Source organism: Methanosarcina sp. 2.H.T.1A.6 (assembly GCF_000979455.1).
In the GTDB taxonomy this organism is placed as follows: Archaea; Halobacteriota; Methanosarcinia; order Methanosarcinales; family Methanosarcinaceae; genus Methanosarcina.
Map to the genome: position 1 here is coordinate 57,672 of NZ_JJOY01000003.1, position 43,182 is coordinate 100,853.

Consider the following 43,182-nt stretch of genomic DNA (forward strand, 5'->3'; position numbering starts at 1 on the left):
TCAGGACAGGAGTAAGTTCTTTTTTCGCAGTGGAATATGAAGGTATTGCCGGAAAAGTAAAAGAAGCCGTATCAGGTGTGAATACCTTTTCAGAGCTTTCAGGCTCCACACCCAATCCAAGAGAATCTCTTAATTCATGCGTAATATTGCCAATCGAGTCCGAAAAGAGAAATCCAACCATTGTAACCAGTGCAAGGCATATACATAAGACAGCAATTCTCAAGGCTGCGTTTTTTCCTGAAACCCCTGGGTTATTCATTAATACCCTCCGGAATAGAATAACAGGCAGAACTTTTTTCAGTCAGTGAAACCATCTCTTCAGGTATCCACGGATCATTTTTTTTTAAACGGGTCTCTAATCCCTTTATCCGGACACTCTGGTAATTAAACAAGTTTAAGATCCCGAGTAATCTTATCTATAAGCTCTTCTTTTGCCGGTCCGATTCCTAGCACTGTGACTGTACCGGAAGGAATTTCCGTAAGTCCCGCGTCCTGTATCAGGGCTGTTGGAAGCCCTTCCCGTCTTGCTTTTTCCTTAAGTTCATAAAGGTCCTTAAGGGTGGGAACTTTCAGGACAACTTTTTTTTGTCCTCCTTCCTTCCATTTTTCAAGGTCGCTTTTGCTTGCCCATTCAGCCGCAGAAAGAGCAGCATGAGCCACCTGTACAGCAAACTTACCTTTGGAAAGTTTCAGGTCATCCCGGGTTACTATACACTGTTTGTATTCACTCATTTTTTGCCTCGGGCTTATTCAAAGGCAGCCTATATCTTAAATGTTTTCTGTGCAGCCTTTCCGGATCGAGTTTGAGATGTTCTCTCAGGCTTTCTCACAACCTTCTTCAGACTGCTTCAGTTCTACAGACTGCTTTACTGTTTTCAAATATCTGATAGTACTGTTTTCATAGATCTATAGTTTCCAGGTTTGATAAAACCTCTATTAATAATCTTCCTAAAATATATTATATTATCTTCAATACCATTTATAGTTAGTTCATATAATATTTTGAAGGTATTCCAAAATATATTCGGCAGGATTTATCCCCCATGCATCAAAAATACCTTTTCCGGAAGGCGTTCCATTGACCTCAAGTATCCTGGAACCCTGTTTATTTCCATTGCCTCCATCTTCAATTTTATTATTTTCATTTTTAGATTCATTTTTAGATTTATTTTTAGATTCATTTTTAGATTTATTTTTATTTTCATTCTGATCTTCAGGGCCTTCTATAATATCAATACCTGCAAATGTCGTGCCTACTGCAAGGGCAGCTTTTTCTGCAATTTCTTTTTGTTCATCGGTAAGTACACATCTGTCTGCACTTCCTCCCTGACTGAGGTTGTTTACCCAGGAACCTGCTGCGGCTTTTCGGTAAATTGCGCCTATGGCAGTGCCCCCAACAACAAAAGCCCTTATGTCCCTCCCGGGGTTTTCTATAAACTCCTGGATATACAGCATCCCCCTTTCTTCAAGCAGACTTTCAAGAGCCTCTTCCACAGGTACAGGCCCGGTTTTTCGGTCTGAAAACCTGATTTCTCCTTCCTTTACCCTTGCAATATCCTTTCCCTTATAACCAAAAACAGGTTTTATGACAGCATCTCCAAACCCGGATACTACCCTTAAGGCTGCTTCCACACTCTGGACAGCTACGGTTTCAGGTACCGGAAGGCCGGCTCTTGCCAGAAGATAAGAAGCATGGTACTTGTTTGCCGCATTCCGGATAGCTTCCGGAGAGTTTATAACCGGAACTCCTTCTGCCTCCAGCTCCCTCAGGACATCAAACCTGAAAGATACTCCTTCAAAAGCCCCAGCCCCTGCATCTCTGACAATGAGGGCATCAAGGTCTGAGAGCAGGATTTCCCCTGCTTTAAAAAGAGCTGCCGGCTCGTGAGTTTTTGAACTTACACTGACCTCTGCTGTCCTTAGGTCGAGAACAAAAGGAGAAAAGCCTTTTTCCTTCGCTGCATTGATGAGGGCCCGGGCTGTCCAGTCTTCCGGGTCGGTAATTGCGATCCCTATTTTTTTCATAGGGTATGATCTGGTACCCTTATTATCAAGTTTACGATAAAGATATTCGGGAGGCTTACAGGGGTTTCAGCGAGGTGATTTATCTGAGGCCTGCTCTGCAAGAGGCTCAAGTCCCTGCTTTTTACGATATTCATTGATTGCCCTGTGAATGGCTTCCCTGGACACTACCGAGCACTCCAGTTTTCCCGGAGGCAGCCCCTCAAGCGCTTCAGCCACGGCTTCGTTTGTAAGCCCCCAGGCTTCTTCGAGGGTTTTGCCTTTTATCAGCTCTGTTGCCATACTGCTTGATGCGATTGCTGCTGCACAGCCAAATGTCTTGAATTTTACATCCTCGATCCTGTTGTCCCGGATTTTCAGGAAAATTTTCATCTGGTCCCCATGAGGGTTTCCGGCTTCTCCGACGCCGTCAGCATTCTCTATTTCCCCCACGTTTCTCGGATTCATAAAATGGTCCATCACCTTTTTATTATACACAAAATCCCCTCGCTTTTCCCTCACTTCTTAGATTGCGATTTTTCTCTCAGGCTTATCAGCTTTCATCAGCTTTCATCAGCTTTCATCAACTTTCATCAGCCCTTGTCCGCTTTTATCCACATTTATCCACACTCATCCGCAGGTTTGTAGAATGGAGATATAGCCCTCAATTTTCCAACGACCTCAGGCAACAACTCGAGTACATAATCAATATCCTCTTCTGAGTTTGCATCCCCAAGGGTCAGGCGCAGAGAACCCGGGGCGATTTTCGGCGGCACTCCTATTGCCCTGAGCACATGTGAAGGTTCGGAAGAACCCGAAGAACAGGCGCTGCCTGTTGAACAGCAGATCCCCATCTGGTCAAGCATGAGCAGCAGGGATTCCCCTTCTATATACTCAAAACTGAAGTTCAGGTTCCCAGGAAGACGTTTTTCCGGATGCCCGTTAAGCCTGCAGTGAGGAATTTCAAGGATTCCGGCCATAAGGCTGTCTCTCATTTTCCTGAGCTTTTCATTATGTTCCTCGATGTTTGCAGTTGCAAGTTCTATCGCCTTTCCCATTCCTGCGATCCCTGCGACATTCTCTGTCCCTGCGCGTTTTCCTCTCTCCTGCGCGCCCCCGTGCATGTAATTATCAATTTCTGTCCCTTCTCTTATGTAAAGGGCTCCGACACCCTTTGGCCCATAAAATTTATGCGAGGAAAGGGAGAGCATGTCCACATCCTTATGTTCCCGCTGCAGATCAAGGGGGACCTTCCCTATTACCTGTACGGCATCGGTATGAAATGGAATCCCGTGTTCTCTTGCAATCTTCCCTATCTCCAGAATAGGCTCGATTGTCCCGATTTCGTTATTGGCATACATGACAGAAATCAGGATAGTATCTTCTCTTATTGCGGCTTCCACCTCCGCGGGGTCTACAAGCCCATACCTGTCTACAGGCAGATAGGTTACATCAAAGCCCTGCGTTTCCAGATACTCACAGGGGTAAAGCACTGCATGGTGTTCGATTGGTGTGGTGATAATGTGCTTTCCTTTCATTCGCCTGGTAAAAGCCGTACCTTTGACAGCCCAGTTGTCAGACTCGGTCCCGCCTGAAGTAAAGTAAATTTCTTCGGGCCTGGCCCCTAGCGCCTTTGCAAGCTTTTCCCTGGCGGTTTCCACGGCTTCCCGGCCTTCTCTCCCTATTGAGTACAGGGACGAAGGATTGCCGAAATGTTCTTTCAAAAAAGGCAGCATAGTTTCAACCACTTCCGGTTTTGTGAAAGTGGTGGCTGCATGGTCCATGTATACTAAGCGCTTCTCTCCCATCAGAACCCCCAGGGAAAATAGGAGTTTGCTTGATATGAATTTATTGTGCGCCCTTTGAAAACTTTCAGTTTGTATCATGAAGGTGCGAAAGTATCGGAAATGTGAAAGTATCTGAAGGAACATACATGGGGGAAAGTATCTGAAAATAAAAAATATCAGGTTGTACCGACGGCCTGGATTACACTGCAAATAATTTTCCAATCACTACGAAGGTATTTATAATTCGATTTCTTTAGTCCGGTTCCAGTTAACAGGAGGCAAAAGAGGTTTTGCTAAAACAATTTTCTATTATTCTTGGCATATATTTTCTGGGCGAGCTGCTTCAGAAAGCATTCGTGTTGCCTGTTCCGGGCAATATCCTGGGTATGTTAATCCTTTTCTTCGGCCTGTATACAGGTGTAATTAAACTCGAAATGATAGACCGGGTAAGTGATTTTCTGCTTGATAACCTGGCTTTTTTCTTCCTTCCAGCAGGTGTCAGCCTTATAACCTGCTTTGCTGTGCTTGAAGGAAAATTGACCGCCGTCATCGGGGTTTCCATTATCTCAACAGTGATAATTCTGGGTGTAACCGGGCTGACAGTAGAGTTTGTCAAAAAGTTCCTCCAGAGAAAGTCGATGAAGATGGCTTTTTCCGGAAAAGGGAAAGTTACGGTCGGGAAAAATCCTCAAAAAGCACAGGCACACGAAAGAATACAGGCATCTGAAAGAATACAGGCATCTGAAAGAATACAGACATCCGAAAGAATACAGGCACGCGAAAGAAAAACGAAAGAGGTGAGCTGAAGTGCAGGTTGATTTTTTGAATGAGTTTCTCAATACACCCTTATTTGGAATTCTTATTTCTTTAGTTGCTTTTCAGATAGGTACTCTGCTCTATAAGAAGACCCGTTCTTCGGTCTTCAACCCTCTTCTTGTGGGCTTTGTGCTCGTGATTCTTTTCCTCCTTTATTTCAGGATCGATTTTGAGACTTATAATATGGGCGGAGACTACATTTCCTTCTTCCTCGGGCCTGCAACCATTGTCCTTGCCGTGCCTCTCTACAAAAAAATCCAGCTCCTGAAAAGCGATGCCCTCCCTATAATTACAGGAATTAGTGCAGGCTGCATTGCGGGTATGTCAAGCATTCTTATTTTCTCCAGCTTTTTCGGGCTTGATAAAGCCATAACCAATTCTCTAATCCCGAAATCCGTGACTACACCCATAGGAATAGAGATTTCAAAACAGATAGGAGGCCTGCCTGCAATAACAGTGGCTGCAATTATAGTAACAGGAATCCTGGGGGCTGTGCTTGGGCCATTCATCTGCCGCTGCTTCCGTATAAAAGACGGAGTTGCAGTCGGTATTGCAATCGGCACAGCTGCTCACGCTCTCGGGACAACAAGGGCAATAGAAATAGGGGAAACCGAAGGAGCAATGAGCGGGCTTGCAATAGGGATTGCCGGTTTGATTACGGTTTTTCTTGCGCCGGCGCTGCTTTACGTGTTCGGGCTTCTATCCTGAGAAGCTTAACTCCCAAAAAATAATGAAACTAAAAAAGGTGTGAAACAGAATATAAGTGAAAAAGAGTGTTTTTCAGATAGTATTTCAGATACTATTTCAGATACTATTTCAGACACTATTTCAGATTACACTTAATTCTGTTTTGTCTACATCCTTGAAGATTTACTCTGCCGCTTCTGAGCTTGCGGATTACCTGAAATCCGTATACATCCGCATCTGGAAGTTGCCCTGCTGTATCTTTTTCCTGATGATCCCTTTTGCTACCCCCACATAGATTTCTCGGACCTGAGGAATTAGCATGGAAAATCCTATAGCGTCGGTCAGAAAACCGGGAGTCAGAAGGGCAAAACCTCCGATCAATACAAAGAGCCCATGCAGGAGTTCATTTCCTGGCATATAGCCCTGTCCTGTTGCTTCCTGGATCTGGCGGAGCACCCGAAAGCCCTGGCTTTTTGTCAGGTAAGCTCCAAGGGTCGCAGTAATCAAAATAATAAGTATGGTGTTTAGAGTTCCGATTATGCCCCCTATCGTGATAAGGAGATAAATCTCAACAAGGGGAATAATTAGAAATAGGGAAAAGAGTTTCAGAAACATGGTGGTCAGTTTCAAAGATTATTGGCTATTTATAATGCGTTTATTAATTCTCATCAGTACTGAACAATTTATTTTAAATTTTGAGTACTAAGGAGAGTATAGTTCTCATATATTGTTTTTTTGGAGCTTCATCCATTAGGACTTCCCGGAACCAGGTTCACAATGGAATACTCTTTTTTCAGGAACAGAGCAAAAATTACAGGCTATAAAGACGATCTCAAAGATCGTACACATTTCCCAGGGCTTCTTTAAAAGTAACATCAACGTCTTCTACGTGAGCAAAAGTCGGCCCTTTCCGAAGCTCGTTTATCAGAAGTTCGAGGGCTTCTTGCCTGCCTTCAGCGAGAACAAAAACACTACCATCCCTGAGGTTTATAGGGTTACAGTCCACCCCAAAGCGCTCGGCAGCATTTCTTGCAAACCTTCGAAAACCCACGCCCTGTACCCTTCCGGATACGAATATTTCCGCTCGCACAGTTTCTCCAGAGGTCACAAGTGGCTATTTTGAATAAGAACGATATATATTTATGGTTAGGTCGAGTGGTGAAATTAGACGGAAAACTCAGAAACTTCCGGGAAAGGAAGCACGAAAATCTCAATATTCAGAATTAATGTCTTAAAGTACGGTTATCTCAGAATATACGCTCTCAATTTCCTTACAATTTCTGTCCCACGTTTACGTAATTTTTTGATATCTTCCTGGTATACAACAGCTGCTGGTACTAACAGTAACGGAACAGTTGCTGCAGCTTTAACTCCTTCTGAAACAGGCAGCGCAGCTAAAAAGCTCGCTCCGGTAACACCATAAATGGGAACTATAGGAAACAGCATAGCCAGACCAAACGCTCTTCTGAAATGTATACCTAATTTTGCAGCCAGAAAACCATTCGACCCTATGACCAGACCAATGCCGATACTGGGTCCTATAGTCCGAAACGGATTATATGATGGTCCGATATAGAGTCCAAAATCGATGCCAGAAAAGGAAAAAAGGCCATTTAATTGATTCCTTTCCTCATTTGAGTTCCCTCCAAGGCCTGATACAACTATACCTATGTCCAGTTGCAGAGGCCCTCTTCCTGCTTCCCTTCCACCCATTATAGCCATTATATAATTAATTTCCCGGATCAATAATATAATTTACCTATTTTCAGATCAGAAAAAGCCGTATCCAAGCATTACAAGCTCCGGGAAAACAAGTATAATTATGAATTTGCCAAGAACCGGACTTTCCGCAGAGGTCTTCAAAAAAATAACATATTTTCTGAGATCGTTTTTGAGAATTATTCAAAAATTTGCAGTAATTATCTCAACTGAAGCTTAGGGAAATGGCTACTGGAAGTTTTCAATGAAGGCAAAAGGTAGAAAATGTAGGAAAATTTCAAAAATACACGTTTGAGTAACCAGGGCGATTTTCAGAAAAAACAATAGCAAGAACAATGATGAAAATTGAAATGACATCTACGAAAAGTAGGTTAATGATCAGAAACTCGATTAATCACTCAAAATACCAGATTCAAAGCTCAAATTTTAAGCTCAAATTTTAAGCTCTAAAATCAGCTCGTAACGTAAAAAAGAAAAAATAGATATCCGAAACCTACAATGCGTAAGTCCGATATCTATGCAAAGTCTGGAAAGAAAGATAAATGAGTCTTTATGCTCTTGAATTTCAACTTTCCATGCTTCTTATTAATCAGACTTAATCATCTGGTTAATTTTATTGTAAAAATCTACGATTAAATTTGCTGCCTCGCTTTCCATGTTCAGCTGGAAAGTGCGGATTTGCTTTCCGAGGGGTTTTTCCAGGATAACGCCTGACTCGACCAAAGGTGTGATGACCCTTGATACACTGGAGTGAGACAATCCGGTTGCTTCGGCTATACCTGAAAGGTAGGTTGGTTCATTCTGGTTTTCGATCAGGTTTTTAAGTACTGTCATCTGTGCGGTTTTCCCGAAAATTTTTTCTAGTGGATCCATTGATATCATCTCAGAGGTGGCTGTTCTCTATAAGTGATTTCAGTCCCAATAACTATCTACGGTTAATAAACTTATCTCTTTATTGAATGGATTAGAGATATATAGCCGCATGAATCATCAAATTCGGTCTATTTTTGACTTCTTAAGGTAGTATGAGATTTTTCCCATCAATTACGCCGGCTATCTTAACTAAAAAGCTTATCGCTTCGTATCATCCCTGGGTGTTATTCTTTTTTTTATAATTTTTCAGTAAATAATCGGCATCTAATTCCAGATTCACGATCTGGCTGAGGGGGAGAAGCCTATTTTGCAGGTGTCCCACCATCTCCCTTCCAGATCATATAGATAATATTATTCCCTTATTAAAGGCTGCACACACAATTCCTTTTTCAAGGCTTGATCCCAAGCACATCCTCTACGTATGCCCTGAGAATTTCTGCAACGCTCCAGGCCTGGGCAATAGCCCCACCGGGAGAGTGAGGGTAATCCCCATCAAACACTTCAGAAATTGTGCCGAGACCTGCGGTTTCAAGGTGCGTATCAAAGCCCTCAAGAAGAGCCCGCATAGCCTCAAGACTGCTGTTCGAAGAATTATGGACTTTCAGGTAAGCTTTCACATAGGCTCCGAGGAGCCAGGGCCATACTGTCCCGTTGTGGTAGGCCGTATCTCTGGTAAGGGCATCTCCACGATACTGTCCTATATATAATGAGTGATCACTCGATAGACTTCTGAGCCCGAATGGAGTCAAAAGATCTTTTTCAACTCTGTCTACAATCGCTTTTTCTTTTTCAGGAGAAAGCATAGTATAAGGGAGCGAGACAGCAAAGATTTGATTAGGGCGGATTGCAGGATCTTTAACCTGATTTCCGGTCTCATCCTGATATACGAGGTCAAAGAGACAGTTAGTTTCCGGGTTCCAGAAAACATTTTCAAAATTCGAAGCTATCCCGGCTGCAAGAGTTTCATATAAGGAAATATCTTCGCCGAGAAGAGTACCCATGTAAGAAGTAGTTTTCAGGGCGTTATACCAGAGAGCATTTATCTCACAGGCTTTACCTGCTCTTGGGGTCACCGCCCATTCCCCTACTTTAGCATCCATCCAGGTTAGCTGAGGTCCCTGCCTAATAAAACAATCAGAATCCATGCCGATTCCAAAATCTGTGCCTTCGCAATAATTGTCTATAATATCACCTACGGTATCCCAGATATCCGAGAGGAAAAGGAAATCTTTCGTATATGCGAAATAGCGGTCCAGAGCATGAATAAACCAGAGAGAAGCGTCCACTGTATTGTAAACCGGATCTCCTCCGAAAGCCGGAAAAGTATTGGGGATCAAGCCTCTCCGACAATACCGGGCAAAATTTTTGAGAGCGGACTTTGCCTCATCAAACCGATAAGGAATTAAAAACAGGCCAGGCAGAGAAATCATGGCATCTCTTCCCCAGTCAGAGTACCAGTGATATCCTGCAATAACTGTGTTTTCACCTGTAAAGTGATTTTTCACTACAAAAGGGTCAGTTGCCTTGAGAAGTTTGAGAGCAAAGGGATCAGTAAGCTTCGAGTCGAGAGCAAGAAGGTTCTGCCGATTTGCTTCCCTTGTATAGAGTTTATCAACTTTCTCGAGAGTAAGAGAAGAAATGTCTCCTGTTGAAGCAGCAATAAAAAAGCGGGAAGTCCCCGGTTCGAGTGTGCTTTCAAAATAACCCGGATTAAAGATATCCTCCTGAAAGTTAAGTCCCCGGTTCTTCTCGGCATCATACTCAAGGTTATAGTACCACTTTGGTTCGGCATGGTACTGGAGATTGGATGAAAGCGAAAAAGTAAAACCATTAGAACTTGCCAGTTCTACTCCCGCATGACCGGCTTTCTGGAAGAAGGAAAGGTATCCGGAGCGAGCAGTGAGATTAAAGTCTCTTGAGCTTACCAGAGGGAAAATTCTTAGCAAAGCTCCCTCTCTTCGGGATGTAATATCATAGAGAACGAAAGTTGTGTTGTTATTATGGACCATGAAGACTTTTTTCTTTAAGAAAAAATCGCCGGGCTGGTAAACCCAGAGGGGAAATGGGGTACTAGTGAATTCGGAAAGGTAATTGAAGCCCATAGGACAAATATTGTCCGGGTATTTATGGGTCGCAAATTGATAGACTTCTTCATCGATTGAGATTTCCTCATCAAGGGAAGAGAGCACCAAAAGCCTCCCCGGAGAATTCTCCGGAGCTGCTATAAGCAGTCCGTGGTAAGTCCTGGTCCCTGCCCCGATGATTGTAGAGGAAGCATATCCTCCAAGCCCGTTGCCTATAATCCATTCTCTTTTTATTCCCTCTTCATACGTTGAAAGAAAATCTGCTCCAAGTCTGCCCCCACTCATGTATATATAATTAGGGTTGAATTCTTAAATAGCTGCACGTCTTGAAAAAACAATCCGTGTCTGCGCACTATTGACTCATCTTTGCATTCTGTTCAAGTCTCGCCCGAATTGCGATTCGGGATCACAGGAAATCGAAGATTTCCTGGGAGTTGCACTGCAAGTACAACAGTCCGCGGTCCTTTTCGCTGCGCTCAAGAGGACTAACTTATGGATTTTTCTGATCCGTATAACCTTATTCACTGTACTGTGTCGTTTCTGTCACGCTCGACGCAGGAGAGCGGTCTTTCCCAAGAAGAAAAGAAAGAAGAAAAGAAAAGAGGAGAGAAGAGAAGAAAGAATCTAAAACTCGAAAAGTAAAAAGAATATAAAACTCGAAAAGTAAAAGCTGCTGAGGACGCTTGTGAGTAAGAGCGAGAACCAAACAGATCAAACCGACATAAGTTTCGGCCTTATCTTTCTTTCAAATATTTTTTCATTCTTTTTGCAGGGCCGCCAGACAAGCTGGCGGAGACATTTATATTTATTTGGGTTAAAAAAAGGTTTTTGGGGTAAAGGAAAGCATTCTCTTAGTCCTATGGCTATTTCCTTCAATATTTGTCTCTCTCAATTGCGATACTGGCTTATAGATTGTTTTTATGGACTGGCGGGGAGGCCGAGGCCTGGGCGGCACAGAGAGAAAAAAACTGAAAGATTCTTTCCCTGGGTTCTTTTTGTTCTCCGCATATTTTCCCTTAGCTTTGAAACCCCCTGCCCAGGAGCAAAACTTTATTAGCTGCCGGGAAAAAGTTGTATCAATTAATATTTTGTTTTTTATAAAATTTTGGGGAATTTGAAAACTGTTGTTAAAAGGAGTTGAAAACATGACATATACCTATCTGAACCCAAAAATAGCCCTTATGGGGGCTGGCTGTGTAAAAGAAATAGGCAAACAGGCAAAAGAACTTGGGGGCACTAAAGCCCTGATCGTTTCCGGGAAGAGCAGGCATGGAGAGGAGCTTGCGGGGGATATCCGGAAGATCCTTGAAGCTGCAGGACTGAAGGCAGCAATCTTTGCAGGAGCAGAGCCGAACCCTACAGACAGCTCGGCTATGGAAGGGGCAGAAATATACAAAAAAGAAAACTGCGACATGATAGTTGCTGTCGGAGGGGGAAGCCCGATGGACTGTGCAAAAGCCGTTGGGATTGTGGCTAAAAACGGGGGGATGATTAACGACTACGAAGGCATCGGGAAAGTTACTAAAGGAATTCCTCCGCTTATCACGGTAAATACAACTGCCGGTACCGCAAGCGAGATGACGAGTTTTACAATTATCACGGACACGGAAAGGCACATCAAAATGGCAATCGTTGACCCCCGCATCACACCCGACGTGGCAGTCAACGACCCTGAACTGATGGTCAGTATGCCGCCAGCGCTTACGGCTGCTACCGGGATGGACGCCCTTACCCATGCAGTTGAAGCCTATGTTTCCACCATGGCTACTCCGACCACCGATGCGGCTGCTATCAAGGCAATAGAGCTTATCTCAAAATACCTGCCAGAAGCCGTTGCCCACGGGGAAGATGTAAGGACAAGAGACATGATGGCCCATGCCGAATATCTTGCAGGGATTGCTTTCAACAACGCAAGCCTTGGCTACGTGCATTCCATGGCCCACCAGCTCGGCGGATTATATAACCTCCCGCACGGCGTCTGCAACGCAATTCTCCTCCCTTATGTGGAAATGTACAACAAGGAGGTCTGTCCTGAACGGTTTGCCGATATCGCAAAGGCAATGGGAGAAAAAGTTGAGGGCCTGAGCCCTGAAGAAGCCGCAGACAAAGCCATAGCAGCAATCAAAAAGCTTGCAGCCGACATTGGAATTCCTTCAGGTTTGAAAGAGCTCGGAGCCAGGGAAAAAGACCTCGAACTGCTGGCGGAAAATGCCATGCAGGATGTCTGCCGGCTTACAAACCCAAGAGAGCTCTCAAAAGAAGATGTAATTGAAATTTACAGGAAAGCTATGTGATCGAAAAAAAGTCATTTATTGATGCCAAATTATAAATAAATTTGAATATATATCATTTATATTTATACACTCTACAAGGGAAGAGATATGGAATACAATAAAAAGGGAGTGATTTTTAATGGGACGGATCTTGGGCGGTCTCAGAGGCCGAGGAGCAGAAAGTGCACAACGCTACAAAATGCACGAAAAACTCATTTCCATAGGGGATGACTACTGGATCGAAAATGAAGCTGGAGAGAGGGCATTCTATGTTGACGGCAAAGCTCTCCGTATTCGCGACACCCTGCTCATCAAGGATGTGCAGGGACACGAGCTGTACAAACTCAAAGAGAAGCTACTCCGGATCAGGGATACGCTGGAAATCCAGGATGGGGACGGCAAAACAGCCGCAACAATAAAAAAAGCCCTGATAACACCTCTCCGCGACCGCTGGAAAGTTGAAGTCGCAAATGGTCCTGAAATGAATGTCCAGGGCAATATTCTGGACCACGAATACAAGATTGAAGCCGGGAGAGATAAAGTTGCAGAGGTCTCCAAAAAGTGGTTCCGGATAAGAGATACTTATGGAGTGGAGGTTTCTCCCGGACAGGATGCTGCTCTAATCCTGGCAATTACTGTGGCTGTTGACCAGATGGCACACGACTGAAGGGAGAGGGTTGAAAGAAGGGGAAAGAGGGGAGAAAAGAATGGGTGAAACCACCCCTTTTTTGAATATCCTTGAGACTGTAGGCGTCCTTGCCACACTGATCTTCGTGCTTACCGGCATACTGGGCATGGGGTTCTCCCTAACAGTATCCCAGAAAAAACTTCCACGGAACCGGCAAGGTGAAGGGGAGATGCGAAAAAGCAGCTGAGAGCTCAAAAAAACTGATGGCGCAAAAGTGACAATCTGCACCCGAAAGCAGAAGGAATTTCCACGACAGCAGAAACAACAAGCTTTGTCATTGCCTTTGCAGCGCTACTCTTTGTTTATAGCCTTGTCTCCCAAAGAATCTCTAAAACCGTTGTCACTACCCCGATAATTTTTGTTGCGGCCGGAATGCTGCTCAGCCCGGAAGGGCTCGACATGGTAGAATTTCCTGAAGGGAGCAGTTTCATCCTCAAGGTAGCTGAGGTGGCTCTGGTACTCACACTGTTCGCCGATGCTTCCAGGATCAAACTGAGGTCACTGGGCCAGAAGGAAGGTCTGCAAAACCGCCTCCTCTTTTTTGCCCTGCCCCTTATTATTATCGCAGGGACTATTGCTGCTGCGATCATATTTTTGGACCTGAACTTTGCCGAAGCTGCACTCGTGGGAGCTATTCTTGCCCCTACAGATGCCGGGTTGGGCCAGCCTATCGTAAGCAACCCGAAAATACCTGTCCGGATCCGACAGAGCCTAAACATCGAAAGCGGGCTCAACGATGGGGGAGCAATTCCTCTTTTCATCTTCTTCCTTACATTGGCTAAAGGAGAGGAACTTAACCAGCCGATAGCTACTATTTTATCCCTAACAATTGAACAGATAGGGTATGGAGCTCTGGTCGGTATCACACTGGGTCTGCTTGGAGGATGGCTTTCCGGCAGGGCTATCAGGGCAGGATGGACTTCCACGCTTTACCGCAGGATTGAATTTCTGGCACTTGCCATCATCTCCTGGCTTGTGGCCGATACGCTGGGAGGAAGCGGATTCATAGCGGCTTTTTTAGCTGGAATGGCAAGCGGGGCTATGGGCAGAAAGGTCACGGAGGAAGAGATAATTCTTACGGAAGCCGAAGGGAGCATCCTGAGCCTTGCAGTTTTCTTCATATTCGGGGTCGTAACCGCAACAAGGCTTCCAGCCATCGGTTTGTCTGAGGTCGTTTATGCAGTACTGAGCCTCACTGTAATTCGTATGGTCCCTGTAGCAATCTCTCTGATTGGTGCGGGTCTGCACCGCGAAACCGTCCTCTTCCTTGGCTGGTTTGGCCCGAGAGGCCTGGCATCGGTCGTCCTTCTGCTCATTGCTGTAGAAGAGGCAAAAGGGATTCCGGGGCTTGAAACGATAGTTCTTGTCGTGATCACCACAGTCCTCATAAGTATTTTTGCCCACGGAATTTCCGCAGGCCCCGCAGGTAAATGGTATTCAATAATAGTAGATGCACTTCCAGAAGATGCGCCGGAAAGGATGGAAGTGAAGGAACTGCCTGTACGTCAGGGCTTTACCGCTACCGAAGGCGTGCTAAAAAACTCCAGGTAGAACACGAAATAAAGAGAAAAGAGGCAAAAAGGAAACTGGGAAAAAGGAAACTGGGAAAAAGGAAACTGGGAAAAAGGAAACTGGGAAAAAGAAAATAAGGAAATATAGAAGAGAAAATCCTAAAAATATATATGATAATTCATATATATTCTATGATTTATACATATATTGTGTCCATTCAGTGACTTAATAGCTTAATTAAAAAATGAGAGGAGATTGGGATTTTTATCTTCTTTCTTTAGATGGGGGAGCTGGAGTCTTTACTTTCTTCATTTATTAAAATGGCAGCTAAAAAGACAGGATGCGAAGTTACTGATTTTTAATTCTTCTCAATTGAAATGCATGGAAATTAGAGAGCAAGACAGGGAAGTTGATCTATGAAAATTTGAAAAACAAAAGAGGCAGCAAAAGAAAAATCCGGAGTAAGAAAGATTGGAGGATGCAAACATAAATTCAAATACCATCTCAACACCAGCCAAAATTCTGATTTACAGCACTGCAGCAGTTCTCCTTACACTTGGTATGAAGGCGATTTCAACTATACTTGTACCGGTTTTTTTCGCTCTTTTTGCCTTTCTAATCTTTGCCCCTCTGGTTCGCTGGCTCATGAGGAAAGGGGTTCCGGGAACAGTTAGCGTTTTTCTTGTAATCCTTTTTTTCATTTTTGTTTTTTTTGGAACCGCAGTTCTGTTTGTAAACTCTTTAATCCAGATCAGTGACCAGATTCCAAACTATGAAAATCAGTTGCAGGGTATTCTGAACAGTATTTCAACATATTTGCCTGCAGCTGGAGTTTCAGTGGAATCGGTCCTGCGCGATATTGCAGCATTTGCTTTCAGAGTGTCTGGGGAAATTATTTCAGGGGCCTTAGGTGCCGGATCAACAATTGTGCTCATTGTTATCACGACAACGTTTTTACTTCTGGATTCTGCAGGTGCGCCAGAAAAGGTTCAAAAAGAAGTTGAAGATCAACCAGTCCGTCTTTCGAAGTTTACCGAATTAAGCAGCAAAGTTATAAATTACATGCTCCTGAGGACTGAGACCAATTTGCTTGGGGGAATTGGAACTGCCATACTGCTCTTTATTGGGGGTATAGATTTTGCTCTTCTCTGGGGATTCCTGACATTCATATTCGGTTATATCCCTTATCTGGGCTTTTATCTTGCCGCTGTTCCACCTATGCTCCTTGCCCTGTTCAAGTATGGGCCTATAGGGGCAATAGCTGTCCTCGCCGGTATCAGCCTAATCAATATGCTCGTAGAAAATATCCTTTTCCCGTCTCTTGCAGGAAAAGGCCTTAAATTATCTCCAACGACAGTATTTCTTTCTTTGTTTTACTGGTCCTTCATACTGGGAGCTGCAGGTGCACTGATTGCCGTCCCCCTCACAATGGTTGTAAAGATGGTTCTGGAAAGTTCCGATGAGACACGCTTGATGGCTAAACTGATGGAATCAAGTGGGGATAGAGGTCAGGATGAGAAAAAAGAGAATAATGAATCCTGAGATTTCAAAGCCCTGCACTGTACTCATGGGTGCTGTCCTTACCCATGACCCGGAAACTAACGATTGCCGGATTCTATCTTTTTTACAGAGGTTTTTCCACTTTATAACTCCCCCCTAAAAACCTCCATTTTGTTCAAAATAAGACATAACCTTCAAAGCAAAAACAACATGCTGAGGGGCTAAATATCTGTGCAGTTTCGCATATACATATATGTATTATAAAACCGTTTTTAAAAACTGATTTATATGAATAATTCAGTCTGGACCGCATGTTCAGACTTCTAAACGAGTGGGGAATAATAGAATGGGAAAAGAAGAAACATCAAAAGTCTACAACATTGTGGCGCTTTGCTTTGAAGGACAGAAGAAGGCAGAGGAAATCCTCAAGGAAGTAAAGTCCAAAGGCATACTGGACAAATATGAAATTGTCGCTCAGGCAGTAGTCGAACATGATGAAAAGGGCAAGGTACACGTCCACGAGCCGGGAAGGGGAGTTTTCGGTGCGGCAATCGGAGCTGTTGGCGGCGGAATTCTATCTCTCATAGGGGGTCCCGTCGGTTTGCTGTCCTGGGTAGTAGGTGGAGCTGTGGTCGGCGGTGTTGCCGGAAAGTACCTCGGCCGTCCAATAAAGAAAGGCAATCTTGAAGAACTCGGAAACGCCCTGAAGCCCAATAGTTCGGCTCTTCTGCTATTGCTCGAAAACATCTACAGCGAAGAGGTCATCAACAAAATGAGCGGTTTCAACGCCAGAGTGGTGACGCTGACCATGGGAGATGAGCTTTCAGGAGAGATTACGGCCTTTGCGACCGGGGAAGTTGAAGAGGCTCCAGCACAGTGAAACAGCCGTTACTTTGTACAATGGCAAAAAACAACTGCTGATCGACAACCCGCTCAACACTACCCGGTCAACTTACCCATACTACCGTGCCTGAAAAAGAACCCTGACGGCTAGCTTGCCCTTTACATCCGGAAAGGGTCGCCGGGCAAGGAGAAGAACATGTTCGCCGGAAAGATTCACCATATGACTGTTGAGTCGGGCAGGCACAGGACCCCCACATATCAAATCACCGTTGACGAGACGCTATTAGCTATTAGGAGACAATCATGAGCAAAGAAGTACGTCCCTTGAATGACCTGCGGCTCAAGACGCCGCGTGCTGCGGCCGTCGCCGGCATCCTCTTTGCCGTGCTGCACATCACCGCCAATGTGCTCATCCGGCTCTCTATCCCCTCCGATCCGGCCGCCGACGACTTCTGGCTGGAGGAGCAGGCAAAGACCATAGCCCTGGGCCTTAGTCTGGTGCCCATCGCCGGGATAGCCTTCCTGTGGTTCATCGGTGTGGTTCGCGACCGCATGGGAGAGTTGGAGGACCGTTTCTTTTCGAGCATATTCTTTGGCAGCGGCCTGCTGTACATGGCCATGATCTTTGTCTCGGCGGCACTGGCAGGCGGGCTCCTGACCAGCTATACCCTCGAACCGGACTTGCTGATTACCAGCGGCGTATACACCTACAGTCGGGAGGTGATATTTACCATCACCAATGTCTATGCCATTCGCATGGCAGGCGTATTCATGATCTCGTTGGGCACCATAGCGGTTCGCACCCGCATCATGCCGCGCTGGCTGACCTTTTTAACCTATTCGGTGGCGCTCGTCTTACTGGTGAGCATCGGCCTCAATTACTGGGTGACATTGCTCTTTCCGGCCTGGGTGCTGGTCGTCAGCCTCTACATCCTGATTTTGAATCTGCGCAAAAAAGACGCGGAAGCATAGGCCAGCATGGCCATGATGTTCGCCGCCTGCATCTTTTTCCTGTTGACCCTGACCATCGACTCCATCGTGTGTTTGGTGCGGCCGTGGGTGACGAGCACATGTTTATCAACATCAAAAAGGCGGTTGCAGCCTACGAATAACGCTTTATCAACGACTGAATCAGGATAAGAATGTGTTATTTGGTAAATCCGGAAATCCTGAAGGTGAATGTGTTTAAGAATTCAAAACATTTGAAAGGAGATTGAAAATAGCAGACAACCTAATGCGAGGCAGAGAAGTTCTGCCCATTACCTACCTGCAGGATATTGGGAAAGCAAAGTAAGGTCACAACCTCAAAGGAGATTAAAGAATGCCGACCAAAAATGTCTTTGAAACGATGGAGCCGAATCAGAATGCACAGGAATTTAAGCCACCTCCCGCCAGAATGGGAGATAACTGGAGAACTGGAAAAAAATGAGAAATCAGGTGAATGAAAAAATATCCTGATTAGCTCTCAAATATTGTGAAAAACCTATTAACCAGGCCTTATTGCTTCAAGAGATTTTGTCTTGATTTTAATTTTAAATATGCTTATTTATATATAATCCAAATTTTATACATTTATTGTGTCAACACTGCTGTAACTGTTTTTTGACTGCAGGTTTCTGAATAAGGGGAGGAAGGCTGCCGGGACTGTAGGGTAATTCCATATCACATTCATATGACCACCACATATGACCACCAGCTATCGGTAAAGTGCAGCGCAAAGGAAACGGAACGGCAAAAATGGAAAGAACTTCAAGAGGGGGAAAACAAATGACCGAAGTAATGTATGGACCTATGCAGCTCTTAGTCATTGCATTCGAGAATCCAAAATTCCACGGACAGATCCGCCGTGAACTTGAATCAGTCATGGAAAAAGGAATGATCAGGCTCATTGACCTGCTGTTCGTATGGAAAGACGAAAAAGGGAACATCAAGTCTATGGAAGCTACACAACTGGACCAGGAGGAGAAAATACAATTCGGAGCCGTTGTAGGAGGACTTATTGGTTATGGAGCCGGAGGCGAAGAGGGAGCCAGGGAAGGCACAGAGGCAGGAATTCTGGCAGCCGCCCAGGAAAACTACGGGATCACTGATGAAGATATTCTGGAGGTAACCGATGCAATCCCGGAAGGTACTGCCGCTGCCATCCTTGTCATCGAACACCTCTGGGCAAAGAATCTCAAACAGGCGATCCGTGAAGCTGGAGGAGTATTGGTTTCCCAGGGCATGATCACACCTGAGCTACTTGCTTTAGTTGGAGAAGAACTGGCAGAAGCGGTTAAATTTGCAGAGGAAAAAAAGCCTGGAATGGCAGCAGCGACACCCTGAAAGGTACCAAAACTTAAATTCCGGTTTTAAGAATGTTTTAAGACCTGACACTCTACGATCAGTACAGAAAACCCGGAGGAAACCGGACGATAGAGCTTTCATTTTCTGTCTTTTAACGTTATTGGATATGCGAAGGTTCAAAGTTACTTATTTTTTCTTCATATTCATTACCTGGAATGCAGGGGATCGGGCAGCAGAAGAGGGTTCTGACTTAAAAGATAGATAAGAAAGAATATACCTGAAGATTCTGTTGCAGGGACAGTACTGGGCCGGAGAGAAATGAAAGTGGTTGAGATTGAACAGGTGCTGCCCCTCGGCGGAATCCTCCTGAAGCTGGCCGTTATTCTGGTACTGACAATAGGAGCCATAATAGTAAGCCGATTAATCCTGAAGCACTTTCTCTGGTCGGCAGTCAAAAAGACAAACACAAAAGCTGACGATAGGATTCTCCGCCTTTTAGAAAATCTACTGCTCCTTTATATTATTCTGCGGGGCATGCAGGCAATAGTAAGACTGTTCGGTGAATCTGTCGGGTTCTATGCAGGATTTGCGGATGACCTCTTCTTCTTTCTCTATTGGGGTATAGGGGTCTACATTATTTTTCGCCTCATATCCATCGCTTCAAACTGGTACATATCCCGGGTGCCCCTGCGGGATCGGGAAGAAATCGACCAGAGAGTTGTGCGCTCCATAAAATACATATTTTTGCTGGTTTTCAGTTTTCTGGCCATAATTGTGCTTCTTGGACATTTCGGGATCACCGGGGCCGCATTTACTGCGTCACTTACTGCCCTGGGTATCGGGGGAGTAATAGTTGGCCTTGCAGCCCAGACGACGCTCGCGGATATAATAACCGGGATCGTGCTTCTCATTGACCGCCCCTTCCGGATCGGAGACCGGATTCGAATCGAAAAACTCGATACCTGGGGAGATGTGATGGAGATCGGATGGCGGTCAACTCGTATTCTTACCAGGGATAATCGTCTGGTAGTAATTCCAAACTCTGTTATCGGCCTGGATATGATCACCAATTATTCCATACCCGGCAAGATGTTCCGTGTAGAGACCGATGTAGTTGTATCCTATGGCCCGGATATCGAGTACGTACGAAACCTGATTATTGAGGCTATGAAGCATGAAGACTGGATCATGCATGAACAACCTGTACAGGCTCTCTTACTCAGGTTTACCGGATCAGGAGTGGAGTTCAAAGCCAGGTGCTGGATAGAAAATTACGTGGAAACCAGGGTTTCAGAGGACAAGCTCAACACGGCAATATATAAAGCCCTGATGAATGCGAATATATTGATGCCTTCTTCCGACATCATTGTTCATATTTCGGACCAGGAAAATGAGCTGAAAATTTCCAGACAGGAAAAGGATTCAGGGGATTTCTGATTAATCAGTTGACATATTCCGGAGCCCGGAGCTGGAAGCTTTCAGTTTTCTTTCCCTGCGCCGCCCGGAGCTTGGGCCAGCCTGCCAGCCAGATAAAAAGTGCCCGACAAAACAACACCGCAATAAAGAGAAACAATACATTGGAGAAATGCCCCGGGGACTGAAAAAATATCTTCTTTAATCCCCACGAGGCTGCTTTTTAATTTACAGGTAAATCCAAGCGCCTCCGCCAGCTTGTCTGGCGGCCCTGCAAAAAAAGCAGAAAAAAAGCAGAAAAAGAGACTTAAAAAAGTATTTTTCAGGTAGAATTTGATTTGTTCTTTTTTGTTGGGTCTTACGGTTTCCTCGATAGTTTTTGCTTGCTGACTTTTATTTTCGATCTTCTTTTCGGGCTTTTTTGCGGGAAAGACCGCTCTCCTGAGTCGAGCGTGACAGGAGCGACACAGATAGTGAATAATGTTGCACGGATCAGATAGATCTATTATTTAGTCCCCTTTCTCCAACAGAAAAGAACAATCCATTTAGGCAGACCCGATAAAAGAAATCAACATGCATAGAATAATATGTATAAAAGAATAATTATATAAAGCGAATAATTGAACATCGAGCTTGGGGGAAGTGATCTCGAAGGTTCAGTGGGGGTTAACAGCATCAAAATTTACGGTAGATACCTGGCAGGTGGTTTTTAGGCGTTATAAAAGACACCTGAAGAATCTCAAGCCTTCAGGTTCAAACCGATAATAGTCAAAAAAGACATTTAAATGGAATTCATCTCGCTCTGAATAGCTCTGGCTATGGCAGAATATCAGTATCATTAGACCCTGTGAGATCACATTAATAAAACCCACATGGGACAACAAATGAAAAAAATATTGTAAATTTCCCTGTCAGAAGCGATTGTCAGAAGTGATTATTCCTCGACCCTCGGCACAAAACGGTTTGTGGGTTTTGAGTAAGGCTTTTTCCCGGTTACTATTCTGCTGCTAAGCCAGCAGAAAATGCGTAAGCCAGAGAAGAAGACATGGTACCCCGGCTTTTTCAAGAATTACAAAACGATAGTGGAGATGCCGGTTCCGCCTTGATTGGCAAGCTGGCATAAAAACAAAGCAACAAAGAAAAAATGTGAATATAAAAGGAGGTTTGAATATAGCAACTCTAACAGTTTTAAAATTTGACACTCCTGGCGGTGCAGAACATGCACTTGAAGTGGTAGAGGATTTGAGCAAGAAGCAGCTGATCACCCTGCAGGATGCAGCAATCGTTTCCTGGCCGATGGGCAAAAAAAAGCCAAAAACGAAACAATTAACCAGCATGACTGGAGTAGGTGCACTCAGCGGCGCATTCTGGGGCATGCTGTTCGGCCTGATCTTCCTGGTCCCGATCTTTGGCCTGGTCGTCGGAGCTGCTGTCGGTGCACTGTCCGGCTCCTTTGCTGACGTGGGAATCAGTGATGATTTCATCAAGTCGGTCCGCAGTAAAGTGACCGAAGGCACCTCTGCCCTCTTTTTGCTTACCAGCGATGCTGTGCATGATAAGGTAGCAGAAGCTGTCAAAGGCCTCAAGTTCGAAATTATTGCTTCCAACTTGTCCAAAGAAGAAGAAGACAAGATGCACGAGATGTTTGCCGAAGAAGAAGAGGCAGCTCCGGCAATGTAAGTTTTGACATGAAATCGCCACTCCAGGAATACCTGCATTCCTGGAAACTGCCTGTAAAGCAGGAAAAGAGATTTCTGAATAAAATGAATGAGGGCGAGGAGTGAAAAGTCAATTCCTTTCCCCTTTTTATTTTTGTGTATTTTTTAGAGAATCCCAATACTGATAGGAGGATAAATGCCATTAAAAGAATACAAACCCGGAACCACCTTTCCCGGAGTTATCGGACGCACTGCGGACCAGTCAGAACCTGCCTGGCCGGAACCCAACCGGGCTAAAGAAGGCACACCAAACGTATTATTTATAGTGTTGGACGACACAGGCTTCGGACAACTCGGCTGCTACGGCTCACCTATTAATACACCTAACCTTGACAGCCTGGCAGAGGGGGGCCTTGTTTATAACAATATGCATACAACAGCGCTGTGCTCTCCCACCCGCACCTGTATCCTGACCGGGCGAAACCACCATTCGAACAACATGGCCTGCATCACCGAGGGCTCAACCGGCTATCCCGGCTACAACGGCTACATACCTTTTGAGAATGGGTTTTTGTCAGAGATCCTTCTGGAGCACGGCTACAACACCTATGCCGTGGGCAAATGGCACCTGACACCGGCAGACCAGATCTCGGCAGCAGGACCCTATGACCGCTGGCCTCTGGGCCGGGGTTTCGAGCGCTTCTACGGTTTTTTAGGAGGCGAAACGCACCAGTATTATCCTGAGCTGGTTTACGATAGCCACTCCGTACATCCCCCCAAAACTCCCGAAGAGGGCTACACCCTGAATGAGGACCTTGCGGACAAAGCCATCCAGTTCATTGCCGATGCCAAACAGGTCGCACCCAACAAGCCTTTTTTCATGTACTTCTGCACCGGAGCCATGCATGCTCCTCACCACGTCCCCAAAGAATGGGCTGACAAATACAAAGGCAAGTTCAATGACGGCTGGGAGGCTTACAGGGAAAAGACCTTTGCCCGTCAAAAGGAACTGGGCATAGTCCCTGAAGACGCCGAACTATCCCGTCACGACCCGGATGTCAAACCCTGGGATGAATGCTCGCCTGAGGAGAAAAAGCTCTACGCCCGCATGATGGAAGTCTTTGCCGGCTTCCTGGAACATACCGATTACCACACCGGGAGGCTGCTGCAGTTCCTGAAAGATATCGGTGAGTTTGATAATACTTTAATCATGGTGATTTCCGACAACGGTGCAAGTTCCGAAGGGGGCCCCACGGGTTCGGTCAATGAGAACCTCTTCTTCAACAATGTACCCGAATCGCTGGAGGAAAACCTCGCAGCCCTGAATAAGCTGGGGGGCCCGGAAACTTACAACCACTATGCCTGGGGCTGGACCTGGGCGGGAGATACGCCTTTCCGCCGCTGGAAGCGGGAAACATACCGTGGAGGCATCAGCGACCCCTTCATCGTCCACTGGCCCCGTGGAATAATGGGCAGGGGCGAGGCCCGCGCCCAGTATGCCCACGCTATCGACATGGTACCCACAGTCCTGGAGTGCCTGAGAATTGAGCCCCCGACAGTTATCAAAGGGGTGACCCAGGCGCCCATAGAAGGTTTCAGTTTTGCAGACAGCTTCGACAATGCCGGTGCGCTTTCAAAGCACCACACCCAGTACTTCGAGATGATGGGACACCGCTCCATTTACCACGACGGCTGGCGTGCCGTATGTCCATGGCCCGGTCCCTCTTTCACCGAAGCAGGGAAGTCTTTCGGCGAACCGATTCCGGCAGGGAAGCTGACTGAACTGGATGCAAAAGGCTGGGAACTTTACCATGTGGAAAAGGACTGGACCGAAAGCCATAATATGGCTGCGGAAAACCGGTCGAAGTTGATCGAGATGATTGCCACCTGGTATGTGGAAGCCGGAAAATACAACGTGCTGCCTATCGATGCCCGCGGAGTGCTACGTCTTGCCGACGAAAGACCGCAGATTGCCGCCGAAAGGACACATTACACCTATTATCCTGGGACCCAGGTCGTGCCCATGAATGCAGCGGTCAGGGTCCTCAACCGCCCTCACAGCATCACTGCCGATGTTGAGATTCCTCCAGGAGGGGCTGAAGGAGTCCTGCTTGCCCACGGGGGTATTGACGGAGGATATTCTTTCTACATCAAAGGTAAAAAGCTGCACTGGGTTCACAACTACGTATCCAGAACCCTCTATCATGTCGAGTCCGTGGAAAATGTCCCCGAGGGGAGGCACAAACTCCGCTTTGAGTTCGAAGTTACCGGTAAGCCAGATGTGGCAAAGGGCAAGGGGGCACCTGGCAGAGCCCAGCTCTACATAGACGGGAAATTGGTTGGCCAGGTTGAGGTTCCCGTGACGACTCCGATTATAATTGGGCTGACCAGCGGAGTCACCTGCGGCTCAGCTCTCGGGGCTCCGGTCACACCCGACTACCGGCCTCCCTTTGAGTTTACCGGCAAGATCTACAGTGTGACCGTGGATGTGAGCGGCAAGCTGATCGAGGACAAGGAAGCCGAGATCCGTATGGTCATGGCGAGGCAGTAAACAGCAAACCATCCAAGAAACTGAGGTCCTCATGGCTCCGGAGAGGCGGTGAAGATAGGACAGAGGACTGGCAGGCAACCCGGCGATCCGGGAACTTCCGGTCCTATCACGGGGGGAGAATCATTACGGACAAACAACTTCGAAGTGACTTTGCCCGGAGCGCACCTTACTGGCTGCGCCGCTCAGGCGTGGTTAGCTGGCTCTTTCTGGGTATCGTGCTCGCCGCCAGCACTGTCCTCAGCGTCATTGCGACAGTGAGCAGTATCACCGTCCCTCTACTCGTTGCAGTGGTGATCGGCATTGTCTTTCGGCCGCTGGTGGACATGCTGGAACGGTGGCACGTTAACCGCAATATTGGCACTGTGCTGGCCATGCTGTTCATATTTCTGGGTGCCGCAGTCCTGTTCGTGATCCTGGTAAAAGGCTTCATTGACCAGGGAGCAGAGATAGTATTCCAGCTCAAAACCGGATGGGAAAGCCTGCAGGTCTGGTTGCTGCAGTTCCCGGTCAAAGAGGAGACCCTCGATTCCATCAGCACCGCAATCGCAAATGCCCTGCCTGCGCTGGGTCAGGGGATTATCGGGCTCCTCAGCAGCACGTTTTCGAGTGCTGCTGCGCTCCTGATAGGGGTCTATTTCAGTGTGTTCATTCTGTTTTTCATCCTGCGGGACGGGCCAGAAATAGAGGTCTGGCTGGCCCGGCAGTTCAACTTAAAACCCGGGACCGGTACGGCTATCGTTGCCGACATCAGCCGGTCAATACGCCTCTATTTCCGGGGAACCGCGCTCACTGCGGCGATTACGGCGGTCGTGGTGGCCGTGCCCCTGATCATCCTCAAAGTGCCCCTTGTGGGCTCGATTCTTATCCTGTACTTTTTTACTTCATTTATCCCCTACATAGGTGCCTTCATTGGAGGGGCTTTTGCCGTGATTATCGCCTTTGGTTCCGGGGGAGCAGAAACAGCGCTGATTATCGCTGTTGCGGTGATCATATCCAACGGGGCGCTGCAGAATGCCATAAATACGTGGGCTCTGGGGACGACTCTCAAGGTTCACCCGCTGGTCGTGTTCCTGGTCACAATCGCAGCCGGAGTTGTCGGGGGAGCCCTGGCCATGATACTGGCCGTGCCGCTGACTGCAGTCGTGATACAGACGGTGCACCGCTTACGCCAGGAGGGAGTTTTTGCAGAGGAGTAGATGGTCCGGATGCACGGGACAAAAGGAGAATTTCAAATGACAGAAAATACAGGCAGACCTTACGAAGTCCGAATAGTGGCCCGAAGCATGGCCCGAAGCATGGCCCGAAGCATGGCCCGAAGCATGGCCCGAAGTATGATCCAGATCATGATCAGAATCGTGGCCCGAAGCATGGAGCTCAAATTCGAGCTAGGGAATCCCGGCGCAGGGAGGAAGTGCTAAATGACACAACACTATCTGCCTCCCAGAATCCATGTGCTGGCCAAGCCTACAGGGGCAATCTGCAACCTGGCCTGCTCCTACTGCTTCTTTCTGGACAAGGAGTTGCTCTATCCAGGCAGCAGGTTCCGAATGTCAGATGAAGTGCTGGAGAACTACATCCGGCAGCTTATCGCAGTCCACCGCAGCCCGCAGGTGACCGTTGCCTGGCAGGGAGGCGAACCTACCCTGATGGGAATCGATTTTTACCGACGCGCCATCGAGCTGCAGGAAAAGTACAGGAAGCCGGGAATGACATTTGAAAATACAATGCAGACCAACGGCACGCTGCTGGACGACGAATGGTGCCTGTTCTTTAAGGAAAACGACTTTCTTATAGGGATCAGCATCGACGGCCCGCGTGAACTTCACAACGCCTACAGGGTGGACAAAAAGGGGGAGGGGAGTTTTGACCGGGTCATGAGGGGGCTCCGGCTCCTGCAAAAACACGGCGTGGAATATAACGTCCTGGCCACTGTCAACCGCAGAAATGCCGATTATCCGCTTGAGGTCTACCGCTTCCTGCGGGATGAAGCAAAGACAGACTGGATTCAATTTATTCCGGTAGTAGAGCGAATCAATGAGGAGGGACAGACCCTTTACCAGAAAGGAGATACGGTCTCGGACCGCTCAGTGCAGCCCGAACAGTTTGGAAGTTTCCTGAGCCTCATTTTTGACGAGTGGGTGAGAAATGATGTGGGAAGGGTCTTCGTGCAGACTTTTGAAGCTTCTGCACGTAGATGGCTGGGGATGCCTTCATGCATGTGCGTTTTTGAGGAAACATGCGGTATGGGACTTGCCCTGGAGCACAACGGGGACCTCTACTCCTGCGACCATTTTGTGGAGCCGGAATACCTGCTGGGAAATATCATGGAGAAAGAGATAGGCGAGCTTGCAGCTTCGGAAAAGCAGTACAAATTCGGGCAGGATAAACGAGACACTCTCCCGCAGGTATGCCGGGAATGTGATGTGCTCTTTGCCTGCATGGGGGAATGTCCTAAAAACCGTTTCCTGACAACCACGGACGGGGAACCGGGACTGAACTACCTCTGCGAAGGCTGGAAAGCTTTCTTCCGGCACATCGACTTTCCGATGCAGATCATGACAGGCCTGATACGCAGGGGCTACCCGGCACCAGAGGTGATGAGGGTCCTGGCTCTGGAAGACGCTTTTGCCCGGGCAGGAAAAAACGATCCCTGCCCCTGCGGTAGCGGGCTCAAGTTCAAACGCTGTCACGGTCTCAAGAAAAACGGACCTGAAAGGAAGGACCGGAAGCAGATAAAGAATAGGGATCAGCCGCAGTCCGGACCTGTTATACGATTCTGAAAGGAACAAAATGGAGAGTAGAGACGAAAAAATCCATATTTTGTTCAATTAAGCACCTAAAGACTGCTAATAAGTGTTGATTTGAGATATTTATCAATCAATCAATCAATCAATCAATCAATCAACCAATATATTCCAAGGGGGTTAAGAATGGCAGAAAAGAAACCGAACATTCTGGTCATCTGGGGAGATGACATTGGAATCAGCAACCTCAGCTGCTACAGCAACGGCCTGATGGGCTACAGGACACAAAACATCGACCGCATTGCAAATGAGGGCATCAGGTTCACCGACTCTTACGGAGAACAGAGCTGCACTGCCGGAAGAGCTTCGTTTATCACCGGCCAGAGTGCCTTCCGTACGGGACTGAGTAAAGTGGGAATGCCCGGAGCCAAAGTAGGACTTCAGCCTGAGGACCCTACAATTGCCGAGCTGCTGAAACCGCTGGGTTATGCCACCGGTCAGTTTGGAAAGAACCATCTCGGGGACCGGGACGAATACCTGCCTACAAACCATGGTTTTGACGAGTTCTTTGGCAACCTTTATCATTTGAATGCTGAAGAGGAGCCTGAAGAACGCGATTATCCACCTGAAAAAGACTTTCCTAATTTCCGGAAGAACTATGGTCCCAGGGGAGTAATCCATAGCTATGCCGACGGCCGCATCGAGGATACCGGCCCGTTGACCAAAAAAAGAATGGAAGACGTAGACCAGGAATTTCTGGATGCAGCTATCGATTTTATCAAACGTCAGCATGAGGCAGAAAAACCGTTCTTTGTCTGGTTTAATACCACAAGAATGCATTTCAGGACTCACGTCCCGGACAGGATACGGGGACAGTCGGGGCGCTGGCAATCCGCGTACCATGATGCCATGATTGAGCACGATCGGCAGGTAGGCGTGCTTCTCGACCTGCTGGACGAAATAGGCATTGCTGACGATACCATTGTCATCTACAGCACGGACAACGGACCACACATGAACTCCTGGCCCGATGCAGCTATGACTCCGTTCCGCAACGAGAAAAACTCCTGCTGGGAAGGAGCTTTCCGCGTTCCTGAGGTAATGCGCTGGCCTGGCAAGATCCCGGCAGGCACAATTTCTAACGAGATTGTGAGCCACATAGACTGGCTGCCCACTTTGCTTGCAGCAGCAGGGGAACCGGATATTAACGAGAAGCTTAAAAAAGGCCACAAAGCAGGAGACAAAACTTTCAAGGTTCACCTTGACGGTTATAACCTGCTTCCTTACCTGACCGGAAAGGAGAAAAAATCACCCAGGATTGAGTTCTTTTACTTCTCTGATGACGGAGACCTGGTAGCTCTACGGTACGACAACTGGAAACTGGTCTTTTTGGAGCAGCGCGCCGTCGGCACGCTTCTGATCTGGGCAGAACCTTTTGTCCCGCTGCGTATACCAAAAATATTCAACCTGCGTACCGACCCATATGAAAGAGCAGATCAGACCTCAAACACCTACTACGACTGGCTGCTGGACCATGCCTTCCTGCTGGTGCCTGCCCAGAGTGTCGTGGGAGACTTTCTGACAACATTCGAAGAGTACCCTCCACGCCAGAAAGCGGCAAGCTTTACCGTGGACCAGGTAATGGAAAAACTCTTGCAGGGAGTCGGGAGCACCTGAACGTGGAGGTGGAAAGAGAACCGGTCAGGAACTTTAAGGCTGAAATCGAGCGTAAGAAATGGTAGTTGAAGCACCTGGGTTACATCCGGCCTGCTAAACCCGGCGGGAATTGCCGTACTGGTCACCGTTTCCGACCAGCTTGACTCACTGTTCACGATTCCTATTGTAACAGGGCTTGTCCTCCTTATGGGTGCGCTCGACCTAGTCGTTTTCAAAAACCAGAAAAAACAGACATGTATATAATAGTATATATAAAAGTAAATTTATATTTACAAGCGAGTAAATGAATTAATCGAAATATTGAACCGCAAGCCAGGGGGTGGTCTTGCAGGTTCTGAAAGAATGGGGGGTAATAATGCCCGAATTGATCGAATACGAGCCCGGAACACATTTTCCAGAAGTTATTGGGGGAACACTTGACGAATCCTCACCTGCCTGGCCCAAACCGACACGGACCGGAAAGGGTGCACCGAATGTGATATTTTTCATTCTGGACGACGTGGGCTACGGCCAGATGTCAGTTTTCGGGGGGCTCTGCGAAACACTCAACCTGGAACAGCTGGCAAACGGGGCCTGCGCTACATCAACGACAAGCTTGTGGCCAGCAGAGACCTGCCTTACACCGTGCCTAACCTCTTTGGAATTTTCGGGCTGAGCTTGCGGCTACGACGCAGCCGACAGTGTCCACCCCGAAGAATACGGGGCACCGTTTACTTTCACAGGCAGGGTCAGGCAGGTTGAACTTGATGTTTCAGGCGAACTGATCAAAGACGATGAAGCTGACCTGAAACGGATGATGACACAGCAGTAAATTTCGAAATTGGTGGCTGCAAGGCCAAATATTATTTTGCAACAGGAGAAAAATTGTCATGGCAATACTGGATGTCCTTTACAATCTCATGTCGCTTGTCTTTGTGCTCGGCACTATGATTTCGATGGGCATGAGCCTGACCGTGAAACAAATTACGGACCCTTTGCGCAATACACGCTTCGTGATGATGGCCTTGCTGGCAAACTTCATTTTGATACCGGTGGCGGCCTACGTTCTCACCCTGGTGATCCCTCTGGATGAAGCCCTGGTCACCGGGCTGCTCCTGGTCTCGCTGGCGGCGGGCGCCCCGGCGCTGCCCAAGCTGGCCCAGATCTCCAGGGTTGATACCGCCGCTGCTACGGGTTTGATGGTGCTGTTGATCGTGGCAAGCATCATCATTATGCCCATCATTCTGCCCTTTCTGCTGCCCGGGGTCCAGATCACTTTCTGGGATATCGCCTCCGGCCTAATCTTTCTGATGTTAATTCCCCTGGCATTGAGCCTGTTCGTGCGGGCGCGCTGGGAAGAGGTTGCTGCAAGCGTCCAGCCCTACGCTGCGCAGGCATCCAATATCAGCCTACTCTTTTTGCTGGTTCTCATGCTGGTGATGAACTGGAGCAACGTGGTCAGCCTGTTTGGCTCCGGGGGTTTGATAGCCAGCATCCTCCTGGTGGTGATCGCCCTTGCGATCGGTTACCTGCTGGGTGGGCAGGACGCCTCCATAAAGTGGGTGCAGTCGCTGGGTGCCGGGCAGCGTAACATCGCCGCTGCGGTAGTCGTCGCGACGATGAATTTCAGCGAGGACCCCAATGTCCTGGTAATGATCATCGTTTATTCGCTGATTACCCTGATCCTGATGACGCCTCTTGCCGGGGAACTGGGCAGGCGGGCGAAAGCAGCCGCATAAAAAGGAAAAAAACTGAAAAAGGAGAAATAAAACATGAGTAAACAAGACGAAGTCCAAAGATCAATCCTTCCGATACCGGATATGCCGCATGCAGGTTTAACAACTTACGATGCCAGGGACCCTGACACCAGATTCCCGCCGATCAAGCCGCTGCGGCCGCCTAAAGAAGCACCCAACGTGCTGATTATCCTGCTGGACGACGTGGGTTTTGGTGCCTCCAGCGCCTTTGGAGGCCCGGCCAATACTCCCACCGCAGAGCGGCTGGCAAACACCGGCCTCAAGTACAACCGCTTCCACACCACCGCCCTGTGTGCACCCACCCGAGCGGCGCTGCTGACCGGGCGCAACCACCACTCGGTGGGGATGGGAAGTATCACTGAAGCATCGACACCGGCGCCCGGTTACAACGCCATGCGACCCAACAACAAAGCCCCCCTGGCGGAGATACTCAGGCTTAACGGGTACTCTACAGCCCAGTTTGGCAAGTGTCACGAAGTACCCCCCTGGGAAACCAGCCCCATGGGGCCGTTTGATCGCTGGCCCACCGGCAGCGGTTTTGAGTATTTCTACGGCTTTATCGGCGGGGAGACGAACCAGTACTATCCGGCCATCTACGAAGGCACCACTCCCGTTGAGCAGAACAAGATGCCGGAAGAGGGCTATCATTTCACCGAGGATATGACCAATAAAGCCATCAAGTGGATCCGGCAGCAGAAAGCGCTCATGCCCGACAAGCCCTTCTTCATCTACTATGCCCCCGGCGCCACCCATGCCCCTCATCACGTACCCGCAGAATGGGCGGATAAGTACAGGGGCAAATTTGACCAGGGCTATGAAAAGCTGCGGGAGGAAATCCTGACGCGTCAGAAAGCCCTGGGCGTTGTCCCTCCCGACTGCGAATTGACCCCCTGGAACAAAGAAGTCCCGCACTGGGAGGAAATCCCCGATGATATGAAACCGGTGCTGGCACGCCAGATGGAAGTCTATGCCGGGTTCCTGGAACACACCGACTACCACATCGGCCGGGTCATTGACGCCCTGGAGGACATGGAGATTCTGGACGACACGCTGATCTACTACATCATCGGCGATAACGGTGCCTCGGCCGAGGGCACATTTACCGGAGCCTTTATGGAACTGACCTTCCACAACGGCCGCCCGGACCTGGAAGCACCGGAGATTGTGAAGGCGCGCATCAATGATTTTGGCACGCCCAGGGCCTACAACCACTATGCGGTGGGCTGGGCCATGGCCATGAACACTCCCTACCAGTGGAGCAAGATGATCGCCTCGCACTGGGGCGGCACCCGCAACGGCACCGTGGTGCACTGGCCCCGGGGTATTCAAGCCCAGGGCGAAATCCGCAACCAGTTTATGCACGTGATCGACATTGCCCCCACGGTGCTGGAAGTCGCCGGAATTCCTGAACCGACCCAGGTGCATGGCATCACCCAGTCGCCCATGGAGGGCGTCAGCCTGTTCTCCACCTTCAATGATGCCTATGCACCGGAGCGGCGGGAAACCCAATACTTTGAGGTGGGCGGTAACCGGGGCATCTATCATAAAGGCTGGTCGGCCATCACCCCGCACACGGCCTCCTGGCGAGCCCATTTGCCGCAGGTTCCCTTTGATGAGGATGTCTGGGAGCTGTACGGACCGGACGATTGGAGCCAGGCCAGGAACCTGGCCAGGGAAATGCCGGAGGAACTGGAACGGCTCAAGCGTTTGTGGCTGATCGAGGCAGCCAGGTACAATGTCCTGCCGATGGATGACCGCCTGGAGCGCCTGAACCCCGATCTGGCCGGCCGGCCGCAGTTGGTGCGCGGCAAATCCCAGCTGCTCTTTGGGGGGATGGGGCGCTTAAACGAATGGTCGGTCATCAGCATCAAGAACAAATCCCATTCTGTGACCGCTGATGTAGTGGTGCCCAATTCTGGTGCTGAAGGGGTGATCGTTGCCCAGGGCGGCATGTTTGGAGGCTGGAGCCTGTATGCCAGAGAGGGCAAGCTCAAGTACTGCTACAACTTGCTGGGGCACAAGACCTGGTTTGTGGAGAGCGATCAGCCGGTCCCGGCCGGTAGGCACCAGGTGCGGATGGAGTTTGCTTATGACGGCGGCGGGATCGGCAAAGGCGGCCTGGTAACACTCTTTATTGACGGCAAAAATGTTGGTTCCGGGCACGTGGAGGAGACGCATATGATGGTCTTTTCCACCGAGGACTGTGATGTTGGCAGGGGATCCGGGTCGCCGGTGTCGCCGGATTACGGCCCGCGCGGAAACAAATTCAGCGGCGAGGTTAACTGGGTGCAGATTGACCTGGGCCTGGATGACCAGGACCACCTGATCTCACCCGAAGAGCGCTTAAGTTTTGCGATGGCGCGTCAATAAATGGTTTTCTGGCAGTCCTGGTGAAGGCCAGTTCGCCTGAGCCTTCGCCAGTATCGCGTTAAAATATAACAAAGGGAGGAAGGAAAATCGCGGAAATACTGGATACTCTGTACGATCTGATGGGGTTAGTCTTTGTCCTCGGCACGATAATCTCGATGGGTTTGAATCTGACCATGGCCCAGATAACCGGGCCTTTGCGCAATGCACGGTTTGTGATTATGGCGCTGCTGGCAAACTTTGTAGTCGATCGCTATAGGGATGCTCCTGGTGTCGCTGGCGGCGGGCGCGCCTGGCCTGCCCAAAATGGCCGAGTTTGCCAAAATTGACAAAGCGGCAGCCACCAGCTTGATGGTGCTGTTGGTGGTGGCCACCATCATAATCCTGCCGGGTGCCTTGCCCTTGCTATTAAGTCACTGGGTGCCGGGCAGCGTAACATCGCCGCCGCGATAGTCGTCGCAACGATGAATTTCAGTGAGGATCCCAACGTCCTAGTAATGATTGTCGTTTATCCGCTGATCACCATGGTCCTGATGACGCCTCTTGCCGGGGAACTTGGCAGGCGGGCGAAACAGCAGCATAAAAAGGAATTAACTAAAGTCGATTAGGAGTGATATTTGCATATAATTAATCAAAAATGATATTCAATGCAAAGGTGCAGAAATGAGTGACAACACATCCCAGAAATTTATACAAACGATTGAAACACGCTTTGGTGAGCTTGAGTTCCAGAGCGGCTATCCCACGGCGGAGACCGTGGAGAAACTCTATGACGAGCTGGACTTCCAGCGGGCTGTGCAGGTCTATTTGTGGTCAAACATCATGGCTTCATTTGGTGCCATTCGAGACGAATATAGCAGACGTGGAGCAAGCAGTTTTGACGCCCTGTTATACGAGCAGTCTGCTTTTCCGGCGCAGCTTGTTCTGACCGCAAACAACGACACCCCTTATATATCGGGGGCAATGGACCTCAATGAAGGCCCGATTGTCATGGAGGTGCCCGCGGGATTGGTGGGACCGATTGACAACATCTGGCAGCAGCCTATTGTTGACGTCGGCGGCCCTTTTGGTCCCGACAAAATGCAGGGGGGCAAATTTCTGATACTTCCTCCGGGCTATAAAGGAGAGGTGCCGGAGGAATACTTTGCAGCCCAATCCGACACGCGAACCGCTGTCTGGTATCTGCGAGCCATTCCAAAAATCCGGGCCGATTTTAAGGTGCTGGCCGACCATATGCGCACCCTGCGTATCTATCCTCTTGCCGAAGCCGATGCACCCCGTAAGACTAAGATTATCGAGATGGGAAGTACGCCTATCGACTCGCTGCACAAAGAGGGGTTCGACTACTGGGTAAACCTGGCCCGCTACATTGACGATGAACCGGCCCGGCCGCAAGATATGGCTTTTCTGGGCATGGCTGCCACCCTTGGCATTGAGAAAGGAAAACCATTCGCTCCGGATGAGCGCATGAAGAAAATCCTGACCGAAGCGGCTACAGTAGGGAGGGCGATGGCCAAGACCATTGCCTGGAAACCTCGCTGGCCGGAGGAATTGCTGTATGCCTATCCAGACAGGCACTGGAAGTGGATATTTGTGGTCGAGGACCCGACCTTCCATACGGACAACAATCTTATTATCGACCAGCGTACCCGCTTTGGCTTCGAAGCCATTGGGACAGCCAGAGCCATGACCACGCGCATTGTCGGAGCAGGGTCGGCCTATATAGGGGCCTATGAAGATGCCGAAGGCAACTGGCTGGAAGGGCAATACAGCTACAGACTCCACCTGCCGGCCAATGTACCTGCCAGGCTTTTCTGGTCGGCCACCGTGTACGACAATGAAACCCGCTCCCAGCTTGATAACGGCACCGGCAGGCCTCCAGTACGTGGCTCTGTTCATGGGGTCGTGCAAAACGCTGACGGTTCGTTTGACCTGTTTTTTTCGCCGGAGCGGCCGATCAACGTTGATGAGAATAACTGGGTAAAAACAATTTTAGACAATGGCTTTTTTGTCTATCTGCGTTTCTACGGCCCCGAGCAGCCTTTCTTCGACAAGACCTGGAAACCGGGCGATGTTGAGAAGACAAAGTAAGAAATTCAACGATGAACAAAAGGAGGCAAAAAATGAGTAACGAAGCATTGGTTAAACTGGCTTTAGCAGCAGAAGCTCATCTGTACGGCTATCCCATGGTATACAATCTCAAAATGATGATCGACCATGCAGCTGGCAAATTCCCGACTGGTGCTCCGGTCAATACCTTTGGGCACGTCAAGGCCTTGTTGGGGCCGGAAGTCGAATTTGTGGCGCCTAACAATGACACCCTCTACTCCGTGTTGATAGGGGATGTAACCAGAGAGCCGTTGGTGCTGCACCTGCCGGATACAAGCGGACGTTACTACGTGATGCAGTTCGTGGACGCCTGGACAAACAACTTTGCCTATTTGGGAAGGCGGGCTACCGGCACTGACGAAGGTTTGTTCCTGCTGGCCGGTCCAGATTGGACCGGTGAGGTACCGAAAGGCATGACCCTGGTACAATCTCCGACCAATATCTTTGTCGTCGTCGGTCGAGTGGCTGTCGAGGGGGAAGCAGACATCCCCAATGTACTCGCCATCCAGAAAGAAATCTGGGTGTCCCCACTCAGCCTGTATCCCGAGGTTCCCGATCCCAGCCGACGAGAATTTGACGACTGGGAACTGGCGCCCTTCGATGAGCGTGTCGGCGATGAACTGAAATTCTGGGAGCAGATGCGTGCCTGGATGAAGCTATTCCCCCCACCAGCGGCTGAAAGAGACTATATCCAGAAATTCGAGCCGCTGGGACTGCTGGCTGACGAGAGCCCCTATGTGGATCCTGATCCCGAACTTGCTAAAACCCTAAAGGCAGGTGCTGCCGAGTTTACGGAGTTTTTAGAGGCCGTTATCAGTCCAGATGCGCAGGTGATAAAACCGGTAAACGGGTGGGTGATCCCCCTGCATATTTTCGATTACAACCTCGACTGCTTCAGGATTGGTGCCATTGATTCTCCAGGATGGAAGCTTCAGAATCGTACGCAAGCCTTCTTGATGCGAGCTGTCGCTGCCAGAGTGGGACTGTGGGGAAATCATGCCTACGAAGCCGTCTATCCGATGGCAGATCTGGATGGGAATGGCGACCAGCTTGTGGGTGAACACCAGTATATGCTGCATTTGGACGAGCTACCTCCCACCGATGCATTCTAGTCCCTGACGATGTACCAGCCTCCCGAGTTCTATCTGGTGGCCAATCCCATCAACCGCTATTCTATTGGCGACCGCACACCCGGCCTGACCTATAACCCGGATGGTTCCCTGGACATTTACTTCCAGAAGGATTCACCAGGGCCCGAGAAAGAGTCAAACTGGCTTCCTGCTCCTGCGGGACCATTCCGTGTAGCTATGCGCATGTACCAGCCTCGCGAAGCAGCCCTGGACGGCACATATGTCCTGCCGCCTATTCGCCGGGGATAAGATAAGTCAAAAAAATCAAAATCCGTGAGAAAGTGGGAAACAGATAATGAATCTGAACTGAAACGGATAATGACAGAACAATAAATTTGTGATATCATTCTATACTACTGGTTCCGCCGGTGACCGCATATAGGTTTAGAACCGCAAACATCCGGCGTGTTCGAGAAGACAGGGGAGCTCGAGACGACCGGGGGGAACAAAGCGTTTATCACTGAAGACAGTTGGCCGGAAAAAATACACAACCAAATAGATATCAGCAGACAATAAACAGCGGATAGTTATCAGCACTCAGAATTAAATAAAGGGGGGTTCTCATGAACTTGGTACATCGATTCTCAGCAGAGATTATAGGTACTTTCTGGCTGGTCCTCGGAGGCTGCGGAAGCGCAGTTCTGGCGGCTGGCTTCCCGGAGCTGGGCATCGGCTTTGCCGGCGTCGCCCTGGCTTTCGGGCTTACCGTCCTGACAATGGCTTTTGCGATTGGACATATCTCGGGCTGCCACCTCAACCCGGCTGTCACGGTTGGCCTGTTCACAGGCGGCCGTTTTCCTGCAAAGGACATTGTCCCGTACATCATCGCACAGCTGGCTGGAGCTATCATCGCCGCGTTCGTACTGTCGGTAATCGCCAGTGGCCATCCCGGCTTCGATCTGGTTGAAAGCGGTTTTGCGGCCAACGGTTACGGGGAACACTCGCCGGGAGGCTACTCGCTGTCCGCAGCACTGGTCTGCGAGTTCGTGATGACTTTCATGTTTCTTTTCATTATTCTCGGCTCGACAGACGACCGTGCCCCGCCGGGTTTTGCGCCGATTGCCATAGGGCTTGGGCTGACCCTGATCCACCTGATCAGCATTCCGGTGACAAACACTTCAGTGAACCCTGCCCGCAGCACATCACAGGCACTATTCGTCGGCGGCTGGGCAATTCAGCAGCTTTGGCTGTTCTGGGTGGTTCCGATCATCGGAGCTATTCTGGCTGGCATCGCATATCGCGCGGTCGGCAGTAACGCCGGATCAAAAACGGAAGGATAAGAAAACGCCAGAATTTAGGATTCTGAGACAGTCAGGTAAGGCAAAACCGTTTAGCCAGACAACATACCGCCAGGTAAACAGGAGGAATCTGCTCATGAAAGTCGTGAGATTTATTGCCGGAATGCGTTACTTCGTGCTGATTCCGGTGATAGGGCTGGCAATTACAGCTGGAATTTTGTTTATCAAGGGAGGCATCGACCTTCTAGATTTCCTCTATGAAATGATTGCCGGAATAGGGGAGATGGATACAAAAAGTACCATCATTATCGAACTTGTGGAAATAGTCCATCTTTTCCTGGTCGGTACAGTACTCTTCATCACTTCATTCGGCCTCTACCAGTTGTTTATCCAGCCGCTCCCTTTACCGGCCTGGCTGGAGATAAATGACATTGAGGAACTGGAGTTAAACCTGGTGGGGCTCACGGCAGTCGTACTGGCAGTTAACTTCCTGAGCGTCGTCCTTGAACAGCATGAGGACAACCTTGCCCTCTATGGAATAGGATACGCCCTGCCCATTGCAGCCCTCTCTTACTTCATAAAGGTGCGCTCGAAGACGATAGACAACGGGAAAGAAAACCTGCCTGCAAGCAGCGAAATTAACTCTCAAGTTAGTGAAGCAAACCGGGTATTGTATAAAAAGAGAAATGAAGCCGGAATCCCCAAATATCCCTTTAAAGAAGAAAAAACCGGAAAAAAGGAAAAATAATTTTCAGTCAAAATGAAAAGATCCATTTAAAAAGATCTGTCTAAAAAGATCCGTTTAAAAAGATCTGTCTAAAAAGATCCGTTTAAAAAGATCCATTTACTCATTACTCTTTAAAGGCTGCTTTAAATCAGTGGTAACTCTTCAATAAATTTTCAAGGAAAATCCAGACCTTTTCAATAGAGGGGATAAAAACCCTCTCAGCCGGAGAATGGGGGTCTTTGATAGTAGGTCCAAAGGAAATCATCTCCATATCCATGCATTTCGAGCCGATTACCCCGCATTCAAGTCCGGCATGCACGACCTCAATCTCAGGCTCTTTTTGGAAGGTCCGGGTGTAAACCTGTCTGCATCTGGAGATCAGCCCTGATTCAAGGTCAGGCTCCCAGGCAGGGTACCCGGTTTCGTGCTCAACTCCAGCTCCGGCAAGCTTTGCCACGGCTTCCACTTTCCCGGAAATTTCAGCCAGCCTGGACATGACGGAACTGCGCTGGCTTGAGATGATTTGTATCTCTGTTTTCCCGGTCCTCACGGTTGCAAGGTTGTTTGAGGTCTCCACAAGTCCCGGGATCCTGTCCGACATCCTGTAGACCCCGTGGGGCAGGGCAAGGAGCAACCCGAGAAGCTTCTCTTCGGTCCCGGAAGAAAAGACCCGGTTTGCAGGAGCTTCCTTTCTGGCAACCTTCCCTTCGGAATTTTCAAATACTACCCCATTTTCAACTTTCCTGAAGCTCAAAACAAGGTCAGGGTCGGTTTTCGCATATTCGGACCTGAAAGTTTTCCCAAATTCTGAAACAAGCCGCTCCGCCTGCTCAAATTTCTCCCTGTCCAGAGCCACAAAAGCATCCATAAAATTCGGAATAGTATTATGGGTACCCCCCCCGCTCAGGAAGACAAGCCTGATGCATTCCTTTCCCACCTGTTCCCGAAGCCCGGCAAACGCCCTGGCAAGCAGCTGGATTCCATTAGCCCGCTGCCTGTGGATCTCAACTCCGGAATGCCCACCTTCCAGCCCCTCTACCACGAGCTTGCAGAGCCCAAACTGACACCCCTTTCCATACTCAAAGGTTTCCCACTCAAGCGGCAGCGTGATCCGGGAATTCTTTCCTCCGGCACACCCGACGATAAATGCCCCTTCATCCTCCGAGTCCAGGTTCAGCAGAATTCTGCCTTCGAAAAATCCTTTTTCAAGCCCCATGACTCCTGCCAATCCGGTCTCCTCGTCCACCGTAAAGAGCAGTTCCAGAGGTGGGTGCCCGATTTCCCCCTTCTTCCCTGCCTCGGCCAGCACCAGCCCCATGGCAAGTGCAATCCCGTTGTCCGCCCCGATTGAGGTCCCATCTCCCCTCAGCCAGTCCCCTTCATACACGCACCTGACCGGGTCCCTGGAAAAGTCATGCTTTGAGTCCTTGCTCTTTTCGCAGACCATGTCCATGTGTCCCTGCAGTATAATTACAGGAGAATTCTCATACCCGGGAGTAGCAGGAACTTTGACGAGGACGTTATTTACAGCATCGGTTTTTACCTCAAAGCCTCCGGCTACTGCCCATTCCTTTAGCCAGAGGGCAAGCTTTTCTTCATGTTTCGAACAGCGCGGGATTTTATTGATTTCCTCAAACATTTCAAGGATTTGCCGGGTTTTTGGGTGCATAGTGAATCAACTCAGGTCTTTTGTGCGGATCGGCAGCAATGTCAGCAGCACTAAACTCCGCCGCAAGACAATTATCAGTAATTCATAAATTAACCATAAATCAGCTGTAAGTCTATTATCAGTAATTTATAAATTGGCCATAAATCGACCATAAATCAGTCAGATATCATTTATAAGTCATATATCATTCGATAGAAATAACAGACATAAAAACATGAAAGAAGATTAAAAAATTGTGCTCCCCTGAAAATTGATTAATTAAGATTCGTGACCAAATCAACTTAATGAATTCAGGAATTTTAGAGATCCTTTGCCTTCTTAAAACCGAGCGCTTTCTCAAAACAGAGTGCTTTAACAGGAGCATGTCATTTTTCACATAATTCCTGATACAGAAAGAGTTTTCGGCCTCCCTGCGAACCCTGGTTTTTTCGACATCCGCTTCCGGGAGATGCACCAGCGCCTTCTTCTGGTGCTCCTGAATATTGCTGAAGAAATGTCCCCCGAACTGAGAAAATACATCCCTTAACCCCAAAAACCGCTTTTCAATTCACTGGATACATAAGCTCCTCCTCCAGATTACCTGGCTGTCCTGCAAAAAAAGCAGAAAAAACAAAAAAGCCCGAATAGAAAATAGACTCAAAAAAGAATAATTTCAGATAAAATTCAGCTTTCGTTGGTATATTTACAGGTTTCCTCTATACCTTTTCTTTGCGTTAACATTAGGACTTTTCTGACGCTATTATAAGTTAATTTTTTGTTGATTTCTTCCAGCTTATTCGATATTTTTTACTCGCTGGCTTTTCTTTTCTTTTCTTTACTCTTCTTTGTTTGAAATACCGCTCTCCTGCGTAGAGCGTGGCAGGAACGACCCCGTATAGAGAATAAGGTTGTACGGATCAGAGATATTTGTAATTCAGTCCTCTTGAGAGAAACTCACTGCAATAAACTATAAATTAGTCTGCTTGAGCGAGCGAAGTTTACTACTATATCTATAAAGTAGTCCTCTTGAGCGCAGCGAAAAGGACCGCGTACTGTTGCACTTGCAGTGCAACTCCCAGAAAATCTCCGATTTCCTGAGATCCCGAGGCGCAATTCGGGCGAGTCGCAATTCGGATGCAGAAAAATCCCTGTTCTTACCCTTAATTTTTAGAATCTGAATACTTTCCAGAATCATTTATTACTGCGCTCAAATACTATTGATTTTTAAGAGAGACCTTTAGACAGATGCTTCGTCAGGAAAAATGGATATAAACGTCCCATTCGAGAGAAAGGCTCCTTTAGGACAGCCATAAAGGCATCAAAGCAAGTATTTTAATATGAAATACTTTTATAGAAATGTGGCTATTTATATTATACAGGAATACACGAAACCATACTACAAAATCTTACAATTTCCATAAGCCTTTCTGGCAGCGATTAAACGGAAGGAAACTGGGAGAAGAGCTTGAAGAAAATGAGTGTGAATCAGACTCGTTTCCGGGGTATAACGGGTCTGAATTAGCAGTCTACTTTAGCAATCTACATTAATAGTCTAGTTTAGCAGATCTAATGTAGCATTGCTGAAATTGATCAGGGGGATCAGGCTTCATGGTAGAAACTTCGGATTTATTGATCTTCTGGGCGGTGGTTATGGCCCGCTTCTTAATACCGCTTTCTATTCCTCGCTACCCCCTCTCCGGCGTGCTGGCTTCCCTGATTCTCGATATGGTCGACCAGACAATTTTCCAGCTCTTCACGGGCCTACCACTGGAAGGCTACCAGGGCTATGACAAGGCCCTTGATATTTATTACCTGAGTATCACCTACCTTTCGACGCTGCGCAACTGGTCGAACCTCTACGCCTTCAAGCTGGACCGTTTCCTTTTCTACTACCGACTGGTAGGCGTGGCGATCTTCGAACTCGTACACCTGCGCCCTCTGCTGCTTATTTTTCCCAACACCTTTGAGTACTTCTTCATCTTCTACGAAGCCGTCCGCTTGAAATGGGACCCGAAGGTTTTGACAAAAAGAAAATTGATCGCTGCAGCAGCCCTGATCTGGGTTTTCGTCAAGATACCCCAGGAATACTGGATCCACGTCGCCCAGCTGGACACCACAGACTGGATCAAAGCCAACCCCTCAAACGCCCTCATCCTGATTGCCTATGCAGTGTTCCTGCTCGGCATGGCCTGGTGGCTGCTCCGAGACCTCCCTCCTGCCCGGAAAGGCCTGGAATTCGAAGCCCTCCCTGTCGCAGCCGCCCCGGTTTTCCCCCCCATACCAAAAACGGTGAAGGAGCAGCGGGAACGCCTCATTAACAACCAGGTGATCGAAAAAATCGTGCTGATCTCCCTCCTGACCATCATCTTTGCCCAGATACTTCCGGGCGTACGGGCAAACAGCATCCAGATAGCTATCGGTGTAGCTGTTTTTGTCGTGATAAACACCTCCCTGAGTCACTGGCTGTCCCGGCGCGGTAGACACTGGAAGTCTATAATGCAGGAGTTTATCGTGATGTCTCTGGTAAACCTGGGCATCATCCTCCTCTTTAACTTCTTCCTCCCCAGATACGACGGTTCAATCAACCTCGATAACACGCTCTTTTTCATCCTGCTCCTGACCCTGATAGTCACCCTCTACGACCGCTACTGGCAACTCCATGTTAATAATCATAACAACAGTGGTTCCGGCAAAGAGGAAGAAAAGAAGTAACTTTTTTCATGAATTTCCAAAAGAACATATGAAAATTGAATCAAAGGCAAAGTGCTATTTTGAATTTAAATACCATCTAAAAAGACCATTCAGTTATATAAAAAAGATATTCAAATGACTAAAAAAATATTAAGATATATAAAAAAGATATTCAAATGACTAAAAAAATGTTAAGAGATACAAAAAAGATATTCAAATGAATGAACAGGATATTCACGATGTAAAAATGATTGTTACAGTTTCCATATAAGACCAAAACTTGAAGAGACCATTCAATACTGTTTTGAGACAGATTGTTTAGAATAGATTTGAAGTAATATAGGGTGAATTTGGCAACGATCCAGAGTTCCCGAAGGCTCGCACACTTCAGTACAGTAAGGAACGTGGACAGGCTTATCTTCTG

The 43,182-nt window shown here is 48.1% G+C and carries 39 protein-coding genes (1 of these 39 cut by a window edge); 27 read left to right on the forward strand and 12 right to left on the reverse strand.

The genetic code is table 11. The features are described from left to right. The 5 genes from EO98_RS00535 to nifS all read right to left on the reverse strand — a co-directional run. Positions 1-259 carry the beginning of a transglutaminase family protein gene (locus tag EO98_RS00535; RefSeq protein ID WP_048142719.1) on the reverse strand. 983 nt of this gene lie to the left of the window's left edge, so 259 of the gene's 1,242 nt are visible here — the first part of the coding sequence; it begins with the start codon at positions 257-259; the stop codon falls past the left edge of the window. A gap of 125 nt (positions 260-384) precedes the next feature. Further along, positions 385-732: a peptidyl-tRNA hydrolase Pth2 gene (gene pth2, locus EO98_RS00540; protein ID WP_048142721.1), complete on the reverse strand. Its 348-nt coding sequence runs from the start codon at positions 730-732 to the stop codon at positions 385-387. A gap of 258 nt (positions 733-990) precedes the next feature. Further along, positions 991-2,025, reverse strand: coding sequence for a tetrahydromethanopterin:alpha-L-glutamate ligase (gene mptN, locus EO98_RS00545; RefSeq protein WP_048142723.1), 1,035 nt, complete (start codon positions 2,023-2,025; stop codon positions 991-993). A gap of 66 nt (positions 2,026-2,091) precedes the next feature. Beyond that, complete coding sequence (nifU, locus tag EO98_RS00550) at positions 2,092-2,499, reverse strand: Fe-S cluster assembly scaffold protein NifU (RefSeq protein WP_200895268.1); 408 nt, start codon at positions 2,497-2,499, stop codon at positions 2,092-2,094. 122 nt (positions 2,500-2,621) lie between these two features. Next, on the reverse strand, positions 2,622-3,809 hold the full coding sequence (gene nifS / locus EO98_RS00555; RefSeq protein WP_048142726.1) for a cysteine desulfurase NifS: 1,188 nt from the start codon (positions 3,807-3,809) through the stop codon (positions 2,622-2,624). Between the two features lie 269 nt (positions 3,810-4,078). On the opposite strand from nifS, the gene EO98_RS00560 reads away from it, so the two are divergent. Together EO98_RS00560 and EO98_RS00565 are read left to right on the forward strand one after the other, a co-directional pair. Continuing rightward, on the forward strand, positions 4,079-4,594 hold the full coding sequence (locus EO98_RS00560; protein ID WP_048142728.1) for a CidA/LrgA family protein: 516 nt from the start codon (positions 4,079-4,081) through the stop codon (positions 4,592-4,594). 1 nt (position 4,595) lies between these two features. After that, positions 4,596-5,312 carry an LrgB family protein gene (locus tag EO98_RS00565; protein ID WP_048142731.1) on the forward strand — a complete coding sequence of 239 codons (717 nt, stop codon included), beginning with the start codon at positions 4,596-4,598 and terminating at the stop codon, positions 5,310-5,312. Between the two features lie 189 nt (positions 5,313-5,501). Here the strand turns inward: EO98_RS00565 and EO98_RS00570 are convergent, their stop codons facing one another. The 5 genes from EO98_RS00570 to EO98_RS00590 form a co-directional block, all read right to left on the reverse strand. Beyond that, positions 5,502-5,921 carry an FxsA family protein gene (locus tag EO98_RS00570; RefSeq protein ID WP_235283851.1) on the reverse strand — a complete coding sequence of 140 codons (420 nt, stop codon included), beginning with the start codon at positions 5,919-5,921 and terminating at the stop codon, positions 5,502-5,504. Positions 5,922-6,123: 202 nt separating this feature from the next. Beyond that, positions 6,124-6,399, reverse strand: coding sequence for an acylphosphatase (locus EO98_RS00575; protein ID WP_048134771.1), 276 nt, complete (start codon positions 6,397-6,399; stop codon positions 6,124-6,126). Between the two features lie 134 nt (positions 6,400-6,533). After that, positions 6,534-7,013 (reverse strand): hypothetical protein, encoded by a 480-nt coding sequence (locus tag EO98_RS00580; RefSeq protein ID WP_235283857.1) that lies wholly within the window; start codon positions 7,011-7,013, stop codon positions 6,534-6,536. Positions 7,014-7,595: 582 nt separating this feature from the next. Further along, a complete protein-coding gene (locus tag EO98_RS00585; RefSeq protein WP_048134769.1) occupies positions 7,596-7,883 on the reverse strand; it encodes a MarR family transcriptional regulator in 288 nt (95 codons plus the stop codon). Positions 7,884-8,272: 389 nt separating this feature from the next. Then, on the reverse strand, positions 8,273-10,252 hold the full coding sequence (locus EO98_RS00590) for an amylo-alpha-1,6-glucosidase (protein WP_048142734.1): 1,980 nt from the start codon (positions 10,250-10,252) through the stop codon (positions 8,273-8,275). A 207-nt stretch (positions 10,253-10,459) separates the two neighbouring features. On the opposite strand from EO98_RS00590, the gene EO98_RS18960 reads away from it, so the two are divergent. The 19 genes from EO98_RS18960 (at position 10,460) to EO98_RS00685 (ending at position 33,218) form a co-directional block, all read left to right on the forward strand. Beyond that, on the forward strand, positions 10,460-10,609 hold the full coding sequence (locus tag EO98_RS18960; RefSeq protein ID WP_235284776.1) for a hypothetical protein: 150 nt from the start codon (positions 10,460-10,462) through the stop codon (positions 10,607-10,609). A 503-nt stretch (positions 10,610-11,112) separates the two neighbouring features. Continuing rightward, positions 11,113-12,261 carry an iron-containing alcohol dehydrogenase gene (locus tag EO98_RS00600; RefSeq protein WP_048142738.1) on the forward strand — a complete coding sequence of 383 codons (1,149 nt, stop codon included), beginning with the start codon at positions 11,113-11,115 and terminating at the stop codon, positions 12,259-12,261. A 118-nt stretch (positions 12,262-12,379) separates the two neighbouring features. After that, positions 12,380-12,907, forward strand: a complete 528-nt coding sequence (locus EO98_RS00605; protein ID WP_048142740.1) for an LURP-one-related/scramblase family protein — start codon at positions 12,380-12,382, stop codon at positions 12,905-12,907. Positions 12,908-12,947: 40 nt separating this feature from the next. Beyond that, a complete protein-coding gene (locus EO98_RS18080; RefSeq protein WP_200895205.1) occupies positions 12,948-13,115 on the forward strand; it encodes a hypothetical protein in 168 nt (55 codons plus the stop codon). A gap of 89 nt (positions 13,116-13,204) precedes the next feature. Next, complete coding sequence (locus EO98_RS00615) at positions 13,205-14,479, forward strand: sodium:proton antiporter (protein WP_082098415.1); 1,275 nt, start codon at positions 13,205-13,207, stop codon at positions 14,477-14,479. A 432-nt stretch (positions 14,480-14,911) separates the two neighbouring features. Then, positions 14,912-15,982, forward strand: a complete 1,071-nt coding sequence (locus EO98_RS00620) for an AI-2E family transporter (protein ID WP_048142747.1) — start codon at positions 14,912-14,914, stop codon at positions 15,980-15,982. Positions 15,983-16,286: 304 nt separating this feature from the next. After that, the gene (locus EO98_RS17330) at positions 16,287-16,820 is read left to right on the forward strand and encodes a DUF1269 domain-containing protein (protein ID WP_052734571.1); all 534 of its coding nucleotides are present in this window, start codon (positions 16,287-16,289) and stop codon (positions 16,818-16,820) included. 266 nt (positions 16,821-17,086) lie between these two features. After that, positions 17,087-17,755: a hypothetical protein gene (locus EO98_RS00630; protein ID WP_048142749.1), complete on the forward strand. Its 669-nt coding sequence runs from the start codon at positions 17,087-17,089 to the stop codon at positions 17,753-17,755. A gap of 795 nt (positions 17,756-18,550) precedes the next feature. Continuing rightward, positions 18,551-19,108 (forward strand): DUF1269 domain-containing protein, encoded by a 558-nt coding sequence (locus EO98_RS00635; protein WP_048142751.1) that lies wholly within the window; start codon positions 18,551-18,553, stop codon positions 19,106-19,108. A gap of 279 nt (positions 19,109-19,387) precedes the next feature. Further along, complete coding sequence (locus EO98_RS00640) at positions 19,388-20,506, forward strand: mechanosensitive ion channel family protein (protein WP_235283944.1); 1,119 nt, start codon at positions 19,388-19,390, stop codon at positions 20,504-20,506. Between the two features lie 1,140 nt (positions 20,507-21,646). Further along, positions 21,647-22,162: a DUF1269 domain-containing protein gene (locus tag EO98_RS00645; RefSeq protein ID WP_235283859.1), complete on the forward strand. Its 516-nt coding sequence runs from the start codon at positions 21,647-21,649 to the stop codon at positions 22,160-22,162. Positions 22,163-22,336: 174 nt separating this feature from the next. Beyond that, positions 22,337-24,691, forward strand: coding sequence for an arylsulfatase (locus EO98_RS00650; protein ID WP_048142753.1), 2,355 nt, complete (start codon positions 22,337-22,339; stop codon positions 24,689-24,691). 188 nt (positions 24,692-24,879) lie between these two features. Continuing rightward, on the forward strand, positions 24,880-25,887 hold the full coding sequence (locus EO98_RS00655; protein ID WP_052734572.1) for an AI-2E family transporter: 1,008 nt from the start codon (positions 24,880-24,882) through the stop codon (positions 25,885-25,887). Positions 25,888-25,923: 36 nt separating this feature from the next. Next, entirely contained in the window at positions 25,924-26,109 is a 186-nt protein-coding gene (locus tag EO98_RS00660) for a hypothetical protein (RefSeq protein WP_156160969.1), read from the forward strand. Then, the gene (locus EO98_RS00665; RefSeq protein WP_048142759.1) at positions 26,110-27,471 is read left to right on the forward strand and encodes an anaerobic sulfatase maturase; all 1,362 of its coding nucleotides are present in this window, start codon (positions 26,110-26,112) and stop codon (positions 27,469-27,471) included. A 150-nt stretch (positions 27,472-27,621) separates the two neighbouring features. After that, a complete protein-coding gene (locus EO98_RS00670; protein WP_048142761.1) occupies positions 27,622-29,112 on the forward strand; it encodes an arylsulfatase in 1,491 nt (496 codons plus the stop codon). Between the two features lie 325 nt (positions 29,113-29,437). Beyond that, positions 29,438-29,767 carry a hypothetical protein gene (locus EO98_RS00675; protein WP_048142763.1) on the forward strand — a complete coding sequence of 110 codons (330 nt, stop codon included), beginning with the start codon at positions 29,438-29,440 and terminating at the stop codon, positions 29,765-29,767. 214 nt (positions 29,768-29,981) lie between these two features. Continuing rightward, entirely contained in the window at positions 29,982-30,830 is an 849-nt protein-coding gene (locus EO98_RS00680) for a bile acid:sodium symporter family protein (protein WP_048142765.1), read from the forward strand. 33 nt (positions 30,831-30,863) lie between these two features. Further along, positions 30,864-33,218 carry an arylsulfatase gene (locus tag EO98_RS00685; protein ID WP_052734573.1) on the forward strand — a complete coding sequence of 785 codons (2,355 nt, stop codon included), beginning with the start codon at positions 30,864-30,866 and terminating at the stop codon, positions 33,216-33,218. A gap of 125 nt (positions 33,219-33,343) precedes the next feature. Here the strand turns inward: EO98_RS00685 and EO98_RS18785 are convergent, their stop codons facing one another. Next, a complete protein-coding gene (locus tag EO98_RS18785; RefSeq protein ID WP_200895206.1) occupies positions 33,344-33,595 on the reverse strand; it encodes a hypothetical protein in 252 nt (83 codons plus the stop codon). A gap of 283 nt (positions 33,596-33,878) precedes the next feature. Here EO98_RS18785 and EO98_RS00695 point away from each other — a divergent pair, with 283 nt between their 5' ends. The 5 genes from EO98_RS00695 to EO98_RS00710 all read left to right on the forward strand — a co-directional run bounded on the left by EO98_RS00695 (position 33,879) and on the right by EO98_RS00710 (position 38,440). Continuing rightward, positions 33,879-35,306 carry a DUF1254 domain-containing protein gene (locus EO98_RS00695; protein ID WP_052734574.1) on the forward strand — a complete coding sequence of 476 codons (1,428 nt, stop codon included), beginning with the start codon at positions 33,879-33,881 and terminating at the stop codon, positions 35,304-35,306. A 32-nt stretch (positions 35,307-35,338) separates the two neighbouring features. Further along, entirely contained in the window at positions 35,339-36,436 is a 1,098-nt protein-coding gene (locus EO98_RS00700) for a DUF1254 domain-containing protein (protein WP_052734575.1), read from the forward strand. Positions 36,437-36,445: 9 nt separating this feature from the next. Beyond that, positions 36,446-36,703: a DUF1214 domain-containing protein gene (locus EO98_RS17335; RefSeq protein WP_052734576.1), complete on the forward strand. Its 258-nt coding sequence runs from the start codon at positions 36,446-36,448 to the stop codon at positions 36,701-36,703. A gap of 314 nt (positions 36,704-37,017) precedes the next feature. After that, positions 37,018-37,734, forward strand: coding sequence for an aquaporin Z (aqpZ, locus tag EO98_RS00705; RefSeq protein ID WP_048142772.1), 717 nt, complete (start codon positions 37,018-37,020; stop codon positions 37,732-37,734). 94 nt (positions 37,735-37,828) lie between these two features. Beyond that, positions 37,829-38,440: a YqhA family protein gene (locus EO98_RS00710; RefSeq protein WP_048142774.1), complete on the forward strand. Its 612-nt coding sequence runs from the start codon at positions 37,829-37,831 to the stop codon at positions 38,438-38,440. 127 nt (positions 38,441-38,567) lie between these two features. Here the strand turns inward: EO98_RS00710 and pepD are convergent, their stop codons facing one another. After that, complete coding sequence (gene pepD / locus EO98_RS00715; protein WP_048142776.1) at positions 38,568-40,088, reverse strand: beta-Ala-His dipeptidase; 1,521 nt, start codon at positions 40,086-40,088, stop codon at positions 38,568-38,570. A 1,587-nt stretch (positions 40,089-41,675) separates the two neighbouring features. On the opposite strand from pepD, the gene EO98_RS00725 reads away from it, so the two are divergent. Beyond that, a complete protein-coding gene (locus tag EO98_RS00725; RefSeq protein ID WP_048142780.1) occupies positions 41,676-42,779 on the forward strand; it encodes a hypothetical protein in 1,104 nt (367 codons plus the stop codon). The last annotated feature ends 403 nt before the right edge of the window (positions 42,780-43,182 follow it).

Coding starts and splice junctions, on each gene's coding strand:
- EO98_RS17330 (WP_052734571.1), top strand. CDS start 16,287: ATGGGAAAAGAAGAAACATCAAAAGTCTACAACATTGTGGCGCTTTGC.
- EO98_RS00650 (WP_048142753.1), top strand. CDS start 22,337: ATGCCATTAAAAGAATACAAACCCGGAACCACCTTTCCCGGAGTTATC.
- EO98_RS18080 (WP_200895205.1), top strand. CDS start 12,948: ATGGGTGAAACCACCCCTTTTTTGAATATCCTTGAGACTGTAGGCGTC.
- EO98_RS00680 (WP_048142765.1), top strand. CDS start 29,982: ATGGCAATACTGGATGTCCTTTACAATCTCATGTCGCTTGTCTTTGTG.
- EO98_RS00630 (WP_048142749.1), top strand. CDS start 17,087: ATGAGCAAAGAAGTACGTCCCTTGAATGACCTGCGGCTCAAGACGCCG.
- pepD (WP_048142776.1), bottom strand. CDS start 40,088: ATGCACCCAAAAACCCGGCAAATCCTTGAAATGTTTGAGGAAATCAAT.
- aqpZ (WP_048142772.1), top strand. CDS start 37,018: ATGAACTTGGTACATCGATTCTCAGCAGAGATTATAGGTACTTTCTGG.
- EO98_RS17335 (WP_052734576.1), top strand. CDS start 36,446: ATGTACCAGCCTCCCGAGTTCTATCTGGTGGCCAATCCCATCAACCGC.
- EO98_RS18785 (WP_200895206.1), bottom strand. CDS start 33,595: ATGATGGTGGCCACCACCAACAGCACCATCAAGCTGGTGGCTGCCGCT.
- EO98_RS00670 (WP_048142761.1), top strand. CDS start 27,622: ATGGCAGAAAAGAAACCGAACATTCTGGTCATCTGGGGAGATGACATT.
- mptN (WP_048142723.1), bottom strand. CDS start 2,025: ATGAAAAAAATAGGGATCGCAATTACCGACCCGGAAGACTGGACAGCC.
- EO98_RS00640 (WP_235283944.1), top strand. CDS start 19,388: ATGAAAGTGGTTGAGATTGAACAGGTGCTGCCCCTCGGCGGAATCCTC.
- EO98_RS00660 (WP_156160969.1), top strand. CDS start 25,924: ATGACAGAAAATACAGGCAGACCTTACGAAGTCCGAATAGTGGCCCGA.
- EO98_RS00585 (WP_048134769.1), bottom strand. CDS start 7,883: ATGGATCCACTAGAAAAAATTTTCGGGAAAACCGCACAGATGACAGTA.
- EO98_RS00725 (WP_048142780.1), top strand. CDS start 41,676: ATGGTAGAAACTTCGGATTTATTGATCTTCTGGGCGGTGGTTATGGCC.
- EO98_RS00580 (WP_235283857.1), bottom strand. CDS start 7,013: ATGGCTATAATGGGTGGAAGGGAAGCAGGAAGAGGGCCTCTGCAACTG.
- EO98_RS00685 (WP_052734573.1), top strand. CDS start 30,864: ATGAGTAAACAAGACGAAGTCCAAAGATCAATCCTTCCGATACCGGAT.
- EO98_RS00590 (WP_048142734.1), bottom strand. CDS start 10,252: ATGAGTGGGGGCAGACTTGGAGCAGATTTTCTTTCAACGTATGAAGAG.
- EO98_RS00700 (WP_052734575.1), top strand. CDS start 35,339: ATGAGTAACGAAGCATTGGTTAAACTGGCTTTAGCAGCAGAAGCTCAT.
- EO98_RS00710 (WP_048142774.1), top strand. CDS start 37,829: ATGAAAGTCGTGAGATTTATTGCCGGAATGCGTTACTTCGTGCTGATT.
- EO98_RS00600 (WP_048142738.1), top strand. CDS start 11,113: ATGACATATACCTATCTGAACCCAAAAATAGCCCTTATGGGGGCTGGC.
- EO98_RS00665 (WP_048142759.1), top strand. CDS start 26,110: ATGACACAACACTATCTGCCTCCCAGAATCCATGTGCTGGCCAAGCCT.
- EO98_RS00635 (WP_048142751.1), top strand. CDS start 18,551: ATGACCGAAGTAATGTATGGACCTATGCAGCTCTTAGTCATTGCATTC.
- EO98_RS00695 (WP_052734574.1), top strand. CDS start 33,879: ATGAGTGACAACACATCCCAGAAATTTATACAAACGATTGAAACACGC.
- pth2 (WP_048142721.1), bottom strand. CDS start 732: ATGAGTGAATACAAACAGTGTATAGTAACCCGGGATGACCTGAAACTT.
- EO98_RS00605 (WP_048142740.1), top strand. CDS start 12,380: ATGGGACGGATCTTGGGCGGTCTCAGAGGCCGAGGAGCAGAAAGTGCA.
- nifS (WP_048142726.1), bottom strand. CDS start 3,809: ATGGGAGAGAAGCGCTTAGTATACATGGACCATGCAGCCACCACTTTC.
- EO98_RS18960 (WP_235284776.1), top strand. CDS start 10,460: ATGGATTTTTCTGATCCGTATAACCTTATTCACTGTACTGTGTCGTTT.